This window comes from Pseudomonas kitaguniensis, from assembly GCF_009296165.1.
GTDB classification, from domain to species: Bacteria; Pseudomonadota; Gammaproteobacteria; order Pseudomonadales; family Pseudomonadaceae; genus Aquipseudomonas; species Aquipseudomonas kitaguniensis.
Window position 1 is genome coordinate 1 of record NZ_VUAZ01000055.1, and the last position, 57,317, is coordinate 57,317.

At 53.0% G+C, this 57,317-nt stretch carries 56 protein-coding genes and 2 pseudogenes (1 of these 58 running past the window's edge); 35 read left to right on the top strand and 23 right to left on the bottom strand.

Translation table 11 applies throughout. From position 1 onward, the window contains the following. Positions 1-86: 86 nt before the first annotated feature. On the bottom strand, positions 87-743 hold the full coding sequence (locus F0169_RS10480; protein WP_152746461.1) for a histidinol-phosphatase: 657 nt from the start codon (positions 741-743) through the stop codon (positions 87-89). A 143-nt stretch (positions 744-886) separates the two neighbouring features. Here F0169_RS10480 and F0169_RS10485 point away from each other — a divergent pair, with 143 nt between their 5' ends. Continuing rightward, positions 887-1,366 (top strand): RNA pyrophosphohydrolase, encoded by a 480-nt coding sequence (locus F0169_RS10485; protein ID WP_053128161.1) that lies wholly within the window; start codon positions 887-889, stop codon positions 1,364-1,366. Positions 1,367-1,388: 22 nt separating this feature from the next. Continuing rightward, complete coding sequence (gene ptsP / locus F0169_RS10490; protein ID WP_058413698.1) at positions 1,389-3,668, top strand: phosphoenolpyruvate--protein phosphotransferase; 2,280 nt, start codon at positions 1,389-1,391, stop codon at positions 3,666-3,668. A 39-nt stretch (positions 3,669-3,707) separates the two neighbouring features. Here the strand turns inward: ptsP and F0169_RS10495 are convergent, their stop codons facing one another. Next, a complete protein-coding gene (locus tag F0169_RS10495; RefSeq protein WP_152746463.1) occupies positions 3,708-4,454 on the bottom strand; it encodes an NRDE family protein in 747 nt (248 codons plus the stop codon). Positions 4,455-4,574: 120 nt separating this feature from the next. Between F0169_RS10495 and F0169_RS10500 the strand changes: the two genes are divergently transcribed. From F0169_RS10500 to F0169_RS10545, 9 genes and pseudogenes are all read left to right on the top strand, one after another. Next, entirely contained in the window at positions 4,575-5,357 is a 783-nt protein-coding gene (locus F0169_RS10500) for a sulfite exporter TauE/SafE family protein (RefSeq protein ID WP_152746464.1), read from the top strand. Between the two features lie 65 nt (positions 5,358-5,422). Then, positions 5,423-6,235 (top strand): prolipoprotein diacylglyceryl transferase, encoded by an 813-nt coding sequence (lgt, locus tag F0169_RS10505; protein WP_152746465.1) that lies wholly within the window; start codon positions 5,423-5,425, stop codon positions 6,233-6,235. 58 nt (positions 6,236-6,293) lie between these two features. Next, a pseudogene (thyA, locus tag F0169_RS10510) lies at positions 6,294-6,848 on the top strand (thymidylate synthase); the annotation flags it as partial. 133 nt (positions 6,849-6,981) lie between these two features. Continuing rightward, a complete protein-coding gene (locus tag F0169_RS10515) occupies positions 6,982-8,214 on the top strand; it encodes a tyrosine-type recombinase/integrase (protein ID WP_341869097.1) in 1,233 nt (410 codons plus the stop codon). Beyond that, positions 8,211-10,586, top strand: a complete 2,376-nt coding sequence (locus F0169_RS10520) for a site-specific integrase (RefSeq protein WP_152746466.1) — start codon at positions 8,211-8,213, stop codon at positions 10,584-10,586. The genes F0169_RS10515 and F0169_RS10520 overlap by 4 nt, the downstream gene beginning before the upstream one ends. Continuing rightward, positions 10,586-12,679, top strand: coding sequence for a site-specific integrase (locus F0169_RS10525; RefSeq protein WP_152746467.1), 2,094 nt, complete (start codon positions 10,586-10,588; stop codon positions 12,677-12,679). The genes F0169_RS10520 and F0169_RS10525 overlap by 1 nt, the downstream gene beginning before the upstream one ends. Before the next feature lies 1 nt (position 12,680). Further along, the gene (locus F0169_RS10530; RefSeq protein WP_152746468.1) at positions 12,681-13,193 is read left to right on the top strand and encodes a hypothetical protein; all 513 of its coding nucleotides are present in this window, start codon (positions 12,681-12,683) and stop codon (positions 13,191-13,193) included. Beyond that, a complete protein-coding gene (locus F0169_RS10535; protein WP_152746469.1) occupies positions 13,190-14,023 on the top strand; it encodes a thymidylate synthase in 834 nt (277 codons plus the stop codon). The genes F0169_RS10530 and F0169_RS10535 overlap by 4 nt, the downstream gene beginning before the upstream one ends. 1,250 nt (positions 14,024-15,273) lie before the next feature. Further along, on the top strand, positions 15,274-16,035 hold the full coding sequence (locus F0169_RS10545) for an AbiU2 domain-containing protein (RefSeq protein WP_152746471.1): 762 nt from the start codon (positions 15,274-15,276) through the stop codon (positions 16,033-16,035). Between the two features lie 116 nt (positions 16,036-16,151). Here F0169_RS10545 and F0169_RS10550 read toward each other — a convergent pair whose 3' ends face one another. The 4 genes from F0169_RS10550 to F0169_RS10565 all read right to left on the bottom strand — a co-directional run bounded on the left by F0169_RS10550 (position 16,152) and on the right by F0169_RS10565 (position 20,873). Then, positions 16,152-18,863 carry an ATP-binding protein gene (locus F0169_RS10550; RefSeq protein WP_152746472.1) on the bottom strand — a complete coding sequence of 904 codons (2,712 nt, stop codon included), beginning with the start codon at positions 18,861-18,863 and terminating at the stop codon, positions 16,152-16,154. Between the two features lie 284 nt (positions 18,864-19,147). After that, entirely contained in the window at positions 19,148-19,612 is a 465-nt protein-coding gene (locus tag F0169_RS10555; protein WP_152746473.1) for a 3'-5' exonuclease family protein, read from the bottom strand. Positions 19,613-19,697: 85 nt separating this feature from the next. After that, positions 19,698-20,099, bottom strand: coding sequence for a hypothetical protein (locus tag F0169_RS10560; RefSeq protein WP_152746474.1), 402 nt, complete (start codon positions 20,097-20,099; stop codon positions 19,698-19,700). Positions 20,100-20,318: 219 nt separating this feature from the next. Next, a complete protein-coding gene (locus F0169_RS10565; RefSeq protein WP_152746514.1) occupies positions 20,319-20,873 on the bottom strand; it encodes a hypothetical protein in 555 nt (184 codons plus the stop codon). Between the two features lie 304 nt (positions 20,874-21,177). Here F0169_RS10565 and F0169_RS10570 point away from each other — a divergent pair, with 304 nt between their 5' ends. The 11 genes from F0169_RS10570 (at position 21,178) to F0169_RS10625 (ending at position 28,340) form a co-directional block, all read left to right on the top strand. Beyond that, positions 21,178-21,651, top strand: coding sequence for a helix-turn-helix domain-containing protein (locus F0169_RS10570; RefSeq protein ID WP_152746475.1), 474 nt, complete (start codon positions 21,178-21,180; stop codon positions 21,649-21,651). Positions 21,652-21,943: 292 nt separating this feature from the next. Further along, positions 21,944-22,330 carry a DUF7693 family protein gene (locus tag F0169_RS28395; RefSeq protein WP_425274290.1) on the top strand — a complete coding sequence of 129 codons (387 nt, stop codon included), beginning with the start codon at positions 21,944-21,946 and terminating at the stop codon, positions 22,328-22,330. A 64-nt stretch (positions 22,331-22,394) separates the two neighbouring features. Next, positions 22,395-22,604 (top strand): hypothetical protein, encoded by a 210-nt coding sequence (locus F0169_RS10580; RefSeq protein ID WP_152746476.1) that lies wholly within the window; start codon positions 22,395-22,397, stop codon positions 22,602-22,604. Beyond that, positions 22,601-23,077, top strand: coding sequence for a hypothetical protein (locus F0169_RS10585; RefSeq protein WP_152746477.1), 477 nt, complete (start codon positions 22,601-22,603; stop codon positions 23,075-23,077). The genes F0169_RS10580 and F0169_RS10585 overlap by 4 nt, the downstream gene beginning before the upstream one ends. 65 nt (positions 23,078-23,142) lie before the next feature. Then, complete coding sequence (locus F0169_RS10590; RefSeq protein WP_241679102.1) at positions 23,143-23,667, top strand: SH3 domain-containing protein; 525 nt, start codon at positions 23,143-23,145, stop codon at positions 23,665-23,667. Positions 23,668-24,006: 339 nt separating this feature from the next. Beyond that, positions 24,007-24,567, top strand: coding sequence for a TetR/AcrR family transcriptional regulator (locus F0169_RS10595; protein ID WP_152746479.1), 561 nt, complete (start codon positions 24,007-24,009; stop codon positions 24,565-24,567). 593 nt (positions 24,568-25,160) lie between these two features. After that, complete coding sequence (locus tag F0169_RS10605; protein ID WP_152746480.1) at positions 25,161-25,715, top strand: OsmC family protein; 555 nt, start codon at positions 25,161-25,163, stop codon at positions 25,713-25,715. A gap of 72 nt (positions 25,716-25,787) precedes the next feature. Continuing rightward, positions 25,788-26,561 (top strand): SDR family NAD(P)-dependent oxidoreductase, encoded by a 774-nt coding sequence (locus F0169_RS10610; protein WP_152746481.1) that lies wholly within the window; start codon positions 25,788-25,790, stop codon positions 26,559-26,561. A gap of 92 nt (positions 26,562-26,653) precedes the next feature. Continuing rightward, positions 26,654-27,244, top strand: coding sequence for a TetR/AcrR family transcriptional regulator (locus tag F0169_RS10615; protein ID WP_152746482.1), 591 nt, complete (start codon positions 26,654-26,656; stop codon positions 27,242-27,244). A gap of 3 nt (positions 27,245-27,247) precedes the next feature. Next, positions 27,248-27,946 (top strand): DsbA family oxidoreductase, encoded by a 699-nt coding sequence (locus F0169_RS10620; protein WP_152746483.1) that lies wholly within the window; start codon positions 27,248-27,250, stop codon positions 27,944-27,946. A 64-nt stretch (positions 27,947-28,010) separates the two neighbouring features. Continuing rightward, a complete protein-coding gene (locus F0169_RS10625) occupies positions 28,011-28,340 on the top strand; it encodes a thioredoxin family protein (RefSeq protein WP_152746484.1) in 330 nt (109 codons plus the stop codon). Positions 28,341-28,369: 29 nt separating this feature from the next. Here the strand turns inward: F0169_RS10625 and kefC are convergent. The 7 genes and pseudogenes from kefC to F0169_RS10660 all read right to left on the bottom strand — a co-directional run bounded on the left by kefC (position 28,370) and on the right by F0169_RS10660 (position 34,659). Beyond that, positions 28,370-30,195 (bottom strand): annotated as a pseudogene (gene kefC / locus F0169_RS10630) (glutathione-regulated potassium-efflux system protein KefC). Further along, the gene (gene kefF / locus F0169_RS10635) at positions 30,196-30,717 is read right to left on the bottom strand and encodes a glutathione-regulated potassium-efflux system oxidoreductase KefF (protein WP_172979404.1); all 522 of its coding nucleotides are present in this window, start codon (positions 30,715-30,717) and stop codon (positions 30,196-30,198) included. It lies immediately after the preceding pseudogene. A gap of 107 nt (positions 30,718-30,824) precedes the next feature. Further along, positions 30,825-31,043, bottom strand: coding sequence for a tautomerase family protein (locus F0169_RS10640; protein ID WP_054090583.1), 219 nt, complete (start codon positions 31,041-31,043; stop codon positions 30,825-30,827). 30 nt (positions 31,044-31,073) lie between these two features. Next, positions 31,074-32,180, bottom strand: a complete 1,107-nt coding sequence (locus F0169_RS10645; RefSeq protein ID WP_152746485.1) for an alkene reductase — start codon at positions 32,178-32,180, stop codon at positions 31,074-31,076. A 43-nt stretch (positions 32,181-32,223) separates the two neighbouring features. Then, positions 32,224-32,556 carry a carboxymuconolactone decarboxylase family protein gene (locus F0169_RS10650; protein ID WP_152746486.1) on the bottom strand — a complete coding sequence of 111 codons (333 nt, stop codon included), beginning with the start codon at positions 32,554-32,556 and terminating at the stop codon, positions 32,224-32,226. Positions 32,557-33,093: 537 nt separating this feature from the next. Continuing rightward, a complete protein-coding gene (locus tag F0169_RS10655; protein ID WP_152746487.1) occupies positions 33,094-33,915 on the bottom strand; it encodes a DUF5677 domain-containing protein in 822 nt (273 codons plus the stop codon). 288 nt (positions 33,916-34,203) lie between these two features. After that, on the bottom strand, positions 34,204-34,659 hold the full coding sequence (locus F0169_RS10660) for a helix-turn-helix domain-containing protein (protein ID WP_152746517.1): 456 nt from the start codon (positions 34,657-34,659) through the stop codon (positions 34,204-34,206). A 158-nt stretch (positions 34,660-34,817) separates the two neighbouring features. Between F0169_RS10660 and F0169_RS10665 the strand changes: the two genes are divergently transcribed. The 7 genes from F0169_RS10665 (at position 34,818) to F0169_RS10700 (ending at position 39,457) form a co-directional block, all read left to right on the top strand. Further along, a complete protein-coding gene (locus F0169_RS10665) occupies positions 34,818-35,213 on the top strand; it encodes a DUF6957 family protein (protein ID WP_152746488.1) in 396 nt (131 codons plus the stop codon). 43 nt (positions 35,214-35,256) lie between these two features. After that, a complete protein-coding gene (locus F0169_RS10670) occupies positions 35,257-35,727 on the top strand; it encodes a hypothetical protein (protein WP_152746518.1) in 471 nt (156 codons plus the stop codon). A 2-nt stretch (positions 35,728-35,729) separates the two neighbouring features. Continuing rightward, positions 35,730-36,119 (top strand): hypothetical protein, encoded by a 390-nt coding sequence (locus F0169_RS27865; protein ID WP_152746489.1) that lies wholly within the window; start codon positions 35,730-35,732, stop codon positions 36,117-36,119. Between the two features lie 195 nt (positions 36,120-36,314). Continuing rightward, entirely contained in the window at positions 36,315-36,659 is a 345-nt protein-coding gene (locus F0169_RS10680) for a hypothetical protein (protein ID WP_152746490.1), read from the top strand. Positions 36,660-37,434: 775 nt separating this feature from the next. Further along, positions 37,435-37,962, top strand: a complete 528-nt coding sequence (locus F0169_RS10685) for a hypothetical protein (RefSeq protein WP_086792962.1) — start codon at positions 37,435-37,437, stop codon at positions 37,960-37,962. Positions 37,963-38,590: 628 nt separating this feature from the next. Then, on the top strand, positions 38,591-38,923 hold the full coding sequence (locus F0169_RS10695; protein WP_152746492.1) for a hypothetical protein: 333 nt from the start codon (positions 38,591-38,593) through the stop codon (positions 38,921-38,923). 129 nt (positions 38,924-39,052) lie between these two features. Continuing rightward, positions 39,053-39,457 carry a hypothetical protein gene (locus tag F0169_RS10700; protein ID WP_152746493.1) on the top strand — a complete coding sequence of 135 codons (405 nt, stop codon included), beginning with the start codon at positions 39,053-39,055 and terminating at the stop codon, positions 39,455-39,457. A gap of 188 nt (positions 39,458-39,645) precedes the next feature. On the opposite strand, the gene F0169_RS10705 is transcribed toward F0169_RS10700, so the two are convergent. Further along, positions 39,646-40,446, bottom strand: a complete 801-nt coding sequence (locus F0169_RS10705; protein ID WP_086792953.1) for a GNAT family N-acetyltransferase — start codon at positions 40,444-40,446, stop codon at positions 39,646-39,648. Positions 40,447-40,712: 266 nt separating this feature from the next. On the opposite strand from F0169_RS10705, the gene F0169_RS10710 reads away from it, so the two are divergent. Both F0169_RS10710 and F0169_RS10715 read left to right on the top strand, forming a co-directional pair. Then, positions 40,713-41,081, top strand: coding sequence for a hypothetical protein (locus tag F0169_RS10710; protein WP_152746494.1), 369 nt, complete (start codon positions 40,713-40,715; stop codon positions 41,079-41,081). Between the two features lie 61 nt (positions 41,082-41,142). After that, positions 41,143-42,312, top strand: coding sequence for a DUF3800 domain-containing protein (locus F0169_RS10715; RefSeq protein WP_152746495.1), 1,170 nt, complete (start codon positions 41,143-41,145; stop codon positions 42,310-42,312). 647 nt (positions 42,313-42,959) lie between these two features. On the opposite strand, the gene F0169_RS10725 is transcribed toward F0169_RS10715, so the two are convergent. Further along, complete coding sequence (locus F0169_RS10725; protein WP_152746496.1) at positions 42,960-44,399, bottom strand: hypothetical protein; 1,440 nt, start codon at positions 44,397-44,399, stop codon at positions 42,960-42,962. Then, positions 44,396-45,382 carry a nucleoid-associated protein gene (locus F0169_RS10730; RefSeq protein ID WP_152746497.1) on the bottom strand — a complete coding sequence of 329 codons (987 nt, stop codon included), beginning with the start codon at positions 45,380-45,382 and terminating at the stop codon, positions 44,396-44,398. The genes F0169_RS10725 and F0169_RS10730 overlap by 4 nt, the downstream gene beginning before the upstream one ends. A gap of 327 nt (positions 45,383-45,709) precedes the next feature. On the opposite strand from F0169_RS10730, the gene F0169_RS10735 reads away from it, so the two are divergent. Next, positions 45,710-46,339: a hypothetical protein gene (locus tag F0169_RS10735; RefSeq protein ID WP_152746498.1), complete on the top strand. Its 630-nt coding sequence runs from the start codon at positions 45,710-45,712 to the stop codon at positions 46,337-46,339. A gap of 508 nt (positions 46,340-46,847) precedes the next feature. On the opposite strand, the gene F0169_RS10740 is transcribed toward F0169_RS10735, so the two are convergent. From F0169_RS10740 to F0169_RS10750, 3 genes are all read right to left on the bottom strand, one after another. Then, the gene (locus F0169_RS10740) at positions 46,848-47,747 is read right to left on the bottom strand and encodes a HEPN domain-containing protein (protein WP_152746499.1); all 900 of its coding nucleotides are present in this window, start codon (positions 47,745-47,747) and stop codon (positions 46,848-46,850) included. Then, positions 47,744-48,223: an ApeA N-terminal domain 1-containing protein gene (locus F0169_RS28045; RefSeq protein ID WP_152746500.1), complete on the bottom strand. Its 480-nt coding sequence runs from the start codon at positions 48,221-48,223 to the stop codon at positions 47,744-47,746. The genes F0169_RS10740 and F0169_RS28045 overlap by 4 nt, the downstream gene beginning before the upstream one ends. A gap of 154 nt (positions 48,224-48,377) precedes the next feature. Beyond that, on the bottom strand, positions 48,378-49,145 hold the full coding sequence (locus tag F0169_RS10750; protein WP_152746501.1) for an SIR2 family NAD-dependent protein deacylase: 768 nt from the start codon (positions 49,143-49,145) through the stop codon (positions 48,378-48,380). Positions 49,146-49,387: 242 nt separating this feature from the next. Here F0169_RS10750 and F0169_RS10755 point away from each other — a divergent pair, with 242 nt between their 5' ends. Then, complete coding sequence (locus F0169_RS10755) at positions 49,388-49,774, top strand: hypothetical protein (RefSeq protein ID WP_152746502.1); 387 nt, start codon at positions 49,388-49,390, stop codon at positions 49,772-49,774. Positions 49,775-49,776: 2 nt separating this feature from the next. On the opposite strand, the gene F0169_RS10760 is transcribed toward F0169_RS10755, so the two are convergent. After that, complete coding sequence (locus tag F0169_RS10760; RefSeq protein WP_152746503.1) at positions 49,777-50,826, bottom strand: hypothetical protein; 1,050 nt, start codon at positions 50,824-50,826, stop codon at positions 49,777-49,779. Positions 50,827-51,330: 504 nt separating this feature from the next. After that, positions 51,331-53,928, bottom strand: a complete 2,598-nt coding sequence (locus F0169_RS10770; RefSeq protein ID WP_152746504.1) for an AAA family ATPase — start codon at positions 53,926-53,928, stop codon at positions 51,331-51,333. A gap of 419 nt (positions 53,929-54,347) precedes the next feature. Here F0169_RS10770 and F0169_RS27375 point away from each other — a divergent pair, with 419 nt between their 5' ends. Both F0169_RS27375 and F0169_RS10775 read left to right on the top strand, forming a co-directional pair. After that, a complete protein-coding gene (locus tag F0169_RS27375; RefSeq protein WP_164673168.1) occupies positions 54,348-54,524 on the top strand; it encodes a hypothetical protein in 177 nt (58 codons plus the stop codon). After that, complete coding sequence (locus F0169_RS10775) at positions 54,505-55,008, top strand: hypothetical protein (RefSeq protein ID WP_152746505.1); 504 nt, start codon at positions 54,505-54,507, stop codon at positions 55,006-55,008. Before F0169_RS27375 ends, F0169_RS10775 begins: the two co-directional genes overlap by 20 nt. Before the next feature lie 1,390 nt (positions 55,009-56,398). Here F0169_RS10775 and F0169_RS10780 read toward each other — a convergent pair. Together F0169_RS10780 and F0169_RS10785 are read right to left on the bottom strand one after the other, a co-directional pair. Beyond that, a complete protein-coding gene (locus tag F0169_RS10780; RefSeq protein ID WP_152746506.1) occupies positions 56,399-56,686 on the bottom strand; it encodes a hypothetical protein in 288 nt (95 codons plus the stop codon). 429 nt (positions 56,687-57,115) lie between these two features. Then, positions 57,116-57,317: the 3' end of a DNA adenine methylase gene (locus tag F0169_RS10785; RefSeq protein WP_152746507.1), read on the bottom strand. Its footprint extends 665 nt past the window's final position; only the last 202 of its 867 coding nucleotides appear in the window; its start codon lies beyond the right edge, outside the window — the gene reads right to left on this strand; the stop codon is at positions 57,116-57,118.

Genomic DNA, 57,317 nt, shown 5'->3' on the forward strand with positions numbered 1-57,317 from the left:
TTGGGATGCAGTCCAATGTGATAGCAAGCCTCTCCAGATAGGAATGCATTGCAAATGTGGGAGGGGGCTTGCTCCCGATGGGGCCATCAGCTTCGCAGCGTAATCACCGGCCAGCCACGCTTTTCAGCTTCGGCACGCAAACTTGGGTCCGGGTCCACGGCCACCGGGTGGGTCACTTGCTCCAATAGCGGCAAATCATTCATCGAGTCGCTATAGAAGTAGCTGTCTTGCAAACTGTACCCGGTCTCTTCCAGCCAACGATTCAAACGCGTCACCTTGCCTTCACGAAAGCACGGCACATCGGTGCTGCGCCCGGTGTAGCGGCCGTTTTCCATCTCGCATTCGGTGGCGATCAGGGTTTCAACCCCCAGCCGCGCGGCAATCGGTGCGGTGACGAAACGGTTGGTGGCCGTGATGATCACCAGCTTGTCGCCCGCCGCGCGGTGCTTGGCCAGCAGTTCGACGGCCCGCGGCAGCATCAGCGGTTCAACACAGTCGCGCATGAAGTCGCGGTGCCATTCGTCCAGTTGGGCCATGTCGGTGCGGCCGAGAATCTCCAGGCTGAAGTTCAAATAGGCGGCGTTATCCAGCCTGCCGGCCAGGTAATCCTGGTAAAAGGCGTCGTTGCGAGCCTTATAGGCCACCGGGTCGAGAATCCCGCGTTCACACAGGTAATCGCCCCAGGCGTGGTCGCTGTCACCGCCCAGAAGGGTGTTGTCCAAGTCGAATAAAGCCAGGCGCATTGCAGTTACTCGCTGAAAAGTCTGTAAAAAGGCGTCCAGAATACGGTCTTTTCACAAGAGTGCACATAAGGTAAGAAGCCTCGTTGCCGCTTGATGAACCTTTGTGGAACAATGCGACAACATGCGTTTGCGAGGTTGTTGCCGTGATCGACCCCGATGGTTTCCGTCCTAATGTCGGGATTATTCTTACGAATGATGCCGGACAGGTGCTATGGGCTCGCCGAATCAACCAAGATGCCTGGCAGTTTCCTCAAGGCGGAATCAACCCCGACGAAACCCCTGAAGACGCCTTGTACCGTGAGTTGAACGAAGAAGTCGGCCTTGAGCGCGAAGATGTGCAAATTTTGGCCTGTACGCGCGGCTGGTTGCGCTATCGTTTGCCGCAACGTCTGGTGCGTACCCACAGCCAACCGCTGTGCATCGGCCAGAAGCAAAAATGGTTTCTCCTGCGCCTGATCTCGAACGAGCAGCGGGTGCGGATGGATTTGACCGGTAAACCGGAGTTCGATGGCTGGCGTTGGGTCAGCTATTGGTACCCGTTGGGCCAGGTGGTGACATTCAAGCGCGAAGTGTATCGTCGCGCGCTCAAAGAGCTTGCCCCGCGCCTTTTATCGCGCGACTGACGACGGAGTTCGACCCCGAGCCATGCTCAATACGCTGCGCAAGATCGTCCAGGAAGTTAACTCCGCCAAGGATCTCAAGGCGGCGTTGGGGATTATTGTATTGCGCGTCAAGGAAGCCATGGGCAGCCAGGTCTGCTCGGTTTACCTGCTGGACCCCGAGACCAACCGTTTTGTGCTGATGGCCACCGAAGGCCTGAACAAGCGCTCCATCGGCAAGGTCAGCATGGCGCCCAATGAAGGTCTGGTCGGCTTGGTGGGGACGCGTGAAGAACCCCTGAACCTTGAGCACGCGGCCGATCACCCGCGTTACCGCTACTTTGCCGAAACCGGCGAAGAGCGCTACGCCTCGTTCCTTGGCGCGCCGATCATTCACCACCGCCGCGTCGTCGGCGTGTTGGTCATCCAGCAAAAAGAGCGTCGCCAGTTCGATGAAGGTGAAGAAGCCTTCCTCGTGACCATGAGCGCGCAGCTCGCCGGGGTTATTGCCCACGCCGAAGCGACCGGCTCGATTCGCGGCCTTGGGCGTCAGGGCAAGGGTATTCAGGAAGCCAAGTTCGTCGGTGTGCCGGGCTCGCCAGGTGCTGCGGTCGGTAAAGCAGTGGTGATGCTGCCACCGGCCGACCTGGACGTGGTGCCGGACAAAAGCGTCGACGACATCGACGCTGAAATCAAACTGTTCAAGACTGCCCTTGAAGGCGTGCGCGCCGACATGCGCAACCTGTCGACCAAGCTGGCGACGCAACTGCGCCCTGAAGAGCGCGCGCTGTTCGACGTGTACCAGATGATGCTTGACGACGCGTCCTTGGGCAACGAAGTCAAAACCGTCATCAAAACCGGCCAGTGGGCCCAGGGCGCGTTGCGCCAAGTGGTGACTGATCACGTTAACCGTTTCGAAATGATGGACGACGCCTACCTGCGCGAGCGCGCCTCGGACGTGCGCGATCTCGGTCGCCGTCTGCTGGCCTACCTGCAGGAAGACCGCACCACCAACCTGGTGTACCCCGACAACACCATTCTGATCAGTGAAGAACTGACCGCCACGATGCTCGGCGAAGTGCCGGAAGGCAAACTGGTGGGCCTGGTTTCGGTACTTGGTTCGGGCAACTCCCACGTCGCGATCCTGGCGCGCGCCATGGGCATTCCGACGGTGATGGGTTTGGTCGACCTGCCGTATTCCAAGGTCGACGGCATCGACATGATCGTCGATGGCCATCGTGGCGAAGTGTTCACCAACCCCAGCGAGTTGCTGCGCAAGCAATACGCCGAGGTGGTCGAAGAAGAGAAACAACTGGCGCTGGGCCTCGACTCGTTGCGCGAACTGCCGTGCGTGACCCTCGATGGCCACCGCGTGCCGCTGCTGGTGAACACCGGCCTGCTCGCCGATGTAGCCCGCGCGCAGCAACGTGGCGCCGAAGGGGTTGGGCTGTACCGCACCGAAGTGCCGTTTATGATCAACCAGCGCTTCCCGAGCGAGAAAGAGCAGTTGGCGATTTATCGCGAGCAACTGTCGGCCTTCCACCCATTGCCGGTGACCATGCGCAGCCTCGACATCGGCGGCGACAAGTCCCTGTCGTATTTCCCGATCAAGGAAGACAACCCCTTCCTTGGCTGGCGCGGCATTCGCGTGACGCTTGATCACCCTGAAATCTTTCTGGTGCAGACCCGCGCCATGCTCAAGGCCAGCGAAGGCCTGAACAACCTGCGCATCCTGCTGCCGATGATCTCCGGCACACATGAGCTGGAAGAAGCCTTGCACCTGATCCACCGGGCGTGGGGCGAAGTGCGCGACGAAGGCGCCGACGTACCGATGCCGCCTATTGGCGTGATGATCGAAATTCCGGCGGCGGTGTATCAGGCCAAAGAGTTGGCGCGGCAAGTGGACTTCCTGTCGGTCGGCTCCAACGACTTGACCCAGTACCTGTTGGCGGTGGACCGTAACAACCCGCGGGTTGCCGACCTCTACGACTACCTGCACCCAGCGGTGCTGCAAGCCCTGCAACACGTGGTGCGCGACGCGCATGCCGAAGGCAAACCGGTGAGCATTTGCGGTGAAATGGCCGGCGACCCGGCGGCGGCTGTGCTGTTGATGGCGATGGGTTTTGACAGCTTGTCGATGAACGCCACCAACTTGCCGAAAGTGAAGTGGATGCTGCGTCAGGTTGAGCTGAGCATGGCCAAGGATTTGCTCGCCCAATTGATGACCATCGACAACCCGCAAGTTATCCACAGCTCACTGCAACTGGCGCTGAAGAACCTCGGGCTCACGCGGATGATCAACCCGGTCTCCGCAAAAAGCCTCTAGAGCCCCCTCCCACATGGTTTTGTGGTGTGCCCACTCCCGCTAGAGGTTGAGTGCTACCTCACCCAGCCGCCCGCCGTGCGGGCCAAAACTGCGTTCGAGCATTTGCCGCGTGCCATCGGCATTCACGATCAACGCCGTGCTCGCCCGCGTCCCATAACTGGGGCTGGCGATAAACACGCTGGATAACAGACTCTCGGTCGCCAACCCCACGCCGGTATCCGGCAGCTCTGCAAACGGTGCGGTGTGCGGGTCGCTCAGCAGTGCCAGCAAGGCTTGCGGCTGTGGGTTTTCCAGCAGTTCATTCAATGCCGCCTTGGCCTTTAGCAACTTTGGCCACGGCGTATCCAGCCCGGCATTGGACAACCCATAAACCCCGGGCTCCAGGCGCACAGGCTCGGGCTGATTGGCGTTGTAATGCCACAGCTCATCCGGCGTGCCAACCAGCAGGTTAAACCCGGCATATTCAATCGAACGGCCGTTAACGTCGGCTAAATACTCGCCTATCGGTTGCAAACCGCTGAGAAAACGCGCCACCAGCTCCCCGCGAGACTTGCGTGCCGGCGGCTGGTGCGGGTCACGAATATTCGTCAGCGCAGCAAAACGCCCCGCGGCGTTTACCCCCAACCAAGTACCGCCCGCTTCCTGGTCCCGACCCGCGTAAACCTCGGGCACATCCGGCCACTGGGCCAGCGGCAGGCTAGGGCGGGCGTAGAATTCATCACGGTTGGCCGCAACGATCAGCGGTTGGGCATGGCCCGGCCGCCAGGCGAAAACAATCAGGCACATCAGGCGATCCCTTTTGTGTTTTTGCTCACTCTACCCACACCGGCGCAGGCGTTCCATCGTATCCAGTTGGGCCGCATGCCTTCCATCCGTTAACATGCCGGTCTTGGTTTAGGGGCCTCCATGGAATTTCTCCTGTATTTGCTGCTCGGTGCGTGTGCAGGCGTACTCGCCGGGCTGTTTGGCGTGGGCGGCGGGATTATCATCGTGCCGGTGCTGGTGTTCAGTTTTACCGTGCAGGGTTTCGACCCGCAGGTGCTGACTCACTTGGCCGTTGGCACGTCGCTGGCGTCGATTATTTTTACCTCGGTGAATGCCGTGCGTGAGCATCACCGGCGTGGCGCGGTGCGTTGGCCGATCTTTGTGTGGATGACCGTGGGCATCCTGATCGGCGCAGGTTTTGGCGCGCTGACCGCCGAGGCGATTTCCGGCCCGAATTTGCAGAAGATTATCGGCGTGTTCGCCCTGCTGGTCGCCGTGCAACTGGCGCTTGAGGCCAAGCCCAAGGCTAGCCGAACGGTGCCGGGCAAGCTCGGCCTGACACTGGCAGGCACGCTGATCGGCTGGGCCTCGGCGATTTTCGGGATAGGCGGCGGCTCGCTGACCGTGCCGTTTTTAACCTGGCGCAGTGTGCCGATGCAGCAGGCTGTGGCAACTTCATCGGCGTGCGGTCTGCCGATTGCCTTGGCGAGTGCATTAAGTTTCATGATTCTGGGCTGGCATGAGCCGCTGTTGCCCGCTCATAGTCTAGGGTTCGTGTATTTGCCGGCGCTGTTGGGCATTGCCCTGACCAGCATGCTGTTTGCGCGTTTTGGCGCGCGCCTGGCGCACCGCTTGTCGCCGCGTTTATTGAAGCGGTTGTTCGCCGCTTTACTGTTTTGCGTCGGTTTGAATTTTTTGCTGTAACGAAGGCTTAATCGCGCACCGGCATGGTCCGCGCGCCATGACTAATGATTTAACGAGGAGTCGCAATGCTGCCTTACCCGCAGATCGATCCGGTGGCCTTGGCCATCGGTCCGCTGAAAATCCACTGGTACGGGTTGATGTACCTGATCGGCATCGGCGGTGCCTGGTTCCTGGCGTCGCGGCGCCTGAACCGTTTCGACCCGACCTGGACCAAAGAAAAGCTCTCCGACCTGATTTTTTGGCTGTCGATGGGCGTGATCGTCGGCGGGCGCCTGGGGTATGTGCTGTTTTACGACCTGAGCGCCTACATCGCCAACCCGACGCTGATTTTCGAGGTGTGGAAGGGCGGCATGGCGTTCCACGGTGGTTTTATTGGCGTGATGATCGCCGCGTGGTGGTTCGGCCGTCGCAACGGCAAGTCATTCTTCCAGTTGATGGACTTCGTTGCGCCGATGGTGCCGATCGGCCTGGGCGCCGGGCGCATCGGTAACTTTATCAACGCCGAGTTGTGGGGCAAACCGACCGACGTGCCGTGGGCCATGGTGTTCCCGCCGTTCAGCGACCCGGCGCAATTGCCGCGTCACCCGTCGCAGCTCTACCAGTTCGCGTTGGAAGGTGTGGCGCTGTTCCTCATCTTGTACATCTTCTCGCGCAAGCCACGCCCAACCATGGCCGTGTCTGGCATGTTCGCGTTGTTCTACGGGATCTTCCGCTTTATCGTCGAGTTCGTGCGCGTACCGGATGCGCAGTTGGGCTACCTGGCGTGGGGCTGGTTGACCATGGGGCAGGTCCTCAGCTTGCCGATGATTTTGGCCGGTCTTGGCCTGCTGTGGTGGGCGTACAACCGCCCACAACCGATCAAGAACGCGGTGCTTTAAATTCGAATGCCGGGGTGTTTACGTGAAGCGCCCCGGCTTCACCGATACGGGTAATCACATGAAGCAATATCTCGAACTGTTGAACGACGTCGTGACCAATGGCTTGACCAAGGGCGACCGCACGGGCACCGGCACCAAAGCCGTCTTTGCCCGTCAGTATCGGCATAACCTGGCCGACGGCTTCCCGCTGCTGACCACCAAGAAGCTTCACTTCAAAAGCATCGCCAATGAACTGATCTGGATGTTGAGCGGCAACACCAACATCAAGTGGCTGAACGAAAACGGTGTGAAAATCTGGGACGAGTGGGCCACCGAAGACGGCGACCTCGGCCCGGTGTATGGCGAGCAGTGGACCGCCTGGCCGACCAAAGACGGCGGCAAGATCAACCAGATCGACTACATGGTCGACACGTTGAAGAACAACCCCAACAGCCGCCGCATCCTGTTTCACGGCTGGAACGTTGAGTACCTGCCGGACGAAACCAAAAGCCCGCAGGAAAACGCGCGCAACGGCAAGCAAGCGCTGCCGCCGTGTCACCTGCTGTATCAGGCATTTGTGCATGACGGTCATCTGTCGATGCAGTTGTACATCCGCAGCTCCGACGTGTTCCTTTTATCGGACGTAGGAAAAAGCGCACAGTACGCCTTCCTCGCCTAAAAAAATTTACCCTTCATGCGACTTTATCTTGACCTTGACAAGCTGCACATTCTGCATAGGATGGGCGGCCTTCAAAAAGGGGTTGTCGGTGAAGGTTGTAACCAAAGAAAAGCAGATGCTAGACCTGGGTGGGTCGATGCTCAACGAAGATGGGCCCACGGTGGCAGACCGTGTTTCTGTTACGGCGGTGGGGCTGTTCGATTCAGAAGAGAGGCTAGTCCCGCTTGTAAGCGAGTACCTGACCTTCGCAGTTCGCAGCGCCGAGTTAGCGGCCCTGTCAGCCGAGACGTACGGGCGTAACATTGGTTACATGCTCGAACACCTGAAAGGCACGCCAACTTTCAGAACCTCCTCTTATGACGAAATTCTTCTTGCCGTAACTAAACATGGTATTCAACGGTACTTTACCCACCTGCGTGAAGTGGATGGTTTGACCTCAACGACCATCCGTAACAGGGATGCTTGTTATATGGCCCTGTTCAATGACTTCCTGTGCGTCGGCGGGAAGCACAGGGGCCAATTACGTGAAGACAATCCTTATGCCGGTGGTTTTCTCTCTCCTGCTCCAAAGAAGGATTTGGTTTATCCCTGTTCATTACAGGAACTCAAAGCGCTTATTGAGTCTGCGAGCAGCGAGAGAGAACGCTGCCTGATCCAAGCTATCTTTGATGTGGGTCTGCGTCGAAGTGAAGTTGGCAGGGTCACTCTGGGTGCCGTGAATAGGGCTTTGGGGTTTGCTCAAGCTAACTTTGTTGCGGATGAAGATCTTGATTGGGTGCATCCTGATTACTGTCCTCTTTACATTGACGGCAGTAAAGCACGTGGAAATGAGTTTAAGCCACGATACTCAATCGTGAGCCGGGCTGTGCTCGAACGCATCAAGCGTTATCACGCGTCTCCCCTATTTAAGAAGCACGCTCGCCGTTATGAGACCGCCGATGTAACTCCGTGCTTTTTCAATTCAGAGGGACAGCCGTTTAACCCAGACGCTGTCAGCAAGCTACTTGAGCGGCTCTCTAAGCGTGCAGTAAAGAGCAAGCGACTTGAGCGTATGGTTTCGCCGCATAAGCTCCGCCATGGTCACGCATATGCCATTTTGACTAGCCCGGACTTTGGTGATGACTATCTCAACAAACTCCTGATGGCCCAGAAGTCGCTCGGCCACGAAGACACATCCACTACAGGAATTTATACCAAGTTGCCACAGGACATCTTTCATCTGGTTTGCCCGAACACGGGCGAGGTTTCGACCAAGGCAAAAGGCATGGCGGATCTTGCTGTTCAGACGACGCTGAAAATCAGGTTGGGAGATAAGAAATGAATTTTTCAGAGCACGCATTTGAAAGTGCCAAAATCTTCAGGTGGCTTAGAGAACTGGAAGAAAACCCACTCCAATACTACCACGTTGAGCTTAGCGAAAATTCTAGTGGTGCTTATGCGCCATTGATGCTGAGCGACTCGTATGTTGCGAGTAAGGATCTCGACCCATCAATCAAGATGTTCGAGCTTGCAGAGCAGAAGCTCATCCTGAATATGCTTATTGACGGCGTCATTCACCAGGGGGAAACCGCTGCTGGCTGTAACTGGCGTTTGAAGCTTTTGGGCTGGTATAAATCGCTCTCTCAGGAAGAGAAACGCGCGCTCCCGATTTTTGGCAACAAGCTAAAGCTCTCCAAGTCAGTTGTGCCGGCTTCTGCACTGGAGGCGATCAAGCACGGCTACAGCAGGCATGAAAGTGTTCGGCTCGCCTATCAGGAGATCAACCTTGATCTTCAGTCTCTCGGGGTCACCTCTGCGGACTACATGACCGTTAAGGAGCGGATTGAGTCGAAGGAGGAGTTTGTGCCGCAGGAGAATGCTCTTGTGGATTTCAAACGACTTCAGAGGCTTGATTTCGCCACCTTGGATGAGCTCGAAAAATCATCAGCAGATAGGCCATTCAACGACCTGAAGCATGCGTTCGCGACCGCTTCGCTCGGTACGACCAGCGACTCTGGAGCTGGCAACTACCTTGAGGGTTTCAAATGGTTAACCAGATTCCTTACGGGGCGCGGCTCCAACGGCATGGAACCGCTTATTGAAGTTCTCGATCCATTTATTCTCCCTATGTTTCGCTCGTATCTTGAGCGCCACATTGTCGAGGGTGACCTATCTCCGGTTGCCGCAACGACCTTGGTGAGTGCCGTCCGGAAAACTTTGACTACCGTCAAGAATATCAAAGGGTACACAGGATCAGATTTCATCAACTGTCAGGGATTTGATGCTGATCGTGTCACTGATCAGTACCGCCCCTACTCGAGCGCCGAGCGTGTACGTATTTCTACGAGCGTGGACGAGGATATCCTGCACTACAACACCCTTGCACAGCCTTACCAGAGGAGCGGCATTGGTAGGGATCCTCTCAACGAGAAAGGGAGCTTCAAACCAGGCTTTAAAACCCTTGATAATGCACGTTGGATTTTTGAGAACAAACTGGGATGTTCTCACGTTGGTCACGATCAAAAGGGCAGTGAGGATCCATACATCAGGGCGTTCCTCAGCATCGTAAGACGTTCAGACACCGGGCTGCGGGAAATTGTAGAGGGTTGGGGCACTCACTATCTGGTGGACGCTCAGGTGATCACTCCTTATGCGATCAAGCTGGCTCAAGTGACCGGGCTGAACGCTGACTCAATTAAGCTGCTTGATGTGGATGACTTTGAGCCTAAGCATCCGCTCACTGGGCGTCCTTGCCTCCGGTACTGGAAAGAGCGTTCTGACGGCGAAAAGCTGATGCATCTCGATATTTTCGAAGCTGACATCACCTGGCTCACCACGTCTCAATCGTACGCTGTCGCTCAGATCTTCGAGGACGTCAAGGCACTGACGGCCAAAATCCGCGTATCTGCACCCCCAGTTATGCGAGATAAGCTATTCATTTGGCAATCCACTGCTCGGAAACGCTTCATGGAGATCAAGTCCTTTGCCACTGGGAAGGACGGTGCCTTAGGGGTTGCCTTTGCTGCTTACGGTAAGCGTAAAGGCTTCTTAGACAGCAATGGCCAGCCGTTGAGTCTCACTCCCGCCAGGTTGCGCCCCAGCTTCGTCAGCGAGCTTGTGGAGCGTGACGTCCCCGTCCGTGAGATCCAGTTGATTTTGGGGCACAAGCATATCGACACGACGCTGGCCTACTTGGATCGTATGGACTTCAACCATATCGCACGCTCCAAGCTGGATGTGGCTCTCAGGGAGCTTCATGAGTCGGCAGCGGAATTGGCTGACAATCGCGCTAACGGCGAGGCTGAAGCCAACCTCATCGATGTCGTTAATCTCGACGGGCCGCAGGTTGTCTTCAAGACTCCGCTGGCGAGCTGCCGTAACATTTTCAACCCACCTGACTTCATCAAGAAGCTGAGTTCTTATGTGCCCGGCAGCCCTTGTGCGTTGTACAACATGTGCTTGGGATGCGAGAACGTTTTGCTCACCGCGTCGAACCTGCCAGAGCTGTTCGCGATGGAGCGGGACTACCTCACGCTCAAGGAGGCTTCTCGCATCATGGATACGCCGTATGGACGCGTGGTACGCGAGAACCTGGCGCTGCTGGATGGCATTCTGCATTCCAAATCTGATTTCACACCTCAGGAGTTGGACGAGGGCCGTCGTCTCTCCGAGTTCGTGGATACGACTGTGCTGGTGGATGGGGTGGCGATGTGATGATGGAGCAGATTAATTTTTCTACCCTTTTGACCTTCTCAAGATTTCGCTCGAGCCTGTCGCTGTTGCAGGGCCAAGCTTCGGTTCTTGAAGCGGAGAGCGAACAGCAGGAGGCCTTGGCTTTTCTGGCCTATCTCAACACACTACAAGTGTCTCAGATCTCTGCATTCTTGGACGGGGTCTGGGACTTCAATGCGGATTATCCGAACGCCTCGCGCTACATTCGCGGAGCCAAGCTTCGCATCGATTTCACGAAGTACCCCAACATTCCAGAGCTCGCGATTCTCGAGCTCAAAGCCGCATTCATGATCATTCTCAAGGCTCTGAGCGGGATCCCAGCGGACGGGAAATCCACCCGAGTCAGCAAGAAGCCGCTCAAGCCCAATACTCTGATCAGTGACTATGAGTGCGGGCTTCGGTTTTTGGATAAGGTTTATTCCGTCGCGGCCATTGAGCTTGGAAAGGAGCACGTGGATCGTGAGCTGATCTCAATCCAATGCTTGCCTGCACATTTCTATGCCACAGCTGCCGAAGATTTTGACTACGTATACGATGAACATACTGAGAAGCTTTTCAAGCTACTTAAGTCAGGCTACCTGCAAACGAACGTGTTCGGTGCGAGCCTGCCATTTGTCGACTTTTCCAAGCTGAAATGGAAAGTTTTGGGTGGTAAAAAAAGGCCTGAGAAGGATGCGGAACAGAAATCGCAATTACTACCGAACAACGTCTTTGAGATTTCGTCCCAGATGGCCTCGCTGTCCATTGTTGATTTTCTGGATGCTATGGGAGAGGACGTAGTTGATGCTGCTAGCCTCAAGCGCCGTAACGCTAAGGAATACTTCCCTTCGCAGCAGAACGGGTTGAATCCGCTCAAGTTCAACTTGTATGTATACAAGCGTCTTGCTAATAAAGGCTTCTCGAAGGATGAGGTTGCTAAGGTTCTGGGCAGCGATGTCATGAACTCCAGCCGACTTTTTTCTGTGATAGCTCCCTACGCTGTTAAGCAATATGAAAAAGATACAGGCTCAGCTCTTGATGATCAGTTCAGGCTCTACCTGAACTTTGTTAACTACTCGTGCCTTTACATTATCGGTCAATACACCGGGATGCGTCCTTCGGAATATGCTGAACTGCTCGCTAGCTCCAGTCTCCGACCTGATGGCCGTTACTGGGTTTTGTCGAGTAATGTGAGTAAACATCAAGACAACCTTGTTGAGTTGTTTGATGATTTCTGGCTGGCTATTCCGATTGTGCGTGATGCTGTACGGGTATGCCAGTTGATCAGCAAATACAAGAACAATGATCACATATTTTCAAATGTGGATACCGTCGCATTTGGGGAGCGTGGAAAGCCGTTCTCTTCCCACGGCACGAAGCTTACGCTGGATAAGTTTTTCGAGCGTATCTTGCCGCCAGAGACCTTTGCTGACCTCGACTTCAACGCCTACATGATGCGCCACACTCTGGCCTACCAGCTGTATCGTGCTGACTTGGGGCTGCCGTTCATCTCTCACCAGCTTAAGCACTTTGGTGAGATTGTGGGTGTGGGACATTCTGACCGTGGGTTTAGCAAGACCACCCTGCTTTATGGCGAGATTGCAGACAGGATTTCAAAGGGTGGCGGTGCCCGAAAGGCGAAAGGGAGGTCGCTTCGTCAGGATGCGGAGCTTGAGAGCATTCATCAGCGTTTTGACCCTGATGGCAGCTACGCTGGTGTGAATGCTGAGGCCCACAAGGAAAATCTCAGGAAGGTGTTCAGGGGTTACATGGCCTCTGGGCACACAGAGGACGATATCTTTGAGGCCATGCTTGGTCAGCACATTGCGGTCATCAATGTGGGCTCCGGCTTCTGCTATGGTGGAGGCGTGGACGAATTCGACAGTTCCCTGCCCTGTATTGGAGGGCTTCGGTGTAACCCCAACCAGTGTAAGAATGCCGTCGTCAGCAAGGCCAATGCGCCGGCTTGGCGAGACGTGTATTACCAGAACAAAGCGATGCTTGGGAATCCCGAGTACGCTCATACGCACGCGCAGAACAAAGCTGCGATGGAGGAAGCTTATGGCGTCCTTCAGCTTCTGGAAGAGGAACTCTGAGATGGGTGATCCACGTGCGTTCGACCAGAAGAACAAGGAAGATTTTGATCAATATACAGAGTTGTTGGCTCAGGCACTTCTTGATATTGGTGCGAACGATTCTTTGAAGGCAACTGTTGCCGAACTTAGCCGTATCACTGGTATGCATCGAAATACTATCCGGCAACGTGTTTGGCCTTTAGAGCGCCTTGAGACTATCAAGGAAAATCGCCGTATTGAGGTTTTGCGCAAGAGGGTTTCGAATAAGAAGCCGGTTGATCCTATGGTGGTTTTAACTGAAAAGTTAGAGTCGGCTCGGATTGAAGTGCTTCATTGGTTTACTGAGGCTAAGGTCGCCCACGATATTGCTCAGACCAACGAAAATAAATATCAAGGTATGGTAAGTTCGAGAGATACCTATAAAAGCCTTTTGACAGATGCCAATAAACGTCTCTTGGACTCTCAGCGAGACATTGATAAACTCAAGCAGGTAATCAGCATCCTGGAAGCTGCCCAGGTGGAGAAAAATGCATGAAAAGCTATCTGGATCTACTGGGTGATGTACTTGAAAACGGCGCTCAGAAAGGCGACCGTACTGGCACTGGTACAATAAGTGTGTTCGGCAGGCAGTTCCGCCATGATCTGTCGAAAGGCTTTCCTTTGCTCACAACAAAGAAGTTGCATTTTAAAAGTATTGTTAATGAGCTTGTTTGGTTTCTAGGCGGCGATACTAACGTTAAGTGGCTTAATGAGAATGGCGTAAAAATCTGGAATGAGTGGGCTACTGAAGAAGGTGACCTTGGGCCTGTGTACGGTAAGCAGTGGACTGCCTGGCCAACCAAGGATGGCGGCACAATCAACCAGATTGACTACGTCGTTAACGCGCTGAAGACCAATCCCAACAGCCGGCGAATCCTGTTCCATGGTTGGAACGTAGAGTATCTGCCGGACGAGAAGGTAAGCCCTCAGGAAAATGCCCGGCAAGGCAAGATGGCGCTGCCCCCGTGCCACCTGCTGTACCAGTTCTACGTCGTGGACAACAAGCTGTCAGCGCACCTGTTCATTCGTTCGTCAGACAGCTTCTTGGGGCTGCCATACAACACGGCGTCCCTGGCGTGCCTGACTCACATGCTTGCTCAGCAGTGTGATCTCGACGTTGGTGAGATCGTGATCTCGCTCAGCGATGTCCACATCTACTCCAATCACATGGAGCAGGTGAAGACTCAAATCGCTCGTGAGCCCCGTCAGTTGCCTGAGCTGAAGCTGCTTCGTAAGCCTGCATCCATCTACGACTACAAGTTCGAAGACTTCGAGGTCGTGGGCTACGATCCGCACCCGCATATCGCGGCGCCTGTATCGATTTGATCGTCAGCGGCATCAAATGACAAGACCGGCCTCAGGGCCGGTTTTTTCTTTTCTGTGCATGAGGAAATGAGGTACGACGTCCAAGCCCTGATCATGTTTTCTGAGGTTGATGATCCTGGGCTTTCAGTAAGGGTGTGCCCCTGCGGGTAGCGGCTGTCGTGTACCAAGCCCTGGCGCTGCCATGTCTCGGCCCTTCGGGCTTCCATCCTCACGCCTCTGGCCCTGCGGGCCGGCGCGCTCCGCTTGCTTGGGGGGGGGGCGTCTCCAGCCGACAGTTTGCTGTGAGTCAGTGGTTCTCGATATCAGTGGTTGTTCAGATGCCATCGTTTCGAGCAGGGATGCTTTGGGTGATAGCCTACCGGGGTGCCTTACCATTCACGTCATCGGAGCATCCCTTGATCAACCTCCATCGCTTAATCTCCAGGTTGTTTCCCGACCGCCGTCCCGACTGGGAACAGAAGCGTGAGCGCGAATTCATCCTGGCAGCGAACGGCTTAAAAACCTTCAGGGTGACACCAGAGGGGGGAATGTTTATCGACCCTGAAGAGCTCCGTGAGCAAATTGTCGCAGCACGTGAGCAGTTGAAGCACCTTGTCCACGCCCCAGGGACGCATAGTGGGCCGTACCAAGCCGTTGCAGCAGTCGAGGTGGCTCAGGAGGCTGATCCGTCTGCTGAGGGGCTGCATGACTGTATTGAGGTGGTGGCTTGGCGTCGGCTTCCTAGTGGGTCTGCTGTGCGCTACACGTGCCTCCAAGGCATGAGTTCAGGTCGATTCGCTGTAGCTGCGGCCAGTTTTTTTTCGAGAGCCTTAGAGAGCCTTCCGACTTGGGTCGACGGCAATACCCACAGGCAAGTCGCTTACGCCCTTCGGGGCAGTGAACTCCACTGGTACGCTACTATGAATGAGGCCATGGATGCTTGGGATGCAGAGCTTTGATGTCTGTTAAGGTTGCGTTCCCTGAGCCTCACAAGACCGACGTTCTCGAAGCCCTCTCTGGTGGGATAATGACCGTGCGCATTTAGCTAGGTGCTGGCTGCGCGAGCATCGGGCATAGCTCATCAATTATTGGGAAATTGCACTCCACCTGACCACCCGTTTGCGTTGCACTTGCCCGCTCATTTGCATTCGACTTGACCTGTTGTTTGCATCGGATTCGACCAGCACTCTGAGTAGCCCTCACTGGCAATTGACCACACTCCATCGCACTGCACGTTACAATCAGGATTATTTCGCTCATGGACGATTTAGATGGATGAGACCCAAAAAGAGATCGAACGATTGAAGAACATGGTCGACACGGCCCGACAGGAGATCGAACTGGCGGTTATGTTCCATGAGACGTGGCGACCTGCGGCATATGACACCGGCCTTCATGATCGTATCGGCACTTCCTATGCGGCACATGCCTTTCAGATCATTCGGTTGTCTCTACGGCGCGAGTTACTACTCGCACTGACACGCGTATGGGATACCAATCAAAAGGCTGTGAGGATGAGCCTGATCGCGGATCGTCTGCGAGACAAAAAATTCTTTGAAGCCTTGGTTCAGTTCCGGGCGCGGAGCCTAGGCCTGAGCTCCCAGTTTGCCCCCGAAGCGGTGAAGAAGTCACTCAAGCCGAAACGCGATCAGATTCTGACGTTGATCCAAAAATACAGCGAGAATGGCGCAGCCTTCGAAGTTCTGAAGAAGCTAAAGACTTTACGGCACCAGCATCTGGCACACCGTCAACTGCCGATGTCCCCGGTAGCAGTAGCAGGATCGGATACCCCGACACAGCTAGGCGGTGATGGTGCGCCGCCTGTTTGGGCGAGCGATGACGAAATTGAGGCGTTCTATCAAGACAACCTCGAAATCATGAGCCTACTGTTGAGTTTGGTTCAAGGTCTGGCCTTTGACTTATCCGAAGCCACAGACGTCTACAAGCATCACGCGAAATACTTCTGGGCGTCTGCACGTGGTGAGCGCACGGAGGGGCATCCCGATTATCGTCCGCCGGCTTTAGATTCCTGATAAGAGGTATGGCGGGATTCAGCGATTGCAGTTTGATTACAAGGCGCTTAGCTCTCTGGTTGGTATTTCATCCAACCGCCATCAAAAAAAATAAAAGCACTCACCTAAGCAAGGCGCTATCCATAAATACCCTTACGCATAATTTCAGCTACATTGCCGATTTGGTTTAAAAGCTCCTTTGCCTCATCTTTTGCGAGCCCGTGTATGTAGTGCTGGAGTCGCTCGACCTCAGAAACTGCTCCTGCATAGTCCTTACAAAGCGCGAGTATTTCTGCGTACTGCCCCCTGACCTGAACCATCTTTCCGATTAAACCCATCTCAGAGACTACACGCAAAACTTGTTGCTCAAGAATTTCTCTAGCTCCCACATACTCACCTGCTTCGGCAAACTCTTCAGCGGCATCTTGCCCCAACCTCACGAACGAATCGTATGCATTAACCATATTGTAGAATTTCATGGCATGGATGCGAGAAAAGCCTGAATTGCGTCCCTGCGCATTCAAAATTTTCGCGTATAAATCCAACGAGTCCGCAAGGTGCTTGATATCCTCGCTCACGTCGTTTGACCGCTTTACCACTTTCCAGAGTACATCTGGATTTTTGCCCAGGACATCTTCCGGCTTAAGCCCCAAAATTTCATAATATTGATCCATGACTGCCTTGCACAGGTGCTCTGCTGCGTTATAGCGCTCAAGCTTCCACAAAGCGAAAGCATGGGTGTAATCGAATATCCGCTTGTGAGTCGAATCTGGGATTTTTGGGGCAGCAGACTCAACTGCTCTGCTTACATCCTTTTCATGACCGAGGTATGCTGCAAACAACATTTTCTTCATCGCTAGCGACAGATGCTCGCGAAACTCAAAGTTGTGAGCATCTAGAATCTGCTCCATCGTTGATAGGTGGCTTGACGCTTCATCATAACGACTGTCTCTCATGAGAGAGAATACAAGCCCGTCAAGAGCCCAAAACGTTTGCCCTGGATCCAAACTTCCCGAGCTTACTGCAGCGGCTAAACTAGACGCCACATCTACTAAGATTCCCATTTCATAAAACGTCTCTTCTCCAGCTAGTTCGATGAGTGGCTCGACGTCATTAAGCTTAATGAAAACTTGAATCAGAAGTGCAATACGCGAAGTGTCCCGGTATTTCTCCATTCCCTGGATCAGCAACTCCCTCAACGTCAGCAAGGCGGCAGTGACCGAGGGCTCACCCATCAGCTCCAGGTGACGTAGGCCCAGCGCGCGGATTGCATCATGTACCTTGAGCGTTTTAGCGCCAAAAACCTCGACCGTCCCCGTGGCCTGGATTTTCTTGATTGCCGCAGCAGCGCCACCCGGCGAGAGCTTGAGGGTGGCTTGGAGCAGGCGAACCACTTCTTCTTGCGTTAACCCAGTGTCGGCCAAGCTGACGACTGCCAAGGCATTCTGTGTAACTGCGTCAAAACCGTCGTACACACGCGCCAGGATGATCTCCTGAGCGGTCTCGGCCACGTTAGCCTGTAAGGCAAGGTCAGCGCAGAGCCTTTCAATGTTCCCATCGTAATCAGCTTTGGCAATCGCAATGGCACTATCGACATACAGCGGGAGGCCCCCAGAATAGGCCCGGAGCTGCTGGAGTGCCTGAGGACTGCCATAGGCGCCCGCGCCACTGGCCACCTGCGCAACGGTGTCAAGATCCCAGCCCTGTAAAATCTCACGACGCAAGCCCATGACGGCCTCGAGCTCACGTACATTTTCATGAGGCTGGCAAAGGAGGATGAAGCGGATGTGCCGCGTGGCGTTAAGGAGGTCGCGGAGGTTCGTTACCGGCACACGATGCGCATTGTCTACAACAACAATAAGGGGCGCCTCAGCCTGCTCCAGGAATCTGTCGAGCGCCCGAATCGCTTCGTAGCCGCTCGCCCCTGGTAACAGTATCTTACGAATACCATCAGAGTCTCGCTTCATGTATTTGGAGGCGAGCTCCCGCACTATCGAGCTTGCCAGAGCGGGCCCTGGTAGGTCACCAACATCGTAATAAGCGCATGGCTCAGGACTGTGTAGAGCCGCATGAGCGGCCCATGTGGTTTTGCCTGCACCGGACAACCCGCAGATTATGCGCACCCTTTCCGCTGAAGTGAGCTCAGGCTCATTTTGTTGCGGCCTGTATGAGAGAGGCGGTGTTGGGAAGTCCTGCAGTTGAACAATCAACTGTTCAAACAGGCCAGGCAGCTCTGAGGTGTGGAAAACATGCCGAGCGTTTCCGGCCCCAGCAGCACACGCGAGCATCACCAGCCCCGCCGTTTTCCAAGTCAAAGAAGAAGGTGACAGCAGCGAGAAATTCAGCTTTTCAGCTTCTGCCGCACACCACTGAGCAGCTTCCTCCAGAGATGTCCAGGCAGGAGGAAGGTAGGCTGGGCGCAACGCGCTTGAATCAGGGGAAAGGTACATCAAGTCAACAGACGCCTTATGCTCATCAACCTCAGACCGGAGGGTTTCCCCTAGCACTTGGTTTACGACGATGACGAATTGGGCGGCACCTGGCCGCCGCCCCTGCTTATGCTCCTGCCTCAGGATCTCAAAGCGCTCCAGAGCTCCAGAAACGTCAACCGGCATAATGGGTTTCGAGCGCGTTTTCACCTGGACGTACACTTGGCCAGCGTCAGTGCTGAGTTCGACATCCTCGTCGCGCTCGACCGACACTTCACGTACGCCGGCAGATTGCGCCAGCAGTAGGCAGCCCACAGCGTACAAATGCTGATAAAGAAGCCCCTTATGAACAGACTCAATGCGCTTGAGTTGTGCAGGATCTAGTACGTCGTGGTGAGGGATCTGGTCGTTCGGTTGCATGGCAATTCCATTCGGCATGAGATAGAGGAGCGCTTGTGCGGGTGGCTACAGATGGGGTTGCAGCCCTTTCTGGATGATCGATAGGTACTAGCGATACCGCTCGCTTATATAGCCAACTCATCACTACAGAAGCGAGCGCCAGCATTCTGATCTCAGAAAGCTGGGCAGCTCCCAGGATGTCGCAATCCCTAACGCCGCTAAGTCTATAGACATCGGGGGCCTTTTGATCCGATTAAAGGACGGAAGAGTCTGACTCAATACCTGGTAATCAGACCTTTGATATTTCAAGCTTTAAAAAAAGCGCGGCAGGTGTTCATCAAAGCAGTCGCGTCATGGAGGGCACGGTGGTTCTTGGTTGTTGGAAGGAGGCGGTAAATTTGACTGGCGGCCTCCCGCCCCAGAAGCACCTCCAGCGGCTGTAATTCAAAGGTGGGTGTCCGATCTGCAGCTTCGTAGAGGACATCGAGCCAAAAGCTGTCTTGTGGCGAGTCGCTACAAAGAACCTGCCCTGAAAACAGCTGGTTCATACGCCTCGCCACAGCATTTGGGGTATCACTCTGCTCACGCAATTGATCCTGACAGAGACCATGCATGTCTTGGGCATCAAACGACCAGTGCGTCCAGTACCTAGCTGGTTTGATCAGCGTGTTGAAGGCGAACTCACTCGACACGACGGAGACCTCGATAGGATAGCTATCCGGGGCTATCCCTGAGGCTTCGAAATCGATAAAAAAAGAAGGCCGTTCCACTCTGCAGCTCCTGTTTTGAGGGTGCAACTTCACCAGGCTACACCGACTGCTTGTGTGGTTGCGCCGCCATCGCTCGCCAGCCGTTCTAGCTGTTAGTAGCCTGTGCAACTCGGTGATTTTGCAGATGCTGCATCTCACGCTCCCATTCAACCAAAAACTTATCCCAGTCTGTGGAATAGGGCCCATCAGGAACTCTGGTCGACCCGATGCTTGCTTGGTGGAAACGCTCTCTCCAGGGTTGCGGAATAGTCTGCTCCAAAATGATGTCGATTCCGGAGTTATGACGCATCACCGATACCGAGTTACGAACCTCAACGAGTTCGCGTGGCTTATCGCTACAGGGGGTGTCATTTCGCTCTTGTTCGTCGAGATTATCGAGGATGGCAAGGAGGTCGGATGCACTGGGATCACCAGGTTGGAAGGTGGCAAGCGCCCAAAGAACTCTTCGCCTAGTCTTTTCTCGTTCGCGGAGTAAATCGCAGGTCATTTAAACCTCCTTTTCACAAAGCTAGACGGCGGTTGTGGCGTGCCGCCTTCGGCGGATGGCTGGCGTGAACCGAGCCGTGGCAAGCCACGTCTCGTCCCTACGGGCTTTCATCCAACACGCCTGCGCGCTCCGCTTGCCTGATACTCTCATGGAAAGGAAATTCTGGCGCAGCGAGGCCGAAGCCGGGGCAGGTGTAACCTTGCCCTACGTACAGGATTATTACTTATGGAGCTTACTGAAGCGACTCGACAGCACTGCAGCTTCGGTAGTTTCCCAAGCTTCAGGATCAGACGTAGCGTTGAACATCACCAATGCCCTCCACAGGAAAAAAGCGGCAACCAAGCTCGACTCAATTACTGCAAATACCGTAGTGGTATACATATAATCTGAATTTTCTCCAAACAAGAAAAGCACTGGAAATATCGAGGCGATCCAACCGGCGACGAAAGTCAGAAAAAATGCGATGGCCGCAGTGACCGTCAGAAAAAGCGGGACTTGATATCTATACTGGGTTGCAAATAATTTCTCGCCGTTTTGCTTCGCTAGGCCGTACAAGATGCCTGTGTTTTTTTCCTTGTCATTACTTCTTTTAAAAAGTCCGTACAAAGTTACACTCTCGCCGACCTCCAACTCTTCATAAAGCTTGTTCGACAATTGCAAATTCGGGATGACTGCACCATCGATGCTAACTTTAGCTTTATGTCCGCCGCTCATTCGATCAACAGATCGAACGTAGTCAACTTTTCCTGAAACTTTCACACAATCGAATTTCATCACTCACTATCCCTGCCTTCGCTTAAAAAGTGGATCTGGTTCTTGCCAAGACGTCGCTCAGTGACGATTGCAGGCAGGCTTACGCGGGCCATAAACGTCGGACTTGAGGAGCGCGTCTGCCATCGAGACGTCCCTGGCCGTGTCTTAGGTGCTGCTCTCATGACCAATCCATCATCGATCCAAACATCCCGCCGCTATGATCAAACGACTGCTTAGCAAACCATATGTCACGATAATATCACTATGATCTGTTTATCGAAACATACTCCCCGTGGCTCTATCCTCGCTTTTGGGGATCCGACTCATGAATCTGAAGGAAGCGCTGGCGGGGGCATTACGCGGAGCCCGTGCACACCAAGGGTTGAGTTACGAGGATCTGGCCGGTGCGACGCACAGAACGAATTTAGGGAAGCTTGAGCAGGCCAGGACGACGCCGACGCTGGAGAAGCTGGACGAGATCGCTGACTACCTAGGACTCGACCTATTGACTATGGTCACTCTCGCCATTGCTGCGCAGGGTGAAGAACTCCCGTCAGAGGCTTTACAGCGTACTGCCTTGCGTGTCAGGGAATTCGAGATGTCTGGAGGGTGGGAGTTGGTAGAGGAGCAATTCAGTGACGGAAAGCTCATCAAGCGCTCCCAAGGCAAGCCAAAGCGGCCCGTTAATGCGATTTACATTCGGGCCCTGAAAGCGCAAGGTTTCGACAGGAAAACAATCGCTGAAAAGCTTGGAATTGCACGTACTACCGTTCAGAAGTATTGGAATACTGAAGCTTAAGGGCATTGGCCATCCTTGACCGGCGATGAGATGCGCAGAGTCTGAATTTTCAGAACCCAAGATAGCTTCAGCCCGCTACCTCCTTCACGTGATTCCTTTCTGCTCATCGTCAGGGTGTATCCTCGGGGCAAGGGTAAGCCCGCCAGCGCCTAGGGAGCCATCAATGACAGAAATTCCACGTGTACCAGGAAGCGCCCACCAAGCGACTCGTGATCCTGAGCGCCTGCTCATTGAAGAGCGCGCTGAGGCTCTCTCAGCGGCAGGCTATCCAACGCCAGATACTGATACGGCTATGTACGCGGAGGAAAGGCTGAAGGAGGCCAGAGCGGCAGCTCGTTCATCCCAAGTAGGTAGCGTTAGCGGAAACACTACGGCGGAGATCTCAGCGAGAGAGGTATGCCAATTATTGCGAGAGGTCACCTTCGAGCGGCGGACGATGACCAAGGTAGGCCAGGCGTCTTGGAATGAGATTCATGCGGGTCATTTCATGGTGAGCGTCGAGGGTTGGCGGATATCGATCTACAACGACTGCGGTACGCTTGACCACTGCGAAGAATGCGTGAGTCCAGAAGGACGGCGATGGTCGTTTGGCGCAGGGGATCGATTTGGAACAGATCCCATTGCGTTGCTCAGTACATGGGAGCATCAGGCGCTTGAACGTCTCCTAAAGGCGCTCTAGGGAGCCATGGTCGAATCTTTTTAGTGCTGCGCTATGCTGAAGCCTCCCTAAGGAGCCCAAGCAAATGCCCATTGAATACTCGTTGTCAGACTTGCTGGAAAGGATGTACCAAAACCAACTCTCGCTTGAAGCCGCCCTGATGGAGCTGACCCTCCACGTAGAAGCCCACGGACATGCGGATGTAGGAAATAACGTTCGTGGCGCCCTGGAGACAATCGGCGAGAACGCAGGCCACATAAAACAGGGCTTGGCGCGTCTCAGTAAGCTCCCATGATCCAGCCGCTTTTTGATTTTGATCTCAAACGCGTATCCCGCACGCACTACATCACTGGCAAGGCTGCGATCAACTTTCCGCACGCTGGAAGCACTACGGGTGGGTGGCATTTCCTGTCCTACTTCGACCGGGATTCGGGCGTAGCGAAAGTGTCCTTGGCAGGCGTCCACTATCCAGATACCACCGATTTCTTTGGAGACGCTGGGGTCAACGACGTAACCGACGAGCTTGCGAGGCGAGGCTGGTCAAAAGACGGCAAAAAGCTGTTCATGGCGGATCACTATAGAGCCGCAGCTGACATGGTGATGAAATGGGTGCTAAGTGATTCTAAGCACTGCAACGTCGAGGTCGCTGAATGGTTTCCCTCTTCCAAGACGAAGCAGCGTCTGCTTGAAATCCTGGACTCGGGAAAGCCCAAACTTTTAGATCCTGCCAAGCTGCAAAAAATAGAAGCTTGGCTAAGCTCGCAGTAGTCTCATGGAATCCTATTGCCGTGGAAGGTAGCCGGTGTATTGCGTCTTAAGCGAGAGCAATGGATATGCGCAAGAAATCTGAGTCATGGTTTGTCCCGCTTCTTATTTTGTTCGCCGTACTGTGGGCAATAGGCAAAAAGGACACACCTCCAACCCAAGTTCCGCCGAATGTCCTAAACACTCCGACCTCTCTGGCATCGGTTGCGCCGACTCCGCCTGCACCGCCCCCTCCAATCGAGCAGTACGTGAGCACGGACACGCTCAACGTCAGGAATCAACCAGACGGAAGGGTCATAACCAAACTGAAGCGTGGAACGAAGGTTCAGGTCTACGAAAAGGCGAATGACTGGGCTCGAATAAGCATTGATGGCCAACCCGCCAAATGGCTTTCTTCCAAGAGCCTTTGCGGCGGATCGAACTGCTACGTCAAATCCCAGCCGAAACCAATACGGCCCGCACCACGACCTGAGTATAGACCCGCCACTGAATACAGCTCTTCCTGTCCATGTTCGTCCGGGAATGTATGCATAGGCCCAAGGGGTGGCAGGTACTGCATTACCTCAGGAGGCAACAAACGATACGGGGTTTAATCAATAACTTGTCGTTTGAACTCTCTCAAATGTGGGGCTGGTGGTGCGAGGGTGCACAACTATGAGCAGAGAGCCGTGTTATCGCCTTGTTGGCTGTCTCTTCAGCGCCATGTCCATAGCCAAGGTTTGCCCAGGCCGATAAAATTGGGTTGATACGTCAACGCTCACATCGAAGACATCTCCGAAGCTCAATCGCTGTTTAGGTCAATGTCAGCAATGAAGTAAGAGCGAGACACTTGCTCTAGAGCAATGCATAGCTCCGCCAAGCGTAAGGCAAACGCTGTCTTCTCAGGAACGACTAATTTATGATGCTTGGATGACAAATTCGGATGCAGCATCATGAGTACACGTTCAGACCTTTTGACCAGCGCTGAGGTTCTGCTGCGCACGAAAGGCTACGCGGCCTTCAGCTATGCCGACTTGGCGGAAGATATCGGCATCAAAAAGGCAAGTATTCACCATCATTTCCCAACCAAGGAAGGCTTAGCAATTGCCATCGTCGAGAGCTACCTGTTCCGGTTTAAAAAGCAGCTGGACGCCATCAATGATGAACACGTCAGTGTTGTTGACCGCCTGAATGCGTTCGCCTTGATGTTCGCGCACAGCAGTCAAAACGGGATGCTTCCACTCTGTGGAGCCCTGGCCGCAGAGCTTCTGGCCCTGCCTGAAAGTCTCAAAGAAATGACGAAGGATTTCTTTGAGATCCATCTCACTTGGCTTCAGGCAAATATTAAGCAGGGTCAAGATCGAGGAGAGCTCAAAGCCGACCTGGATGTAATCAGGGTTTCAAGGTTCATATTGAATACTTTGGAAGGTGCGAGCTTTGTTTCTTGGGCGATGAGCGATGATTACGATAAGTCGTCGGGATTTGATTTGATTTTATCTAGCCTTCGTGACTGAACTGCCAAGAGCAAGCGGCCTTGAGTCATTTGATTCAGGGCCGCGAGCCGATCTATGCTTGTATCAATTAGTGCAAACTAAAATCCACCGGATAGATCACTCGGTATTATCTGGTGTGCGGTAGATTTGCATCCAATGACGGGAAGGTTGGCTTGTAGGCGGCGCTTTTTCGTGATCGCGAATTGTACAGTACCGTCCATGCTTAGCGACGACCGCGCTCTTGGCTGCGTTCAAAGTGACTTCTTGAAACGAACCTCCATCTCGCCCCAACACGTGCCCTGGTGCATAAACAGCCATAAAACCTCCCTAATTTTCATCCATGTGGTGATGGCACCATGCCGTCACGCCTGCACAATTGCATAAAACCTACCCCGATGCATAGAGCCGTGCGATGTCTTGCCATGGCGCCGCTCTCGGTGATTCTGCTAATCACGCCACCCATTGCTTTGCCATCAATATTCCCAATTTCTCTATGCAGCCTAAATTTACAAAACTATCGGTATCATCACACCCCTTGTAAGCCACCCTACTACTTGGTAGGCTTGTTTCTCTCCCGGCCTAATCGTCCGGCTTATCTGAAGAGGAACATCTACATGAGCAGCAATCTGAATGGTATCGATGTAGCCGCACTGCAGAATTTCGCCGAAGGCGTTGCTGGAGATGCGAGCAAGCGCCACGCGAGCTTCAACGTTAAGACCGAGTGGAAAGGCCAGACTCGCTCCGTAGCTAAGGTCAGCCGTTACAGCCTGGCCGGTGAAACCTATTCCCGCAATTTTGAAATTGCCGCCGACGAGCCGAATGAATTGCTGGGCGAAAACACCGCTCCTAACCCTCAGGAGCTGCTGATGGCTGCTCTCAACGCCTGCATGTCGGTCGGCTATGCCGCCAATGCCGCGATGATGGGCATCAAAATTCATAGCCTGGAGATCGAGACTGACGGCACCCTCGACCTGCGTGGCTTCCTGGGCATCGATGAAAGCGTTAACCCAGGCTACGACGAAGTAAGTGTCGTCATTCGTCTGCACACCGATGCTTCCCGTGAGCGCGTAGAGGAACTGCACAACGTGGTGCTCAAGACTTCGGTCAACTACGCCAACTTCTCTAAAGCCATCCGCATGCTCCCTAAGCTCGAAGTCATCGAAGGCTAACCGTACTGGCTACAGGTCAGCACGGCACCTTGCCGCTGGCGACCTCTCACTTATCTGATACCGGAGTCTGTAATGAACGATTTTTTTAAAGGCAAAAAACTGTTGGTCGTCGGCGGCACGAGCGGCATGGGCTTGGAAACAGCGCGCCAGTTTTTGAAAGCGGGTGGCAGCGTGGTTCTCACCGGCAGCAAACAGGATAAAGCCGATGCTGTGCGCGCCGAACTGAGTCCGCTGGGGAACGTATCAGTGATCGTTGCCAACCTCATGACCGAGGAAGGGATGAATCATGTACGCAACGAAATCAATGCCAACCACAGTGACATCGGCTTCATGGTGAACTCTGCAGGCATATTCATTCCGAAGCCTTTCATCGAGCACGATGAGGCGGATTACGACATGTACCTGGATCTGAACCGCGCCACATTCTTTATCACGCAGGCAGTGGTCAAAAATATGCTTGCTGCCAAGCGCGAAGGCTCCATTGTCAACGTCGGCTCGATTGGCGCACAGGCCGCGCTGGCCGGCTCTCCAGCAACTGCGTATTCGATGGCTAAGGCGGGTCTGCACGCAGTCACCCGTAACCTTGCAATTGAATTGGCTCACTCAGGTATCCGAGTCAATGCCGTTTCGCCTGGCATCGTTCACACCTCGATCTATGAAGGCTTCATGGACAAGGACGCGATCCCGGAAGCGATGAAGTCACTGAACAATTTCCACCCACTGGGTCGAGTGGGTATTCCCGAAGACGTCGCCAATACCATCCTGTTCTTGCTGTCCGATAAAACTTCCTGGGTGACCGGTGCTATCTGGGACGTTGATGCAGGGGTGATGGCGGTACGTGCCTAAACACCGAGGCAAGCGCTGCGTGTAGCGCCTCTCATTGGGGCGCTTCCCAGCACGCTGCTCCGGTTATAAGGCTGCTGGCTGCAGGAGTTCAAATGTCCATCACGACAAAAGCCGCGCTGCTGAGCTACGCGGAAACCCAGATGCGCTCAAAGGGTTACTCAGCGTTCAGTTACGCGGATCTCGCAGCGAAAGTCGGCATTAGAAAAGCCAGCATTCACCATCACTTTCCTACCAAGGAGTGCTTGGGCGCGGAGCTGATCAACGACTACATCGCTCGGTTCAACGAGACGTTGGTGTCAATCGAGATCAGGCATCCCGAGCCGCTGCAGCGCTTACAGGCTTTTTCCCGACTTTTCGTGATCAGCGCGAATGAGGGGCTGCTGCCGTTATGCGGCGCCTTGGCGGCGGAGATGGCTGCATTGCCTTTATCGCTTCAAGGGCTCACCAGGGACTTCTTCAATTCGCAACTCGCCTGGCTCCAAAGCACCCTTAATGACGCAGTCCGGCAGCACAACTGGTCACTGGGAACAACCGCTGAGAACTTCGCCTTCATGCTGCTGAGTATGTTGGAGGGAGCAAGCCTCATTGATTGGACGCTCGGTCGATCAATCGACCCTTTGGCAGGTTTTAACCATTTGCTTGAAATGGCGGCAATTCAGTCTTCATTTCTTCGTGCAGGATAAATTATGCAAACCCCTTCAAAAAAATTCGTAGTCGATATCTGGTCTGATTATGTGTGTCCTTGGTGCTGGATTGCCAAGCGCCGTTTTGAAAAAGCGCTCGAAAACTTCCCGCAGAAAGACAATGTACAGGTCAACGTTCGGGCCTATCGACTGGCTGCAAATCACGCCCCTGAACCGATGGTCGCAGCACTGAAACGTAAGCTCGGCAACCCAGATTCCGCAGCAGCGATGATGAACACTGTGAGTAAATATGGCCAGGCCGACGGGCTGGATTACCGCTTCGACACTATGATGTTCGGCGATACTGCTGATGCTCATGTCTTGGTGAAAGCGGTTGTAGACGGGGCAGTGAAAAAGCGCCTTGTGGAAGCGCTGTACGAACAAAGCACCAGCCACGGTAAGTCACTTTTTGATCGCGCCAGCTTAGCGGTGATTGCGAAAGATGCAGGTGTGTCGGATGCGGCAATTCAATTGGCGTGGTCATCTGTAGAATTGCGCGTAGAGATGGAAGAGGATGAGCAATTCGCCGCCCAGTTGGGTTCTGGCGTGCCTCTATTCGTCTTCAACAATGAATTCTCTGTTTCCGGTGCACAGCCTGAAGCTGCTTTTCTTGAAGCGCTCAATCAAATGGTAGAAAGCGCGAAATTCGACGATAGCTCATTGATGGGCCAAGTCTGCGGCATCGATGGCTGCAAAGTTTGATCGGCAACGGAACGTGGCACTCACAAGGTGCCCCCTTTTCCTTAACACAACACGTGAGACCCAAATGAGCCGTATCGTTGAGTTGAGCGCTCCCCAATTTGCCCGCTTTGTTGCCAAAGGCAGCAGTGTCGTACTGTTCTCAGCATCTTGGTGCAAACCTTGTAAAGAGATGAAGCCAGTCTTCGTGGACTTGGAAGCAAAGCTCCATGCTTTGGCAGTGTTTGGAAAAATTGATATTGCGGTATCATCGACGATTGCGCAGATGTATGGCATTCGCACTGTGCCGTCCTTGGCAGTGTTCCACGAAGGCCGATTGTTGAAAGTCTTCGCCGGGTCTAAATCAGTTTCAGCCTTGAAAAAAGCAATCGTCACTGAGCTGGAGGACGCTAGCTAAACAAGCATCCTCCTCGACCGGTAAGTAAGTCAGCTATCTGACTCGCTGCGTGGAACGCTCACCTTTCCTGGGCCTGCGTCAATTGGATGAGCGCGATCTTCATTGAATATTTCCGTTAGTAAAGCGTTGGCTCGTTTGTAAGCGTCGTACTTGAATTCGGTATCGTCCTCGGGCTGAGCGGCCATCTCCTCTAGCATTTCCAAGTTCAGGCGACGGAATCGATCCGCACGCTCACGAGCTTCGTAGCGTCCTATCCCGAGTTGCTCCAAAGCCCTGCGCCCGAGGGACAATGCGCTTTCAAATGTCTCTCGCTCGACCTCTTCCACACCCATCTGACGTAGGGTAATGATGTGCCCCATATCTCGAGCGCGCACCACCAGTTTTAGAGATGGGAAATGCTCCTGGGCCAACTTGGTCAGTGCCAGGTTATCGTCCTGATTATCGATGGCGTTGATCAGCACCACGGCTTGAGCAGCGCCCGCTGCGTGCAGTAAATCGAGGCGGGTGGCATCCCCGTAGAACACCTTCACCCCGAACTTTCGCAGTGTCTCTATGTGGTCGGATCATGATCCAATACCACGACTTCAAAACCACAAGACATCAGCAGTCGCCCAGCGATCTGCCCGAATCGACCGAAGCCAGCAATGATGACCCGAGGGTTGCTCTGATCAATGGTGTCCGATTCCTCGCTGCCCTGTTTGCTCGAAGACTCCAGATGATTGAGCAAAAGGATCAGCAGTGGCGTTACACACATGGACAGCGCCACCGCCAACGTCAGGCTTTTACCCCAAGGGTCTACCAGGATGCCGGCGACTGTCGCTGCGCCAAATACTACAAAGGCAAACTCACTTCCCTGTCCAAGGAACACCGCCTGCCATGAGCGCTGATCACTTGGGACATTCAAGAAGCGGCCCAGAAGCTTGATCACGAGCAGCTTGATCAGGATAAAGCCCAGCGTCAGTGTGATGACTTTCAAAGGAGCGTCGATCAGAGTTCCGAAGTCAATCGACATGCCTACGCCGATGAAGAACAGACCCAGTAATAGCCCTTTGAAGGGTTCAATATCGCTTTCCAGAGCGTGGCGATATTCCGAGCTGGCCAAGAGAACGCCGGCCAGGAAAGCGCCCATGGCCATGGATAAGCCGGCCTCTTCCAACAAGAGACCGAACCCGAACACGAGGAACAGGGCCACGGCACTGAAGATTTCCCTCAAGCCGGAGCGCGCTACAAAGCGAAGGACAGGGCGAGATACGTATTGGCCCAGGAGAACCACTGCGACAATCGCTCCGACGATTTTTGCGATGGACAGGGCCAACTCTGCACCTGAGGGCGTACCACCATTTGCGGCCAGCAGTGGGATCATGGCCACTAGGGGAATCGCCGCGATGTCCTGGAAAAGCAACACGGCAAAACTGCTGCGACCCACTGCTGTGGAGTTCATGTTTCGCTCGGTCATGGCCTGCATGGCGATAGCAGTCGAGGACAGGCTTAACGTCAGCCCTACCAGCAGCGCAGCCGTCCAGTTCAAGCCAAGTGCAGCGCAAAATATTGCGATGGCCGCACCGCATGCCAGCATCTGCAAAGCGCCACCGCCGAACACCATGCGGCGCATGGCCCAAAGGCGCTTGGGGTCGAGTTCAAGACCAATGATGAACAGCATCAACACTACGCCGATTTCAGCAAAGTGCAGGATGGACTCGACATCGGTTACAAGCTTCAACCCCCATGGGCCGATAAGGCAGCCGGCTATCAGGTAGCCTAGAACCGGGCCAAGCCCTAACCGAACGGCGATTGGGACTATCAAGGCAGCTGAGCCCAGGTAGATCAGCATTTCAATCAGACTGTGAGTGTCCATTCAATCTTCCTTCCATGACGTCAGGCGTTCGCCATAAATACGGATCTGCTTGAGCAGTGCGGTTTGATCTGCTCTGTAAGCGCCATGGACTGCGACTGGACTTAACCAATCCATCCCGCAGTAATTCGCCGTTGCTTGTAGGGGCTGAGACAGCACAGCAAAACCTGGGTGGTCGCCGCCTTCAAAATGATCATGCTCTCCACCGGTAGTCACGGCCCACAGCAGTTTTTTGTTTTTCAAAGCAGTGCCACCCGCGCCGTAGGCCCAGCCCTGAGTGAAGACCTTATCGATCCACAGCTTCAAGAGAGGTGGGTAGCTATACCAGTACAGAGGGTGTTGCAGAACGAGGAGATCTGCCTGTTCCACCGCCCTCTGCTCAGCTTCAACGTCGATATTGAAATCGGGGTAGAGGTCGTACAGCGAACGGATTGCGACATCGGGGTTGTTTGCTGCCAGCTTGAGCATCAACATGTTGACGTTGGATTTATCAGGGTAAGGATGGGCGTAAATTATCAAAATCACGGAGTAGTCCCCACAAACCTGGCGTTCTTTAAGAACGGAAAAGCTCCCTGTTCGTTGAGCATAACCGCACTCAACGAACAGGGAGCTAATGACCTGAAGGTGAAGCCTTACTGGCCGGCTTGCAGCTTCAATACTTCCTGCGCCGTCACAGGTTTGCCAGCAATACCCCAGTCTCCGCTCTTAACCTCTTCGAAGATGACCCAGGTGAGGGCACGCATGTTTTCTCCCTCTACCGATACCATGGCGTCAGTCACTTTGCGGATGACCTCGGCTTTTTGCTCGTCGGTAAAAACGCCTTCAATGCCTTTAATAGTCACGAGTGGCATGGTGTTCTCCTAAATGTTTGGGATGGGATATCAAGCGTTGGCCGCTGCGTATTCCGGATAATCGGTGTAACCCTTATCAATTGAATCGCTTACACCGTAGTAGGTCGCGCGATCACCTTCGGCCAATGGCCAATCGTTCTGCATACGCTCTACCAGATCAGGGTTGGCAATGTAGGCGGTGCCAAAGGCAATCAGATCTAGCTCGCCTTTGGCCAGCTCAGACTCTGCGATCTCCTTGGTGAAGCCACCCGCAGCCATCAAGGTGCCCTTGTACGCTTCACGGAATGCTGCGCCGAAACCAGGTGGTGTTTGTGCGGCCAGGATGGTCGGTTGGTAGTTCAGATGAACAAATGCCAGCTCTCGCTCGTTGAGGGCAGCCGCCATTCTCATCCAAGTTTCTTCTTCGCCTTCGTACACACCGAAGTCGTAGAGGCGACCAAACGGAGAGAAACGCACACCGATCTTCGATCCGCCGATTTCAGCAGCAATCGCGTCAATGGTTTCCAGCAGGAAGCGCTGACGGTTCGCGATGGAGCCACCGTACTGGTCTGTCCGAGTGTTCAGTGCGCTGCTCAGGAATTGGTCGAAGAGGAAGCCGTTGGCTGCCATGATCTCGATACCATCAAAACCTGCGTCCATGGCCATCCGTGCGGACTTCACGAAGTCAGCGATGACGCGCTTCACTTCTTCAGTCTCCAGGGCGCGTGGTGCGCTAGGTTGAACAGGGCCTGACTTAGTAGGTTCGATCCAGGCGTAGACCGTGGTATCCACCGCAGGCACCGTGCCTGAGGACACAGGCACCATGCCATGTACCGAGACGTGGGACATGCGGCCAACGTGCCAGAGCTGAGCAAAAATTTTCCCACCCTTGGCATGCACCGCGTCAGTCACTTTGCGCCAGCCTGGTAAGTGCACATCCTCGTAAATGCCAGGGGTGTACAAATAGCCGCGAGCCTCATCGGAAATAGGCAGGCCTTCGGTGATCAGCAAACCGGCAGAAGCACGTTGCGCGTAGTAAAGCGCGTTGGATTCATTCGGAATGTTGTTCAAGGTTCGGGTGCGAGTCATGGGGGCCATGACAACGCGGTTTTTCAAAGGAGTACCGGCCAGATCGTAAGGAGTGAACAGCTTATTCATGATTTATCTCGACGTCGTTGAAGGGAGAAATTCGGCGTTTGATTTAGGACTTGTCGAACGCGTCGAGTACGTGGGTGCTGTAAACCATCGCAGCACCAGCGTTCATGTTGATGGCCACACCCAAGGCTTCCGCTATCTCTTCACTGGTTATGCCGAGCTTCTTGGCTTCAGCAGCATGGAAGGCAATGCAGCCATCGCAGCGTGTCGTCACGGCCACTGCAAGGGAGATGAGCTCGCGAGTCTTGGCGTCCAGATGGTTGGTTTTCCCACCGGCGGCGCCGAGAGCGGCCATGCCTTTCATCGTTTCCGGCGACAGGCCGTTGAGCTCTACCAAACGAGTATTGATGTCTTTGCGGGTTTGCTTCCAATCTTGCATGGGATTCTCACAGGGATGGCGTTGGTTGCACGAATTTAAAATCTGCAACAAAGCTACCATCCAGTTGGTAGGCTTTCAACGATCATGTGTTGATTTTTAATATCAATGCAATTGAATGGGCAGTTTGTGCTGATTTTGGGAAGGAGAGATCGAGTGGGAAATATTGCTCAGCTAGTTGGAGGCTCATCTGGCGGGTTGTATAGCAACTCACCCATGTCATACCACTGCATTCTTTGGTGACACCAGCGTCCTTGATGCGACCGAGCAATTGGGAGTGCGTCGCTGGCTTTCAAGGGGCAGAAAGCTCTTCATAGCTGACCACTACAGGCGGACATTGTGAATGGGCGTTGAGCGATTCAAGACATCGCAACGTAGAAGTAGCCGAATGGTTCCTTCCTCTGAGGCGACGCAGCGGGTGCTTGGGGTACTAGGTCTTGGGAAGCCTAAGCTTTTGGAACCGCACAGGCTGCAAAAAGTGGAAGCTTAGCTAAGTTCACGATAGGTGATGACGTCAGGTTGGTCAGGAAGGCATCCGACTCACCGATCTTCTCCTGAAGGCTCCTCGTACAAAGGATCCATCTCAACATTCGTGAAGCCCCAGAAACACACCACATTCTGGGCTTCCTCTGGAGACGTCTCTAGCGCAGTACGGCCCGCTGGGAAAAGCACTGCGTAAAACGCTATCGCTCGAGCCAACACATGTACGCAGGTTTGCAAGGCGACTAAGCCAAGCATTCGCTGATCCTCGATTGACTGAGCTTGCCCCATTTGCATTGAGCTGATGTAGGACGTATGCGCGTACCCGCAAAAATGGGAGTACACGTTCTGAAAGTATTTTTTGCTAAAGCCAGCCCGAACTGCTTCGTCCGTCCATGACCAACCCACTCGCCAGTCTCCTTTCATCAGCCGCTTAACCTGATCTGGACTGTAGCTGATAAGAAAAGGAGATGGCTCAATTTCTGCAATCTGGTCTGCGGCTTGAAGCCGTGCCAACCTCAGTGCCTCTCTAGCCTGATCGGTGGAAGGATGGAGCTTGAGCCTGTCCATCAACCCGCCTAATCGCCAGACGCCGTGTCGAAATCTGCGCAAGGCAGGGTTTTGGCTTTGGAATATCCAATGGAAGACGATGAACGTTTCCAAGCAGGCACGAGCCAGAATTGTCGCCGAGGAGTGATCGACGAAGACAATTTGCGAGCCGTCGCGGAAGTCTAACTGCGTCGGATCAAGTATCAGCCTGACCGAACAGGCCTGCTTGAAGAGCTTGACAGCCAATATCTGGGCGTCATTCATCCAGGCGTCTGCGGAACTCAACACCTGACTTCGCTGAGCTTCGATCATTCTCGCAAACAGTTCGGTCACTGTTCCGAAATCTTCTTCGGGATCGCGATGGGACTTTGGGGGTGGGGTCGATGACATTAGGTAGACTCTGGTTGTCCATGCTGATCTAGCAATCTTGAGCTCAATTCGATCTAACTCAATTCACCAACCCTGCTATTAGGCCCGTGGCAAAGTCTGATGGGTGAATGGGATCTCGACATATGCACCTCCATCAGGCTGCGCAGTCACATGTAATCCAGCACGGTAAACGAGGTCGTCTAGGATGTTGCTGATAGATAAAAAAGCGTAAGCGATGGGTTGGGCACACCATCAATCTTCAGCATGCCATAGCCGCCGCACAGTAGTTCTGGGCATTCCTAGCTGCTCACTGATTTCAGTTTGTGAGAGCCCCGCGCATTTCAGTTTCTGTACCTTCCGCAGTTTCTCCACCACAGCCGCTGTTTGAGGAGGGACAAGCGTTTTGGGCTCACTTGGCAGAACCTCGTCCAATATGCCGAGTGTCTGCAACTCGGCGAGCACTTCATCTAAGGCGGAGCGCGCTGTCTTACCCTCATCCGCCGCAGCCACAAGTGTAAGAAATGACAAAGGTCGAAGGCCCAAAACCTGAGCTAGATCTGCGCTGAGATCGACGCTGGCTGAGACCGTTGAAGCTTCTAGCCTGCTGATGTGACCTTGATCAGCTTTATCCTGAAAATCAGCTTGCGATAAGCCGCGCCGCGTCCTTAGCCACTGCAGCGTCGCCGCGTAAGCCTTTCGCAAAGACATCAGAGCATCCCCTCCCAAAAAGAGAACGGTATGCCGCGTTTGATTGAGGCCAAACAAATGTATATAGTCATTGCGATGGCCATATAGCCGTGATCGCTTGCTGATTTGCACCTACAGAAGGCTCCGGTGTCTTTCCACAGTCCTAGGAGCTGCAATTTATGGGTAATTCTTCAGAGCATGAGTTGCTCCATGAAGGCCTGATCTCCTCCGCAGGCACGTCGCTGTCTCACGCCGAGATAGAGGCATTAGTGGTCGAACGATTCCCTGGCAAGGCGTACTGCACCGTCGAGGATTGGCTCATCTTTCACGTGGACGAACCTGCTGAATCGCTTGCCCGAGTTCGTGCAACAGGCCTTGAGCCGATGTTCATGTATGCCCATTGCGTCATCCATGATGGGCATGGCCGGTTTCCGCCAGGAGGTTGGGTGCGCTCGACCCTATGCAAGTCATTCGATGGCGTTTGCTTGTTCGAGACGCGAAACACGGTCTACGTTTTGGTGGGGCAGGGACGCGAGATGAAAGCCTCGCTGAAGACAATATTCGGTTTATGTTAATTGCAGGTGCCGCCAGACGGGCCTGCCTCATACGAGATACATGATGTTCCGTATTAGCATGCAAGACCAATCCGGCCCCGTAGGAATGTTCGGGGATGGCCTGGCTCACTTCCACGCAGTGTCGCGATCCCTAGCTACCCATTGGTATCACGTAAGTCTGAAACGCCGGCACGAAGGCCGGTATGTGGCCTACGAGGAGATGTTGAACGACGAGCCACGTCTGGTTGAGTTGCTGATCTCTCAAAGTGAGAACGTGATTGTTCAGGATGTTCAAGTCGTCACCCCAGGCTGGATGAACAAGGGGACGAGTTGGAGGATGGAGATGCTGACTTCGCTCTCAATGGGATTCAACCAGGCCGAGGTGCCGATCTGCGTCTTGGAGGTCGAGAGTGGTGATGTGTATGTCAATACCCATCAACACGACTTGGATGTTGATGCCTTGGTTGGGGTCAGGGAACTATATAGGCGCAGTGCTGCGACTAAGAGCGTGGCCTCAGCGTCGGAGGCTGTGTAGCCATGGAAGACCTCAATACTGTTGCAGTCGATTTACACGAAAAGCGCTACTCGGACTTCGACCTCCTTCGCATAGCCAAAGCAGTGAATCGGGACTACGACGGGCTGGTCACGGCCTACCTGGTGAATGTCCATATCCATGCATGTAGTGCCGTTGGCGTTGTGTTCAGTCACATTTGCCCCGGGCCGTACCAACGATTTGCAGATGGTCGGCTGATTCGGACATCCGACATTCAGTCCGTTACGAAGGAAGGTAGGTTTTGGGTGATCAATACGGTCAACTCGAGGTACGTCATTGCGACGTTTAGGCGTGATGTCGGACGGCGTAGCCTGCGTGAGTTCATGCGCATAGCGGGCGACCGGTACTTTCCAACGCCTCGTCACCTCCAGTAGTCGTGGCACTGTTCTTCGGGCTTGCCCCGCTTCGGGGGGCCGCTGTCGTGAACCAAGCTCCGCTACGGCGGATCTTGGCCCTAGCGGGCTTCCATCCTCAAGCCTGCGGTCATCCATGACCTGCGCGCTCCGCTTGCCGTCTGTGCAGCGAGCCTGATGCCTTGGCTTTCTGACCCCTGACGAACTTGGGACACTATGAATCAGCACACTAAAGTCCTGCCTGAGATCGACATTGAAGAGTTTAGAGAACGCTACCCTCACATGTTCTCTGACCCGGCAGTTGACGAGATTTATTGCGATCCTGGCTGGAAGAATATCCTGATTGCCCTTTGCGACACACTTCAGGACTACCTGAGTCGACATCCAGAGATCACCCCTGTCGCCGTCGCCCAGATCAAATCCAAGTTTGGAGAGCTGCATTTTTTCTATGACGGGGGCGATGCGTACTGCAGGGTCGCAGTAGACGTAGCGATCCAACTTCGACGAAAACCTGCTCGTACTGCGGAGCGCCTGGAAAGCAGGTCGGCGGTGCATGGGTAAGCACACTGTGCTCGGCCCATGATGGTAGTGGTGGTTCGAAGACTGCCAACTGACAGGCTTGCGTCCCGTAGATTCCACGCTCCAGGAAGGGCAGACACTCCAGCCTCCAGCCTCCAGCCTCCAGCCCAAGCCGTGAGCTCCGTGCACTGATTGCACACTGGCTGGTCGCCCTCACGGATTGAGTATGTGGAATATTTATATTCAGGCGACATTTGTGTCGGTTTTGCGACCATATAAAATACGCCCCCTTGAAACGGTTTTTCAAAATCGGAGATGTATATTTTGAACTCAAAAGAAAAGCAGCAGTGCCTGCACCTTCATATTTTTCCTTGTAGGACTTAGGCAGGTTTGCCGGGTGCTTTTTCGATATGACTTCTTCGATCTGACAGCTTTTTTTAAGCTCACTCTCAAGCAGATACCATCGCTTAGGGTTGCCCCTCCGCACCTTGTAACCTACTCGTCAATTTGGGGCCGTAGGCCCCGGCTCGGTTTTGCTAACAAAAGCCGAGTATTTGAGTTTACTTTTTGTAGTTTGTACGAGATTTGGTGTGATCAGAGATCAAGAAAATCCAGCAATCAGCCAGAGGCAAAGCTCCGTCAATCCACCATGCGCGAACGAGGAGGGGATTCGCCGCAAGGCAGACTCCAGGTAGGTGAATATTCCCGACACAGCCTTGCTAATCTCCGTATTGAGTAAATGCGCAGGGTTCGGTTGAGAAGACTGTCGACCGCGTCGTAACCTGAATGGATATCCTGCCCGCATGATGGAAAATCCATGCTTCTAAAACGCTTTCAAATCCTTACTCCTATCGCGATATTCACCGCGATATCCATAACGTTCTGGATCATCCAGCTCCGCCTTTTCGATGTCATAGGCTGGAATTACAATGTCTGTCATGCGTTGTTCGGGTTCGCATTCCCACTCGCGCTCAGCTACTTCGGATTCCCCCTCACCAAGCTGCAGCGACCCAAGTTGTCTCAAGTCATTCGCAATGTGCTGAAAATTCCACTCCTGTTGTGGCCTTCTTCATTCGCCAGGCTTTTGTGCCGCTCGATTGTCAGAGACGTTAACGAGGGTATCCCTTGGACTCCTTGGATCGGCGTTGCGATCACGCTGTTTTTTTCCATCGGAAATGAAATGTTTGTTGATCCTGCCACCAACGGAATTCCGTTCATAAATGCGTATGATCATTTCGTGGCCGATGTGGTGGGTATGGCTCTATTTCTCCTCGTAGCTTCTTTCATCCTACGAAATAGGCTGCGTTCAATCGCCGTGTTTCCCATCGGGGCGGCGAGCGATTGATGTTACGTGCCCGAGTCAGCACCCTTCCGCGAGTCTGAATATCTAATAGCCTGCCGTTCAACGTAGAATTCGCGCCCCGTCCTCTGCGACTAACCCAGCTGTATGAGCGTCGCTTTCGCCGACAGCTGGGTAAAATTTGCAATCAGGAATGAGCTTGATGCTTTTAGGATTTCGCAATGAGTAGGTCACGCCTGGATATCGCCCAGGAGGGGAAGTTGTGGGAGGTGGCCCTGGAGCATTTGGGCTCAGTCGGCTTGCTCGAAGCGGTTATAGATGTGTGGAGCCGTTCCGCCCCTCCGCCCAGACCACTCGTTGAGCATCTGTCCACCAATGAGGTCAGTCAGGAAGTCTTGAATATTCTTAAAATTGCCCAGCAGAGGGTAGGTGCTGTCGTACCAGGTCGAACGCCGGATGCGGGCACAGTCACGTTGTATGCTCGTCACGCTAGCAACTTAGCTGATGGGCTCATTACCCTCCTGCCAAAGGTGCAGCTTTCGCGAGCCTTGCGCGGCTCTTGTATTGAAATCGAACTGGGGATTTGACGTCTAGGCAGGCTCCCCTACGATACCTGTCGGCAACAACCCTAGTGGAATTTGTCGAGATAATTAGCACCCTTTTGAGATCTTCCATGAGCTCTGATTTAACTGAAGAAGAAATGCGTCGTGCATTGTTTGGTGCGACTGAGCCCGAAGAGGCTCTCACGCCTCCAACGCCCCAGCCGGCGCCAGAGGTCGTTTTTACCAAGTCGGTATCAACTCCTTCGCCTAGGAAGAAAGCGGCGAAATCGTTCACGCCTAGGCTGAGGGTCACGCTTCGGGTTGGAAACGAATACGAGGGGGAGATGCGCGAACTCATCCACGACGCCGACACGTTGAGCTCGTTGCTGGCTGAGCAAGAGGCTGTGAAGTCTGCAAGGAAGAAGTACAAATATGTGGAGGTGGTCTCGGTTAAGTCGATGTAGAAAGGACTGCTGGCTTATGAGGTAGAGCGTTGACGAGCGTCTGGCGAACGCACCTTCGCCATTGAGCATTAATGTCCACGTCGGTTGATCCCGCTATCATAGGATCACTTCACCAGAGCGGGCCAAGCTATGCCAAGGTTGTCATTCGCCATCCGAGCTTTGTTTGCCTTTTGCCTTTTGATCGCGACCGCCAATCACATCCGAGCTGACTTTCAGCATGGGTTGTTCTGGGACTACGGCTACGGTGACAGCGCCTACTGGGCTAGCCGCGTGTTCTGGGCGGCACTAACTATTTTTGACCCGCTGGCGGTACTGCTCCTTTTCAAAAAGCCACGGGTGGGAATAGTCCTCACCGCAGCAATTATTTTGGCTGACGTAGCACATAACACCTATTACGTCGCACTGAAACAGCAGTGGCTGGAGTCCTTCTATCTGTCGCAGGTGGCGTTTCTTATTGCGGTGCTTCTACTCTCACCTATTGCTTGGAGACGCCCCATTCGCTGCGTATCAATAGCAAGTCCGGTTCGATGGTAAAGCACTCCAATGATGAAGCCCTCAATGAGCCAGACGATAGGGATGACGGCCTTCTATGGCCTGTTCCCATCCGGAACAGGTGGATCCTGCAGCGAGGCGTGGATGAGCCTAGGCCGAAAATAGCCGTTACACGAGCTCCATCGCGGCGGCTCAATCGGCTCCAACCGAGGCTCCTGTGCCGACATATCTCAACTATCCGCCAAGCGATATAGCGCTTGGACGTGAGATGTCGCAAGCCCCGCGCGCTGCAAGTTACGGCGACTTTGCGAACTGGGAAGCGCAGTTGCGGCAATCACCAAACTGCCGTATTTCTTTGCTTGCTCTATGCGGTGAGATATCAGGGCTCCATGATAGCCCAAGCCTCGTGCATCTTTTCGGGTGGCAGCCGTCCCGAGGTAGGCGACTCCATTATTGGCCAGATACATCAATGCTCCTGCAACTACATGTCCATTAGCTTTGAGGACGTAGATTTTCAGACGATCATTTGACAGTAACCCTGCAAAAGAGGCTTGGCTCAACTGACGATGCTCTGGCTTGGTATGGAATCCACTCGCATGAACAGCTGCGAACTCAGGAAGAGTGTGTGAGGTGGCCTCTTCGATCTCAAACGAATTGTGGCTCAAGACCACGTCCTTGATGGCGCACGCAAGTTGCAGGTGCGTCCAACCTCTCAGGCGTTCTAGTCGCCTCTCGCCCACAAAAGCGAACTGCTCCAGGGACGAAGGTTTTCCGATAAGAGGCGTCACGGTCGAATATTCTGTTGAACTCTTAAGCAAGTTCAAAAGTGGCTGGGGGCTGCCAGTGGTGTCGCCGTAGATGCGATTGAACATCGGGCTAGGAGACGCCTTCACTTGAAAGCATGGAAAAGCTTCGTTTAAAAACACGCGAGCACCGAAAGGGTTTCCACTTATCCGCGACAAGCTCTCAACGCGGGAGCACAAATACTCGGCTTCTGCGGCCTCGATTGCGTGAGCCATTCCAACATCCATGCGCGTAATCCCTATCGTGTGATTCCATGGAAGGTAGCGATAAAACAGACAATACGCACCTGCAAAGAACCTGCGCGTAGGTAGTACGTTTGCATGCTCGCTTTAGATCTCAATAATCTGGGCTTTCTCTGCGGTCACCTTGGATAAGAGCATTATCTTTAGGCGTAGTGCTCTGCCGACGAGCACAAGCTCAGATGATCAAGATGGCGATGGCTTTTGGCCTTAATGCCAGCTAGATTTGGAGCTTTCTACGATCAAGGAAGGATATGAAAAAGCTCATCGCAGTAATGGGGATCTGTGTCGCACTTGGCGGCTGCGCTACGTCGCATTACACCGCAGGCCGAGACTTTCCTTCGGCAAGTGTAGCGAGCATCACCAAGGGTAAAACCACCACTTCAGAACTGAAGTCCCTATTTGGCGAGCCCTACGCCAAGAGCGCCGTCAGCGAGACTGATGAGAAGTGGATCTACACCTACACCAACGGCTCAGCCCATGCCCAGAGCTACGTGGTCACCATGAAGGTGACGACTACGGGCACTCAGAAAACTCTCGACGTCTTGATCCGAAATGATGTGGTCATTAACTACACATTCAGCGAGGGCCCTGCGCCTGATACGACCACTGCGACGAACTGATGTCGCCACCTTGCTATTGGCCGACCCACCGCGTTCAGTAAGTAGTTGATGGAGCAAGCTCATGGACAGAACGTATGCCTTCGTGGATGAGTCCGGGAATTCCGACCTAGACACGTCAAAAGGTGGAAGCTCGGATTTCTTCATCGTGTGCTCCATTCTGGTGGCAGAGAAAGAGCTGGAAGCTGCTTATGCCCAAGCTGAAGAACTCCGAAAGCGTCATTTCCAAACAGGTGAGATCAAATCCAGCAATCTGAAGCCCAAGGATTCAGATCGCCGTGCCCGAATCCTCAACGAGCTAGCTGAGCTGCCATTCAAGCTCTATTTCACCGTCGTTGATAAGTCCCGAATTCACAAAGACGGCGGCCTCCGTATCAAGACCTCGTTCATAAAATACGTGAACGGGTTGCTCTACGAACGTTTGTTCCGCGCATACCCTGACCTCCAGATGATCGTAGACGAGCACGGTGGCCAGGAGTTTCAGGAGAGCCTCAAAAGCTACGTTGCAGAACGATTCGTGGACGACCTATTTGGCGATAAGGATGCCTTCCAGACGATGGCCAGTAAGGACAACGTGTTGGTTCAGGTTGCAGATTTCTTCGCTGGCTCAGTCGCTCAGATCTACGAAGAGAAAGCTTCGGAAGCAGCAGTTCTTGCCTACAAAAAGATCCTACGCAGCCTGACTCTTGGAATGCTTGAGTGGCCATCCAAGTACCAGTCTCTTCTGCCACCGCCGACGGATGAATCTGGGTATGCAGACTACCAGGTACACCAAGAAGCTCTCCGCCAGGCCGACCGTTTTAGCGAGCGCGTTGGTAAGCACCCCGATGAAGATGAGCGACTGCAGCTAAGCATCTTGAGGTTCTTGAGATTCCAGAGCGAATTCGTCACCAAGGACTACGTACTGACTACGGAGATCATGGCCCATCTAAAAGACAGCGGATTGGGAGAGGTCAACGGCCAGAGAATCCGATCCAGTGGCATTGCCAAGCTTCGGGATGCGAACGTCATCATCACAAGTGCGGCGAAGGGCTACAAAATTCCCCAGACACGTGCGGACATCAACGACTTCCTAGAGCGGGCATCCGGCATCGTCGTCCCTCTTCTCGAACGCGTTAAAAAAGCGCGCGATGTGTATCGGCTGAGCAGTCGAGGAGAATATGACATCGTCACTGGCAACCTTGCTGAGCTAGCCAAGCTGCTCGCTGCGCTCGAGGCGTTTGCAGATGACTGAATTCAGTCATGGCCAAGAACCTCACCAGGCTGCATTGATACAGGATGAAATCCTAGAGATCTTGAAAGAGGCCAAGGTGCTCGCGCGTAGATTCTATCGCCCTGTATCCTGAACCCGCAAAAGATTACGGGCCGTATGGGTGCAATTGATCTACGACAACCCTTCGATACTGTGCTCTTGGTGCTGCTTGATTCTGAGTTCAACGCATTTGCAATGTACGAAGCGAGCCGTGCCAAGGTAGAGTCAGCACTGACCCTGCCTGGCTCGAAAGCCAGAAATGAACGAGGAGCGCTGGCAATTAGGCAATTCATGTCGATAGGTAGATTGCGCTGGGCTCGCCATGAGCCTAGCGACTAAGCGTATTAACCGCCGTCTGGAGGCCGAGTGCTGCGGATATGTCCCGTGTGACGATCCAGGCTAATGTCCCTAATACGGCACATTAGCCACCACTTTTAGGCTTAATGACCCTATTTGGGTACATTACGCTGAGCAAAGGAATGCGGACAATGATGACTATAGCCCCTACCTAACCCAGACTATCTTCTGATTTGGAAGCAAGCCCCTAATGGTTCCTGGCATAGCTGCTAAATATTCCCGCAGGAATACTGCACCATAAAGATTCAACCGTAGCTGTATTTATGATTTTATTAAAAAAAGGCAGCGATGTAGTTCCACGCGCAAAAAAAATAATAATCGATGTGGTTCGCTACAAAGTTAGGTGCCGCAAGCGATAGGAAGTAGTGGACAATGGCTGCGTATAGACAGAAACACATAGTCCAAGCGAGCCAGTAAACGGTGCGTCCGGACAATATAGGTTTTTCAACCAAGCGCTTCCAGTCATCGGCAGACATGAAGTTGTAGATTTTCCTCCGCCATCCTTCTCTACTGCTGTCAGCAAGACTGTTAAAACGCAAGGTTGATAGAGTGTTGATAACTATGCTCAATATGAGAAGTACAGAAACACCGAGATATAGAATCGTGGTGGCTGTATCGGCTACGCCTGTAGTCGCTATCGGAGTCTTGAGAGCTAAGACAACACCCGCCACCGCGAAATCACGCCAGAGAGCTGATATTAAATCCCTTGTCGCAGTTTGTGTCTTATTAACCTCGTCCTGCAAACCCTTGCGCAGATCTCCCAGGCTTTTGACAGCCTCCTTGCTCTGATCCTGGAGATGAAAGGCGAAAGCTTCCTTGGCCCCCGAGAGGCTATTTTTTAAGAGTGGCGTTGAGCCCGAGGGCCACGTCGTCCCACTGTTCCAGTTGATAGCAATGTGGTTGTTGAAAAGTTGGAATTTCGTTTCACACTCCCTAGGGGTGGAGTAGATCCACTGGCAGGTGTCGTGAAGCGTTTCAAAATTGATATCAGCCCAGTTAATAGGCTGGTCTATAGCTATGGGGAGTGAGCGCCCGCCTCGGAATATTACATGAGTCTCATCACCTTCCTTGCGAATCTCGGCAGGCAAGCAAAAGGAAAGCCTTTCCACCGCCACGCGTTTCCAAGCTGTAAAAGGTTCGCTTTCAGTAATTGGCTCTGCAGCGAGCAGCCAGGGCTCAAGCGACGGTGGGGTAAGGGAGTGGGTAAGATCCCGTACCATTTTCCAAGGCTTTTCAGGATGTTGAGTGACGGTCGGTAAACTTTTATCTCCACCCATTTCTTTCACTAGAAACTGATGAGTAGAAAACTCAAAGGTTTCACCTGCAACCCATACACACATTTTTTTCTGTGAGTTCTGTGCTGAGAATTGATTTGTTCTCAGCCAGTTTTCGAAACCTTTTAAAGTGAGGAAATAACACCAACCATCATCCACTGGCTTCTCCAAAATGACTGTTAGTCTGTCATTTTCTACATCCTCCAAATCGAAATCCTTGATCTCGATACTGTCGGAAACCTCTCCAAAAAGCTCTATTATTCCGATGCCCTCAGAACAAACACGCTGGGCAAGATCTTTCAGCTCTCGAACAAACTCAGAAGACGTAATGCTTATTTCATCAACCCGCACTTTATTCGCAGTTTCAATCTGCGCAGAACCACCCGACGCCGTGAGTCGCTCAAAGAAGCTGCGAAGTTCCAGCGCTAGCTGCTTCATGATTCACGCAAGCGACTTGTACGGATAATAATGATAGTTTCATCCTTTCCATTTTCAATAGTTAAGCTTCCCTTTGCCCGTGCGGGCATATTGATGGTTATGCCTTCGCTTGTTACATATTTCTTTGCCTCATTGGTAGGTAACTCTTCCTCGTCATAGGAGAACACCTCACCAGTCAAATTCAGGCTTTCCAATTCTTTGTCGAAGGTCGCCCGAATTTCATCTTGGCCATTGATGCCAAAAAAATCTGTAAAGAATTCGTCGACTTCAAAGTCTTTACGTTTTTTCGCAATTTCAACGACTTTCTCAGCGACTTTTGATGTGATAGCAGGCGGCAGATCACCCAGGTGTGTCTTTACAGTTTTTTTGATTGCCTTAACCAAATCCACCGTCATTTCCTTTGAGTTCCGGAGGCGCTCTACTCCTAGGAATTCTTTGAAGAAGTCACTGATTCCTGAACGGCTCATTTTATCAATGATCACTACTTCTGCGTCTATGGAATCTAAATCAATAAGAGCGGACTTCTGCAGCGCTTTCGGTGATTCCGTAAAGTTATTGGTAACTGCCTGAAGTATTGCCTGGGCACCCTTGGTTTCAAACGTCACAACTTTCTCAGAGTCATACTTGATTAAAGAGTAAAACTTTTTAGCGCCTGTAACCAAACCAATTACAATCAATACGCCTGACTTCATCCGTTTATCGCCAAGGCGATGAAATTGTCGCGCCAGGCTCTTGGAGATATCGACAAAATTCGACTCGCCCTTTTCCCAACTATTCAATTTGGCCTTTACTTGAGATATTTCAGCGAAAGAGAATTTATTGCCCTTGAGGGTTTCTTTGATACGGTCAATGAAGAACGGCTCGAAGGTGCTTAAGGGGGTGTCGTCAAAAAGTATCGGATCATCGGCTCGATGATGCACCACGTGGAAAATGAAATTCTCGATTTTCAGCGCTTCGATTTCTTTATCAGTAAGAGTGGCCAAGTTGAATCCTCATCCTTGCTGGTGGCGACATGACATTAAGCATTGATCTAAGCACCTTTCCAGCGTTATGCCAGCGCCTTCCGCCGGGCATAGCAGCAGATTACTGTATGAATATACACCCCGAAGGAAGGATTGGCTTCCGTATTCCCCATCCGGGATTACTTGTCCGATGGAAGGCTCCAGACGAGCGTCTTCCAGCGGGAATCATCACTGACCACCCGCATTGCATTTTTTGAGATTCGTACTGCGCTTTAATAAAAAAAGCATTAATTGATTTTATTATTATGTCGTGGGATGCTTCTCTGCATCTGACAGGAGATCCATCCCATGAACGACATTATTTCACTCATCGAAAACGCCGCGAAGACGAAGAATGACCTGGCGTCCGCATCTATCCGCATGCCCAAGGAGCTCTACTCCTTCATCGAAGGTTTGGCTGATCAGCTCGATCTGAGTCGCCAGGAGACAATGCTGAAACTGCTCGAGAAGGGGGTTGAAGCCGCCAAGGCTGCTCTGAAGCTTGATGACAAAGAGCAAGCGGCGGTAGACATTGAGTTAGTCGAACCATCGAGCTTCCACCTTCTGAATACGAACAAGCGTCACTCATTGGAAGACCATGACCGTATGCTCAGCGAGGGTAGCGCAGCAGCTTTTTATGCCCCTTGGAAGTACAACATTGACCGTATACAGAAAGGTGATGTGGTCTTCTTGTACGAAAATGGCAAGGGGATCGTCGCCTTCGGAAAAGGTACTGGCGAAACTGAAAAGCGTGAGCATCACGGCTATCTCGAAGAGTGCCATTTTCAGCGTTTAATGGATTTCATCATCTTGGATAAGCCGATTTCAGCTGCAGAGATCAAGAAGGCGGTGCAGAAAAACGTAGTCTTCTTGCGCACGATGTCTCCTATGCCAGATGGCGAGTTGCTGCTGAATCTGATCCAGAAACGCTCCGCGTGAAGTCTACTGGGGCCTAAAAACACTGTACTTAGCCCCCGATTGACGCAGCGTCAATATACAGAGCCTCTAGCGCAGAACTACGCAGGTGAGGCTTGCTTCGATAATCGTCGAGATAACGTCGTAAGTTGTGGTCAAGCGTGCAAGCGGAGCGCGCCGACCCACGACGGGCCAATGGCTTGAGGATGAGTGCCCGGAGGGCTAAAACCTGGCGTAGTCAGGGTTTGGTTCTCGCCAGCCGCATCCCCGAAGGGGCAAGCCCAAAGCAGAGGCAATGTGAACCTCCCTCGAACTACTAGGCAGGAAGGTCGCCTTCGCTCTCGAAGTAGGCTTTGCATCATTACCGAGGCAGCGCCTTCGAGAAAGTGCTCCTGACTGCTGATATCAAACCGCACAGGAATGATGAGAACGACAGATGCCCATTAAAGCTTTGCAGCCGCGTCAACAATCCCGAACGTACGAATCGAAAGGAGCACATCGGATACGTGCAGCTTCCAAACCTGCGCTCCTATTAATCCTCAGCCAGGATGTGTTTGGCATTACCTAGGAGACGGGCGAGATTTGGCTGCTTGACCAGGTTTATAGCTAGCTCTGGGGGCATGCCAAGGCGTCCGAGCAGGCAAAGCGTAAACAGAACTTGAAGCCGAAGCACCAATGCTACTAATGCGGCTCCCTTCAAAGCCTTCTTCTCACCTTTTTCATCGTAGTGGGCGTGATAGTTTCTGGTGTTTTTGGTGTCCTTTACCATTAATTCGACGGTCGCCTCGCCTCCAAATACTTCAACGAAGGGCTCAAGCAATGCGGTCAGCCGCTCACCTAGTGTCAGCTCATTCGCGAAGCATAGGCGTTGCTTGACCCATTCCCGCTCAGCCTCGGGCACTGCTTCTACGATGCCTGCAAGCTTTTTGTTGAACTCCGCTTTCGACCACCTATACCCTGGTAGCGTCCTGCGATGAAAGGCTTCAAGCGCCTGGGCGATGGCCAGAAACTTTGTATCGTTATAGGCCAAGCCTTCATCCTGGACGGCGAAATAATGATGAAGAGCTGGCATCAGCGTGTCGTATTCGTCCAGCCATGCTTGAAGCATTGCGCTGAACTGCTCGGAAATTTGCGAGTAAGGAAGAAGCATCGCACGAGCGCGCTTTTTCTTGGCGGTCGTCCCATTGTTCAGACTCTGGAAGTAGACGTCCTGCCACCGAGGAATCTTCTCTCCTTCTTCTTGAGAGCTCACGCGGAGCGAATGGATCGCGACGGGGTGCCCAATGCATAGAGCTAGGAAGCGGGTGATCTTGTGCGAGAGAGAGACGAAGAAGGATAGCGGCTTGCAGGAGTCGGCTTTGATGGTAAGGCACGCTTGCTGCCGAAGCTCGGTAACTGGGTATTTGACCTTACCTGGGAAGGTAGCCTTCATCCCGATCTCAAGTATGACACCCTCCTGCAGGTGGCATGTGACAGTCGACGCATGCCAAAGTCGATTACGCAGTCAGAGGGTTTCATCCCCAGGATCGGTCTGAAGGCTGATTTCCCGTACCATTCGCTCAGCTCATCCACCGCAAACTCAAACTGGTCGAACTGGCACTCTTCAGGCATCCCCATCCCGATGTAGGCGATCCGAGCGGTGATCAGAGATGTAGCGGCACCGCCGCCGAGCGACAAATTCATGGTTTCATAGGAGCAGTCTTCGAGAGTGGTGTACCCACCTTCGATTTTCCCTATTAGACGACCAATAAACATCTCATCGAATGATACGAACGCATTTTCATCTGACGTTAGATGGAGTTCAATTCGTCCACCATCCAGGATCTTAAGAATTCCTGGATAGCGTTTATCAGGTTCGGTGGGAGTAAAGAAGAATCCATTTTTTACAGTGGGTTCAGAGACGCGCATCAGTTTACTCCTGGGAGCCTATTAGCGGTGCGTTGAGGCAATGACTGAGCATAAACGTTGGACGTGGGTTTGAAATTTCTGCTGGGATTTGGATTTGCGGCAGCCGTACCTCACTGAGGGGCAAGTCCAGCGGATCTAACATAATAGCCTCTAACTACGAGACCGGATGGCTGCCGAAGGCCTCGCGAAGTAGGCTCTGCATCGTGTCCGAGGCTGGGCCCTGGAGAAAGTGTTCCTGACTGCTGATGTCGAAGCGCACAGGATTTATGTGAACGACAGTTGCCTCGTGACCCAAAGCACGTAGCGGTAGCTCAGCAGCCGGGTAAACGACCCTAGACGTACCAATCGAAAGGAAGACATCACATTCCTTGGCGGCAGCTAGACCTGCGCTCGATGCGTCTTCAGGCAGCATCTCGCCAAACCACACAACGCCTGGTCGGACATACCCATTACATACACTGCATCGCGGCGGCTCAATACGACTTCCATCCTCAGGCAGGGCTTCAGTCGTGAGGGGCAACGTAAACGCAAGCCCGCAATCGATGCACCTAGGAGAGTGCAGGCTTCCATGTAGATGAATCACATCCTGGCTGCCCGCCCGCTCATGCAGGTCATCAACATTCTGAGTGACCACAGTGAGCCTGGGCACATGCTTGGCAAGCTCAGCGATAGCGAGATGAGCACCGTTTGGCTGCGCCTGCAGAACCTTGTTCCGACGCCACTCGTACCACCCCCAACACAGTGATGGGTCAGTTCGGAAGGCTTCGCTGGTGGCGAGTTGCGCAGGATCAAAGCGTTCCCACAACCCTGTCAGTGCATCACGGAATGTCGGGATGCCGCTCTCAACTGATGCACCAGCCCCAGTGAAGATAACGACATGCTGAGCCTCCCGCAATTGCTGAGCTAGGGTACTGGTGGTCATGAGCATTCCTTGGGGCGGATTTCAGTTGAGGTGCCGACATTATGAGCGCTGGATTCAGCAAGTACCCCCAGTCGACCCTAGCGGGGGGGACACTGGGCAACGAAGAGTCAGAGCTACACGACGCGGGTTAATGAGCTTTGGACGATGTATTGAAAAATAGGCTCTAGGAACGATGGCATACCTTCCTCAAAAGTTGATGTGCTAGCACCCGAATCGTACCTGTACTCAAAAGTGGGCACGATGTGTCCACATCAATCAATGAGGACATCACGATGCTCTACACCCCAACCCTGAACGACGTTTGCCGCATGCTGAAGCAGCTTGACGACATACCTCGCCCCTACGGAGACAATGAAGGCTATCCCGTTAATAGTGATGCGGTGTACTACTCCCTTTACCCGGAACACCAAGAGTTTGTGAATAATCTACTCGAGATTCTCTATAGCTACACCCGGTTGCCTGCCGGTCAGGAGGTAAACGTGCGTTCGGTCAACTACTTGACTGGTCGTGGCTATCCCACCTACCTCGGTGTAGATCAGTACGACGCTTACCGACTGGTTGGCTCCGTTACTACCGAGAACTGGCTGATAGACATTTCAGACGCCAGCTCTCATAAAGTTGAAGACTAGCGTTAAAGTATCTGCTTGGACACAACCGTCCCATCCGCCAGCGTTTGCTTGATGTAAACGTTGACGGTGGGACGGCCTTGTTTATGTGCGTGGTTTTTTTCCTGTTTATAGAGCTTTCGACAAATACCGAGAATGGTCGTGTCGCCAATTATTTTGGTATCAATTTCCTCTCTCATTGCATCGTAAATGGTTTCGTGTGCATGGTTTGCATTTTCCCACCTTCGAGCGGAGCTAGGGTTATTAGGTTCGGCAAGTGGCTTTAAGCTAACAAAGAGCTCTGCAACTTTACTTTTTGCCGCGTTAAGAGGGCTCGGTGACATATGTTTTCGTTGTGCATTTTTTTTAGCGAAGCGCTTGTTGGCAACTGACTCAATACGAGGCATGATGAATGCTGTTGCCTGGCACATTCCTATCATATTGCTTGCGTCAATTAAATAGCTATAAGCCTCATCTATGCGGCCCTCTTGCTCTGCTCTAGAAGCTTGGATTAATAGTCCGCACATACCATATACAGCCTCTAACGATTGAGCAGGGGCGGATAGTTTTTCGGCAATTATGCTGTTCATTTCCTTCTCATCGTTAATGCTCATAATGTGGCGTATGAAAAGAAATATATCATCGCCGGGATGCTTTTCATCTCTTAGTGCTGGTATTGTTATGTGGTTGAAGTGGATGGAGAGGAATTCGTCTATAGTGTCGTTGCTTTTGGTTTTTAGTATTTTAAGAAAGACCTCTGGTAATTTTTCCAAAATTAAATCTTTGTAAAGTTTGAATGTGGCTTCGGTAAGGCGTGCGAGCTCTGTATGGAAACTCCGCAGTGCGCGGCTTTTTTTGCTGATTATCTTACCTAGCTCTTCATCGGAGTATTCTTGGGTCACGCACTCGTTAATTTTCGAAAATAGATATTTTATGTCTGATCGCTGAAGATCTATAATAGCTTTCCCATCAGTTTGCTGATTGATAATGTTGTTCTTTTCAATGATATCCCATAGAAGATCTTGCATTTTTTTGAAGTTTTCTGGGTCTTTGAAGAGATCTGGGTCTATATCCACAGGTTGGGCCTCAGGACTTAAGTGATTATCATCGTAATAGGGCTAGTCTAGTCGAGTGCTGCCTTGGCTAGACCGGTTTTTACGGCTGGCTCTTGAGTTCCAGCATCGATATGCTTGATATTTCAACCATTCATAGAGCCAGAAATTCTGGTACTGCTCAACATCTCTTATAGGCTGTTTTCAAGGATGAGGGAATCTGCAAGGCATTGGTGCGGCGGATAGGCATTTGGAATTGGGGCAACTTGGAGTGTAGCGAGTGCTGCCCCTTCTGCGGAAGCTTTTGCGGCATGCACTTTCAAGATGCGTCGTATACGTACCATTGCCGAAACTGCGACACGCAGACCTCGTTTGATTTTCTGAGTCATCAAGAAGAAGGTTGATTGGGGGCGAAATACATCTTCGTACCGGTTTGCAGTCGGGATTTTCCTCGATGCATCTTGCTGTCAAGGCGCGGGCCAGAATCATGAATTTCGACTTGATTCTGACCCTAGCTCAATCCCCCTATCAGCTGGTTCTAGATCCAAACTCGGCTATCCATTTTTGCAACGCTGTTACGTCTGCCTCAAAGACATCCAGCTCGAGAACGCTGCTGGGCAACTCGTCCGACTGGGCATGTTCAAACACTGAGTAGCGTGTCATCAGGTCATCAATGAATAGGCAGTCCTCATTCGTCACCTTGGCGACCTTGTGCAGCTTGCCCTGGGTGTTGATTGCACGCCTGAAACGTCCTACGACATCTGCCAGCAGGATGAACTCAATCGTCTTTTCAACGATGATCCTGAAGTCACTGCACGCGCTCTTGCCAAGCGCTTCGTAAGCATCGACCTCAGCGTTTTCCTGGTGCTTCTTGAGGCGTGTAATAGCGTTATCAATCAGCCCGCGCACCGCACTTTCCGGCTTTAGGTCTCGAGCGCTTGTAGTAGCGACGATCCCTGCAGTTTTTGCCATCCTCTGGAGTGACGTTAGCGTTGGCTTGACTGAGGGCATTCCTGGGATCGACTCCCATTTTTTGGTGACGGCTTCTACCTGAGCCACCAGAGAAAGTCGGTGAGTGAAAATGATGACCTGCCTCGTCTGAGATAGGGCCACGAGACGCTCGACTACTTTTTCTTCGAAGTCCTGATCCAGCGAAGAAATCGGGTCATCAAAAATGAACGGGGCCAGTTGGTTTGAGCCTGTGGTGTCCGCAAGGAACGCTGCCAGCGCAGCGATCCTGGTCTCTCCTTCGCTCAAGATGTAGTCCAGTCCATGGGTGCCATTTGCTCCCACCAGGTTCAAGCCGAAGGTGATCTTGCCTTTGCCCCCGGATTTACTTTGCGGCGCGATTGGAAGGCGGTGTCCGCCGAGGCGCTTCAACTCATCCAGGAATCGAGATTGATAGCCGGCATCAAGCTCGGTCTTCGCCAGCTCGTTTTTCTTCGTAGTCAGGGCATTGGTGGCGGCTGAGCGCGAAGCTTTATCTATCGCTGCAACGGCGATCAACCTAGCCCTTTCTGCAACAATTGACGCTTTGTTTTGAGAGAGCCACTGCTTGGCTTGGAGTTGCTGAACTCGGCTCTGCACGGCTTGGCGATGTTCATCTTTCAACAAGGCCGACAGGCTCAGCTCCTCTTCGATGAGTTTTGCAGACTTGGTCTTTGCCGCCTCGTTTATGCCCGACCAGTCGAAAGGTTGCAGGGTGCCTACAGGGCTGCCCAGTGCAATTTGATCAAACCGTGCTTTCAACAGGCCAAGCCAACTGACCCCATCGGCCTCTTCAAAACCTAGAGTGGACATGTGGACAATCCAGTCAGCTTGTCCGGGAAGAATTGGCAGCCGCTTTTTGCGATCAGCAAAACCATTTTCAGCCGTCTTGGCGGTTGTTTCGAGGCCGTCGGTCACGAACTTCTCAAACCCTGTCAGTCGGGCTTTGGCGTCCTCGCTGAGGCTTTGGTGGCAAAGTACGCAACGTGAGTCAGCTGAGACGTTAGGGAACGCTATATCGACGTAGGCTGTGCCGGTGGAATAGGCACGTGCTTGCTCCCACATTTTCTGCCAGGTCGCTGAGCCAACACCCTCAAGCTCTGCTTTCCCGAAAATAGCTGCCGCTGCCTCTTCACAGGTGCTCCTCGCTTTGACGGCGGTATTCTTCAGGTTTTCCAGTTCACCCGCCGTCGCATCGTTCAAGCCCAACTGAAGTGTCGACATCGCTGTCTCGATACTTTTCAGGGCCGTTTTTTCTTTGTTGATAGCCAAAAGACGACCGGCGATGTCCTTCTCTGCAAGCAAGGCTTCGCTTTCTATACGCTCCCGATCAAGTTGGTCGGTATACAGACATTCCTTATCAATGCTCGCGGGCGCAGTCGTGCTCTTCAAGGCGGAAAGCCATTTCGCTTCGACTGTTTGACTCAGGCTCTGAGCCATGGCGGGTAGTGCTTTGCTGAGCAACGCCTTTTCTCTTGCAAGCTCCGCGCTAACGGCATCTGCGGTGGCGATCAGCGCGGATACAAATTTCATCCGGCTTGGCTCATAGCAAGCCTCAGTCCTGGTCATGTACTGCTGAGCAGCCTTGGTATCGAACACCTGTGCATGCCGCAGGGCTTTGTGAGGCCCACTGGGAATGTCCCAGTGAACATCAACCGGCTTACCGTCGATTGACACCTTGAACTGTGCACGACACGGAGTCGGTGCTGGATCGAAGACATTTCCGTGAATATCGTCTTTGGAACGTGATCCGCAGATCTGCTTGAGCAACCTTGCAAACCCGCTTTTGCCGGTTCCATTCTGTCCGTAGATAACAGACAGGTTACTCTTGCCGAAGGGGAGGTTGGCGCCAGGCTTGATGGCGTTCAACCCATGCACATCCAGGATCTCTTCAATCCGAAGCATGGGTCTATTGGCGACCTGCGATAACGTGCCGGGCGTAACGCTTAGAAATCCTGTATCAGCCTCACCCTTGGCTTCGACCTTGCAAAGCCTGGACAGCTCTTGGATTTCGTCCTGGTTCAGCTGCCGCTTCGAGTCAATAAGCATTCGAGCTGCAGTCTGCAACCATTTGGGGCGCCCATTCAGCCACGTCTCGAAATCATCAGCTACAACTGGCACTGCCTCAATCTTCGTCATGGTGCACTTGTCTCAAGAGGGAATCCCTGAGCGTAGGCACTTGGTGGCGTTTTGGAATTATTTAGCCAGCAAAATAGCTACAAGATGTGGCAGGGAAGCGTCCTCTGTTGCCCGAGCGCTAGGTATTTTTGGCAGAGAAATAGGCTCATGTACAAAACGGCGTCTTCGATTTCCATTGTCAGCGGCACCTGAAGGTGGAATTCGCCGAGCGCGCATGAGCCAGAGCTCTAACGCGAAAGTAGCCAGTTGTGGATGGTCAAAGCCCAGAACCAGGGGCGATGTCTGAGCCAGCTATAGCAGGCGAACCATGCGCCAGTGAGTCGCTCAAGGAATCCGATTTAATTGCGTCCGTTGATCAAATTTGATACGTTTGAGTGGCAAGGGCTAGATTTTAATTTCCCTTCTAAGAGGTTAATGCTATGACCAACCGTACCGAGACACTGCGACCAGAGGTGAAAACCCTGGCAGAGCTGGGAAATGGTGTGGGCGGCATCAAAATTTGTCCCCAGGATCGGGCAGGAACTTTGGAAAAAATTCTGAAGGCGCTCGAGATTTCGAAGGAAAGAGCTCGCAACCATGCCAGAGTCGCCCACTGACAGCACCATCATTCGACGTGACATCACCGGCGTCGAACTTAGTCATCTGTTCTTCGAAATCAGCAACGAAATCGGCTATACGCATGACATTGCTGGCACCTACGTAACCCACCTCCAAGATTTGATGACTCTCTGGGCAGGTCAGGGTTTCGTGGAAATTTACACCCAAGACCATGATCGCTCTTGGGGACGCGTCAAAGACTCCAATTCCACTCCTGGGTCTACGCCTTGGTACATGGGTCTATATCATGCTCGAATTCAGCGCGGTGAGAATGACCCTCTAGCTGTAGTGGTTTTTGAGCCGCAGGTTCAGGATGGTGTGACAGGCCATATCGCCAGTATTCGTTTTATGCTCGATCACGACGACATGTTCGGAGTGGGCAGCGATAAGTTCAACCCAAAGCGTATGCGTGAGATTCGGGTACGGATTTATGACTTCATCAAAGAAGCCGGCCTTCCGTCCCTGATCGACGAAGCCTCCTGACTTTGCCTCATGTCGGCCCTTGATGCTCAGGGGTCGGCAAAGTTCTCACCCATTCCCTACCAAAATCACCTTCGTTTCAAGATCTCGACCGGACTCCCGAGCTTCGCGAGCGCAACCTTTGCCTTTAATCATGGTATGAAAGCAGCGCGCTTCGGCACGAAATTCTTCAAAATCCCGCTTGGCCGGCCATGACTAATGCACAAGGTTCCTCGGGAAAGAAGGCTCACTTGGGAACAACGTGATAACGAACCGACGACTCCAAGAATTTTCTGTTCAGATACTCCGGTGTTAGTTGGCCGGTGTCTTGGAGTTGAGCCCGTAGGTTCTCATCCATCAATACAAGATCAGGACTCACAGGCATAGGGAGAAAGCGTACGGTGAACAGGGCTACGTTCGAGTCGGGAAGAATGAACTTTTCACCAGTCGTCGAGTAAGGCACCCACACTGTTTCTCTCAGCCGCTCTTTCCCTTGGATGAAAAAAGATGTGAGAGCCATCGATGCGACTTGACGGGCGATTGCATGAGGGTTCCCAGCGCCTCTAAAAAGGCGAACTGTCTCATTGTTTTGCTTGACCTCGTCCTCTTCGAGCTTGACCTGAGATGGCATCCATTCTTCAGACGATTGCCATTTTCATCCAGCATCTCGCTGGGAGCTTCGTGAGGACAGTGGTCGTTCTGGTACATATCTCATGGCTCGAATAAGTTTTTAGGCGAACCGGCGAGCAGGTATGCGCCCTCTGTGACGTTGTTACAACTCGCCGCGCTTCAACAGCAGCGGCGCAAGAATTTCCCATACGCCGCGAGTAAGGCTCTTCCACTGCGCCAATGAAAGGGTATGCGGATTCAAGCGTATAAAGTTCATATTTTGGCGCCGACCATCCCTGTTGCACTTGGTGTACGTCTCTAGCTTTTGGGGGTTGAGCTCTTAGTGCTGGTGGCTCCTGAGCATCGTGTTCAGCTGTCGTTGTTGGCTGACCAGCCAGTGAAAGCGGATTTACGGATCATGGGAAACCTCAGGTTTTGAGTGGATTGATGCTGCCCTGAGATGTTCGTCTATCACCCGATAATTATCGTGCAAGGAATCCGGTTTGATTTCTGAGACATGACCAGGTGCTCAAACTGCATGGTCATTTCTGCCTCGCGCTGACTCATGACGCTCCTGCTGATTTCTTGCGAGCTAAGTTTTGAGCGCAAGCGGAGCGCGGCGGCCCACGATGGGCCAAAGGCTTGAGGATGGAAGCCCGGAGGGCCAAAACCTGGCGAAGCCAGGGTTTGGTTTACGACAGCCGTACCCCGAAAGGGGCAAGCCCAAACCGGATTCTTCGTGAGTCGCCATCAGATGCGGCTCACGAAGACATTGGGCATGCCCCATCTAGCGAGGCAGCTCTGTTTACCAGCCTAGAATTTTTTCGACTGCAGTTGTGAGCTTAACTCGGTCAGTGACGCTGCTCAGATCTTTGTGATGAAGCGCGTTCTCTGCAGCATGCACGTCAGCATCACTATCCTTGCCGTGCTTGCTCAGCAGCTTATCCAGGAAGTACAGGACTTCGTAACCTTCATCCTTGTCCACCTGCCGACGATCTTCCAAGCCTGCAAAAGGAGCATCGTTATCATCTCGAGTCCAGGTGTAGGTGTAGACATCGGTTTGAAGTTGAGATTTTTTCAGTTTTACAGCCATGTGAACTCCATTTACTTAATACAGCTGGTGCGGAAATGAGCGCTCCTTGCGTTCCAGGGCCCCGCCTCGTAGGGCGAGCACGATGGTGCTTGGGCGCGCTCATCCTGCCTCAGCTTTGACGCAGTGTCACGGGGTTGGTGGCTTCTTGCTATCGTATTTTGTAAGGAAGTGCTGCCATGATGCAGGTGGGACATGCTAGGCAGGCAGGCAGGGCTGGTGGTATCAGAGCTTGCTACTGTCGGGGGGGTGTGAGCCTGATCCACTGAGGTATGAAATCTTGGCGGTTCCCGCTTCGCAGATTAGCGCGTCGCGCTGCTTTGCTTACTCGCCTAGTGCCTAGATAACTGGACGCCAGTTTGCCGTCCAGGTGGAAATCAGATATGTCGTTAGCGCTCAGAGGTCTTTCGGGGATGATGTGGGCGGTTTGGTCTAAGATGCCTTTCGGTTCAAGCCGCTCTCAGGCGCTAAAATAGTAGGCCCATAGATCATTACCTCCGAACCTTTTTTCTTAAGTTGAGCGGTATAGCTCAAGAAATACTCGTCTTGGCGGTAGCTGGTGTAGATTTCTTTTATCTCGCTCACGTTGTCATATGAGACGATCCAAGGTTTGTCGATATTACCTAGAGCGTTA

Excerpts from the sequence above, each read along its gene's own strand:
- F0169_RS10615 (WP_152746482.1), top strand. The coding sequence starts at position 26,654 with ATGTCCATCACGACAAAAGCCGCGCTGCTGAGCTACGCGGAAACCCAG.
- F0169_RS10500 (WP_152746464.1), top strand. The coding sequence starts at position 4,575 with ATGGAATTTCTCCTGTATTTGCTGCTCGGTGCGTGTGCAGGCGTACTC.
- F0169_RS10580 (WP_152746476.1), top strand. The coding sequence starts at position 22,395 with ATGCCCATTGAATACTCGTTGTCAGACTTGCTGGAAAGGATGTACCAA.
- F0169_RS10530 (WP_152746468.1), top strand. The coding sequence starts at position 12,681 with ATGGGTGATCCACGTGCGTTCGACCAGAAGAACAAGGAAGATTTTGAT.
- F0169_RS10590 (WP_241679102.1), top strand. The coding sequence starts at position 23,143 with ATGCGCAAGAAATCTGAGTCATGGTTTGTCCCGCTTCTTATTTTGTTC.
- F0169_RS10625 (WP_152746484.1), top strand. The coding sequence starts at position 28,011 with ATGAGCCGTATCGTTGAGTTGAGCGCTCCCCAATTTGCCCGCTTTGTT.
- F0169_RS10570 (WP_152746475.1), top strand. The coding sequence starts at position 21,178 with ATGAATCTGAAGGAAGCGCTGGCGGGGGCATTACGCGGAGCCCGTGCA.
- F0169_RS10585 (WP_152746477.1), top strand. The coding sequence starts at position 22,601 with ATGATCCAGCCGCTTTTTGATTTTGATCTCAAACGCGTATCCCGCACG.
- F0169_RS10545 (WP_152746471.1), top strand. The coding sequence starts at position 15,274 with ATGGATGAGACCCAAAAAGAGATCGAACGATTGAAGAACATGGTCGAC.
- F0169_RS10610 (WP_152746481.1), top strand. The coding sequence starts at position 25,788 with ATGAACGATTTTTTTAAAGGCAAAAAACTGTTGGTCGTCGGCGGCACG.
- F0169_RS10535 (WP_152746469.1), top strand. The coding sequence starts at position 13,190 with ATGAAAAGCTATCTGGATCTACTGGGTGATGTACTTGAAAACGGCGCT.
- lgt (WP_152746465.1), top strand. The coding sequence starts at position 5,423 with ATGCTGCCTTACCCGCAGATCGATCCGGTGGCCTTGGCCATCGGTCCG.
- F0169_RS10710 (WP_152746494.1), top strand. The coding sequence starts at position 40,713 with ATGAAAAAGCTCATCGCAGTAATGGGGATCTGTGTCGCACTTGGCGGC.
- F0169_RS10520 (WP_152746466.1), top strand. The coding sequence starts at position 8,211 with ATGAATTTTTCAGAGCACGCATTTGAAAGTGCCAAAATCTTCAGGTGG.
- F0169_RS10775 (WP_152746505.1), top strand. The coding sequence starts at position 54,505 with ATGCCAGAGTCGCCCACTGACAGCACCATCATTCGACGTGACATCACC.
- F0169_RS10645 (WP_152746485.1), bottom strand. The coding sequence starts at position 32,180 with ATGAATAAGCTGTTCACTCCTTACGATCTGGCCGGTACTCCTTTGAAA.
- F0169_RS10685 (WP_086792962.1), top strand. The coding sequence starts at position 37,435 with ATGCTTCTAAAACGCTTTCAAATCCTTACTCCTATCGCGATATTCACC.
- F0169_RS10660 (WP_152746517.1), bottom strand. The coding sequence starts at position 34,659 with ATGTCTTTGCGAAAGGCTTACGCGGCGACGCTGCAGTGGCTAAGGACG.
- F0169_RS10735 (WP_152746498.1), top strand. The coding sequence starts at position 45,710 with ATGAACGACATTATTTCACTCATCGAAAACGCCGCGAAGACGAAGAAT.
- F0169_RS10525 (WP_152746467.1), top strand. The coding sequence starts at position 10,586 with ATGATGGAGCAGATTAATTTTTCTACCCTTTTGACCTTCTCAAGATTT.
- F0169_RS10715 (WP_152746495.1), top strand. The coding sequence starts at position 41,143 with ATGGACAGAACGTATGCCTTCGTGGATGAGTCCGGGAATTCCGACCTA.
- F0169_RS10695 (WP_152746492.1), top strand. The coding sequence starts at position 38,591 with ATGAGCTCTGATTTAACTGAAGAAGAAATGCGTCGTGCATTGTTTGGT.
- F0169_RS10605 (WP_152746480.1), top strand. The coding sequence starts at position 25,161 with ATGAGCAGCAATCTGAATGGTATCGATGTAGCCGCACTGCAGAATTTC.
- F0169_RS27375 (WP_164673168.1), top strand. The coding sequence starts at position 54,348 with ATGACCAACCGTACCGAGACACTGCGACCAGAGGTGAAAACCCTGGCA.
- F0169_RS10740 (WP_152746499.1), bottom strand. The coding sequence starts at position 47,747 with ATGAAGGCTACCTTCCCAGGTAAGGTCAAATACCCAGTTACCGAGCTT.
- F0169_RS10595 (WP_152746479.1), top strand. The coding sequence starts at position 24,007 with ATGAGTACACGTTCAGACCTTTTGACCAGCGCTGAGGTTCTGCTGCGC.
- F0169_RS10565 (WP_152746514.1), bottom strand. The coding sequence starts at position 20,873 with ATGAAATTCGATTGTGTGAAAGTTTCAGGAAAAGTTGACTACGTTCGA.
- F0169_RS10640 (WP_054090583.1), bottom strand. The coding sequence starts at position 31,043 with ATGCCACTCGTGACTATTAAAGGCATTGAAGGCGTTTTTACCGACGAG.
- F0169_RS10550 (WP_152746472.1), bottom strand. The coding sequence starts at position 18,863 with ATGCAACCGAACGACCAGATCCCTCACCACGACGTACTAGATCCTGCA.
- F0169_RS10780 (WP_152746506.1), bottom strand. The coding sequence starts at position 56,686 with ATGGCTGTAAAACTGAAAAAATCTCAACTTCAAACCGATGTCTACACC.
- F0169_RS10670 (WP_152746518.1), top strand. The coding sequence starts at position 35,257 with ATGTTCCGTATTAGCATGCAAGACCAATCCGGCCCCGTAGGAATGTTC.
- F0169_RS28395 (WP_425274290.1), top strand. The coding sequence starts at position 21,944 with ATGTACGCGGAGGAAAGGCTGAAGGAGGCCAGAGCGGCAGCTCGTTCA.
- F0169_RS10560 (WP_152746474.1), bottom strand. The coding sequence starts at position 20,099 with ATGACCTGCGATTTACTCCGCGAACGAGAAAAGACTAGGCGAAGAGTT.
- F0169_RS10725 (WP_152746496.1), bottom strand. The coding sequence starts at position 44,399 with ATGAAGCAGCTAGCGCTGGAACTTCGCAGCTTCTTTGAGCGACTCACG.
- F0169_RS10495 (WP_152746463.1), bottom strand. The coding sequence starts at position 4,454 with ATGTGCCTGATTGTTTTCGCCTGGCGGCCGGGCCATGCCCAACCGCTG.
- F0169_RS10650 (WP_152746486.1), bottom strand. The coding sequence starts at position 32,556 with ATGCAAGATTGGAAGCAAACCCGCAAAGACATCAATACTCGTTTGGTA.
- F0169_RS28045 (WP_152746500.1), bottom strand. The coding sequence starts at position 48,223 with ATGCGCGTCTCTGAACCCACTGTAAAAAATGGATTCTTCTTTACTCCC.
- F0169_RS27865 (WP_152746489.1), top strand. The coding sequence starts at position 35,730 with ATGGAAGACCTCAATACTGTTGCAGTCGATTTACACGAAAAGCGCTAC.
- F0169_RS10770 (WP_152746504.1), bottom strand. The coding sequence starts at position 53,928 with ATGACGAAGATTGAGGCAGTGCCAGTTGTAGCTGATGATTTCGAGACG.
- F0169_RS10680 (WP_152746490.1), top strand. The coding sequence starts at position 36,315 with ATGAATCAGCACACTAAAGTCCTGCCTGAGATCGACATTGAAGAGTTT.
- ptsP (WP_058413698.1), top strand. The coding sequence starts at position 1,389 with ATGCTCAATACGCTGCGCAAGATCGTCCAGGAAGTTAACTCCGCCAAG.
- F0169_RS10480 (WP_152746461.1), bottom strand. The coding sequence starts at position 743 with ATGCGCCTGGCTTTATTCGACTTGGACAACACCCTTCTGGGCGGTGAC.
- F0169_RS10665 (WP_152746488.1), top strand. The coding sequence starts at position 34,818 with ATGGGTAATTCTTCAGAGCATGAGTTGCTCCATGAAGGCCTGATCTCC.
- F0169_RS10620 (WP_152746483.1), top strand. The coding sequence starts at position 27,248 with ATGCAAACCCCTTCAAAAAAATTCGTAGTCGATATCTGGTCTGATTAT.
- F0169_RS10705 (WP_086792953.1), bottom strand. The coding sequence starts at position 40,446 with ATGGATGTTGGAATGGCTCACGCAATCGAGGCCGCAGAAGCCGAGTAT.
- F0169_RS10700 (WP_152746493.1), top strand. The coding sequence starts at position 39,053 with ATGCCAAGGTTGTCATTCGCCATCCGAGCTTTGTTTGCCTTTTGCCTT.
- F0169_RS10750 (WP_152746501.1), bottom strand. The coding sequence starts at position 49,145 with ATGACCACCAGTACCCTAGCTCAGCAATTGCGGGAGGCTCAGCATGTC.